This window comes from Streptomyces sp. NPDC015125 (assembly GCF_043080045.1).
GTDB lineage: Bacteria > Actinomycetota > Actinomycetes > Streptomycetales > Streptomycetaceae > Streptomyces.
Window position 1 is genome coordinate 1 of the sequence record NZ_JBIBVF010000025.1, and the last position, 57,671, is coordinate 57,671.

The following is a 57,671-nucleotide window of genomic DNA, read 5'->3' on the forward strand; positions in this document are numbered from 1 at the left end:
GGAATTCCTCGTTGACGCATAATCACGTCACGGTCGAATTTCGGCATGCCGAAATTGGTCCCGGTGAGGGGCCGTGCAGTAGTGGTGTGCCGCGAGGCGGCGGATGGTCGCCTCGGAACCGTTCCGGCTCTGTGGCAACTCGGAGAACACTACGTATCGGGTAGGGCAGTGTCAACTCGCGTCAGTCAAGGTCACTCAGACGCCCGTCGGCGTCCGGCTGGGCGTCCTCGACACGGCGCAGCAGACGGGTCAGGGCCTGGCCGAGGAGTTGACGCTCCTCGCCGGAGAGGTCCTGGAGGAGGTCCTCCTCGAAGACCGTTGCCAGGCGCATCGCCTCGAGCCACTTCTCGCGGCCCTCGTGGGTCAGCGCGACGATCACGCGGACGCGGTTGGTCTCGTCGCGCTCCCGCGTCACCAGCCCCTCGTTGGCCATGCGGTCGATGCGATGGGTCATGGCGGCCGGCGTGAGACCGAGCAGCTTGGCGAGTTCGCCGGGGCCCAATTGGTAGGGGGCTCCGGAGACGACGAGGGCCTTGAGGACCTCCCACTCGGCGTTGCTCAGCCCAAGGGTGGCGGTCTGTCGCCCGTAGGCGACGTTCATCCGCCGGTTGAGGCGCTGAAGTGCGGAGACGACCTGCTCCACCTGGGGGTCGAGGTCTTGGAATTCGCGCTGGTAGGCCGCGATCTGTTCCTCGAGGCTCGGCTCGGCAGCGTCGGCGGCCGCATCTGAGGGCTCAGGCATGCGGCGCAGTATGACATGGAAGTCATTGGCGTTGAAGTTCTTCGAGGTGTACTCTTTAACTTCGAACTTTAGAGTTGAAGTCTTCAGGGTGAGACTGTCCGGCTCCGGGCGGTCTCGCCCTGGCGCCTGTCCCAGCTCGTTGGTTCGTCCCTCTTATCCATCTGATGACCTGACCTAGGTAGGTGAGTGTGACCACCGCGATGGGCGCCGCGTTGCGCCGGATCCAGCTCGGGAACGCGCTGAGTGCGTTCGGGAGCGGCTTCACCGTTCCGTATCTGTACGTCTATGTGGCGAAGGTGCGGGATCTCGGCGCGAGCACTGCCGGTGCGGTGCTCGCCATGCTGGCGGTGGCCGCGCTGGTCGTCCTGCCGCTGACCGGCCGCGCCATCGACCGGCGCGGACCGCTGCCGGTGGCCATCGTCGGTACGGTCTCCGCCGCCGTCGGCTCCCTGGGGATCGGGCTGTCCGCCACCGAGCCGCTGGTCATCGCATCGGCCATCGCGCTCGGTGCCGGGATAGCGGTCATTCAGCCGGCCCTCGCGACGATGATCGTGTGGTGCTCGACGACGCTGACGAGGTCGCGGGCGTTCGCCACCCAGTTCTTCCTGAACAACCTGGGGCTGGGCGTCGGCGGACTGGTCGGCGGGCTGCTGGTCGACGAGGCGCATGCGTCGAGCTTTGTGCGGCTGTTCGCCATCGAGGCCGTGATGTTCCTGGTGCTCGGCGCGGCGGTGGCGACCGTACGGCTGCCGCGGGCGCCGAAGGTCGAGGACGCGGTGCCGACCGAGGAGCGGGCCAAGGGTGCCTGGCGGGCGATGTTCGCCGACCGGCGGATGGTGTGGCTGTGCGTTCTGGGGTTCGTGCTGTTCTTCGCCTGCTACGGACAGTTCGAGTCGGGGCTGGCCGCCTACGCGACCGAGGTCACCCGAATACCGCCGGCCAGCCTGGGGATTGCACTCGCGGCCAATACGGCGGCGATCGTGGCGGCGCAATTCGTGGTGCTCAAGCTGGTCGAGCGGCGGCGGCGCAGCCGGGTGATGGCGCTGGTCGGGGTGGTCTGGACGGTGGCGTGGATAGCCGCCGGGCTGTCCGGGCTGGTGCATGGCGCGCAGGTGGTGGCGACGACGCTGCTGATCTCGACGTATGCGCTGTTCGGTATCGGTGAGTCGATGCTGTCGCCGACGGTGGCTCCGCTGGTGGCCGATCTGGCGCCGGCTTCCCTGATCGGGCAGTACAACTCGGCATTCGCGCTGGTCAAGCAGTTGGCGTTGGCAGTCGGTCCGGCCGTGGGCGCGCTGATGGTGGGGCACGGGATGTACGGGGCGTACATCGGGATGCTCGTGGTGTGCGCGCTGGGGATCACGGCGTTGTCGCTGTGGCTGGGGCGGATGCTGCGTCCGGCGCAGGACAATCCGCACCGGGCGGTGGCCCCCCTGCCCGCGGCGCGGGTGCCGGCCGAGGCGGAAGCCGTGGCCTGCGGCGCCTGAGCCCCGCATCCGGTGCCTGATGCCCGGTGCCTGATGCTTGGTGCCCGGTGCTTGGTGCCGTAAGGGGACCGCGCCTTCATGCCGCCGGCCCTGGTCCGATCGGACCGGGGCCGGCGGCATGCGGCTATCCGCGGGGCAGGGCGAATTCGCACCAGACGGCCTTGCCGCCGCCCGGGGTCCGGCGGGAGCCCCAGGACGAGGCGATGGTGGCGACGATGGAGATGCCCCGGCCGGCCTCGTCGGCCGGTTCGGCGCGCCGGCGGCGCGGGAGATGGTCGTCGCCGTCGGTGACCTCGACGATCAGACGGCGGTCCGTGCGGCGCAGGCGCAGGCGCATGGGCGGGGTTCCGTGCTGGAGGGAGTTGGCGACCAGTTCGCTGGCGGCCAGCACGCCGAGGTCGTGCAGCTCGGGTGGGAAACGCCAGGAGGCGAGGACCCCGGAGGCGAAGGCGCGGGCGCGCGGGGCCGCTTCGGTGCCGCCGAGGAGTTCGAGTGCGGCGTTGTGGAACAGCTCGGCGTCGTGGCCGGTCCGTTCGGGGTGCTGCAGGACCAGGATGGCGACATCGTCGTCGTGGCTGGCGGTGATGCCCAGGGAGCGCAGCAGGCGGTCGCAGACGATGTCGGGGGCGCCGGCGGCACCGGCGAAGGCGCGTTCCAGGGCCTCGACGCCGTGGTCGATGTCCTTGTCGCGGCGCTCGACCAGGCCGTCGGTGTAGAGGACGGCGCTGCCGCCGGGGCCCAGGGGGACGGATCCGGAGGTGTGCAGCCAGCCGCCGGTGCCCAGGGGCGGTCCGGTCGGCTCGGCGGCACGGCGGACCGTGCCGTCCGGGTCGCGTACGAGGATGGGCAGATGGCCGGCGGAGGCGTAGACCAGCCGGCCCTCGTTCGGGTCGTGGACGGCGTAGACGCAGGTGGCGATCTGGCTGGCGTCGATCTCGGCGGCCAGGCCGTCCAGGAGCTGCAGCACCTCGTGGGGCGGCAGGTCGAGGCGGGCGTAGGCGCGCACCGCGGTGCGCAGCTGGCCCATGACCGCGGCGGCGCGCACCCCGCGGCCCATGACATCGCCGATGACCAGGGCCGTACGGCCGGCGCCGAGGGTGATGACGTCGTACCAGTCGCCGCCGACCGCGGCGTCCGTGCCGCCGGGCTGGTAGGTGGCGGCGACACAGAGGTCGTCGGGCTGCTCCAGTTCCTGGGGCAGCAGGGAGCGCTGGAGGGTGACCGCGGCCTCGCGCTGGCGGGCCTCGCTGGCGCGCAGCCGCTCGGCGGACTCGATCTGGTCGGTGACCTCGGCGCCGAAGACCAGGACGCCTTTGTGCGGGGCGACGCAGGCAACCTCGGGGTCGGGTGCCGGGCCACTCGCCGCGACCTCGATCGGGGTGCAGGTGAAGGTGTAGTAGCCGTCGCGGGTGCGGTCGCCACCCGCACCGCCTGGGACCTTGCGGGACTTGACCGTCCGCGGTTTGCCGCTGCGCAGCACCTGGTCCATCAGGGGGAGCAGGCCGAGTGTGCCGAGCTCGGGAAGCGCCTCGCGGGCGGTGTGGCCGGCCGGACGGGGGCCGAAGACGCCGGCGTAGGCGCCGTTGACGTAGGCGAGGCGGTGCTCGGGGCCGTAGACGACGGCGACGAGGGCGGGGATGGTGCCGAGGATGTCGTGGACGGAGAGTGCGTCCACCGTGGGCGGCAGGGCCGCGGGGGTGGGTTCCCGGGAGGCCGCCGTTTCCGCGCGCTCGGCGCGGGCGGCGGGGACGGAGCCCGTGGTCGCGGCCGTCGGTGCGGCGGGCGTGCCGCCGTCCGCCGCGGGCACGGCGGACGGTGCCGGGGGCGCGGTGGGCGGGGCGGCCGGCGTGCCGGACGCGGGGCGGGGCGCGGCGCGGTCGGACCGCGCGGCGGCACGCCGCTGTGTGCCGGGGAATTTGGCGCTCCAGCGCGTGAAGATCACGGAGGGGTACCTCTTACTTCGCGTCGTCGCGCGGGATCGGGCCGTCGGCATGGCGGGACCTCCCGGCCGGCGGCCGGGGAAAGGTCGGCTGGGGACACTCTCGGCGCCCTTTTGCGGAATGCAGCAAACGTCCAGAATCCTCGTGATTGTCACTCTTTGCAGATACGAGCCCACCCATGGTCACACGTCCAGTGTGGCCGACCGGACGGACATCCGTCAGACGCCCGGGTGCCGGGAGGGAGTTCCGCACTCCGGAACATCCCGCCGCCCCGGGGCTGACGGCACATCACCTCTTCGGGGTACGGCGCGTCAACTGGCTTCGTTGTGTCGTCCGGTGCCCGCGGCGAGTTCGAACTCGGCGCGCGGGTTCTCCAGCGAGCCGAGCGAGACGATCTCGCGTTTGAACAGGCCGGCCAGCGTCCATTCGGCGAGCACCCGCGCCTTGCGGTTGAAGGTCGGGACCCGGCTGAGATGGTAGGCGCGGTGCATGAACCACGCCGGGTAGCCCTTCAGCTTGCGCCCGTAGACGTGCGCCACGCCCTTGTGGAGGCCCAGCGAGGCCACCGAGCCGACGTATTTGTGCGCGTACTCCTGGATCGGGCCGCCGCGTACCGACGCCGCGATGTTCTCGGCGAGCACCTTGGACTGGCGGACGGCGTGCTGTGCGTTGGGGGCGCACAGGGCGCGGGGCTCGTCGGGCTTGGCGGGCGGCGGAGCCGTCACATCGGGGACCGCGGCCGCGTCGCCGGCGGACCAGGCGTGTTCGACGCCGTCCACCTGGAGCGCGGCGGTGCACTTGAGGCGGCCGTGGGCGTTCAGCGGCAGCCCGGTCGCGGCCAGGATGGGGTGTGGTTTGACGCCCGCGGTCCACACCAGGGTCCGGGTCGGGAAGCGGGAGCCGTCGCTGAGCTGGGCGACCCGCGTCTCGCAGGAATCCAGCCGGGTCTCCATCCGTACGTCGATATTGCGGGCGCGCAGCTCACGGACGGCGTAACGGCCCATGTCGGGGCCCACTTCGGGCAGGATCCGGTCGGTCGCCTCGACCAGGATCCACTTCATGTCCTCGGGCTGGATGTTGTGGTAGTAGCGGACGGCGTAGCGGGCCATGTCCTCCAGTTCGGCCAGCGCTTCGACGCCCGCGTAACCGCCGCCGACGAAGACGAAGGTGAGCGCGGCGTCGCGGACCGCGGGGTCACGGGTGGAGGAAGCGATGTCGAGCTGGGCGAGGACGTGGTTGCGCAGTCCGATGGCCTCTTCGACCGTCTTGAAGCCGATGCCGACATCGGCCAGGCCGGGGACGGGCAGAGTGCGCGAGACCGAGCCGGGCGCGAGGACCAGCTCGTCGTACTCCACCTCGACGGCGCCGTTGCCGGTCTCCTCCGCGGCAAGGGTGGAGATGGTGGCCCGGCGGTCGCCGTGGTCGAGGGCGGTGACCTCGCCGATGACGACCTTGCACTGCGGCAGCACCCGGCGCAGCGGCACGACGACATGGCGCGGGGAGATCAAACCGGCCGCGGCCTCGGGCAGGAAGGGCTGGTACGTCATATACGGCTCGGGGTCGACCACGATGATCTCGACGGTGCCCTGGTGCAGCTCCTGCTTCAGCTTCCGCTGCAGCCGCAGGGCGGTGTACATGCCCACGTAGCCACCACCGACAACGAGAATGCGCGTCACATCATTCGAGGACACAGTCTTCACAGAGGTTCTCCTCGCGGTGTCGGCCAGGCCCGGGCGGCACCGATCCGGCGGGCGGCCGGCGGCGCGGCCACCCTCGGGAGCTGCACCCCCGGGAAAGCACAGCACTGTTCCATGACGCACTGCCGGAGCGCCTTTGTCCACAGGCCCGTCGAAATGTATGACCGGCCGCGACCCTGGGGACGGAACGGCATATTCCGCGCGTGCGGGCGGAGGTGCCCTGGTCAGGGGGTTGGTGGCGGCGGAAGAACGGGGGCGTGATCCGGGCGGATCAGCCCCCTTGGTCCGATCGGGGGGCGCATTGCGCGGAACGCCCCCTTCATTCTTGACCCGGGCTCAACTATGTTCGTATCTGTTGGGGTGGACCCTGTCATCGGTACGCCCTGACTGTCAGGGCGGGGAGTCTCCGGGGGGAGACGTCATTACCGGGGGATCACTATGCACATTCAGGGCTCTCATTGGCAGACCAACGTCGCTGTGGCGCATGCCTCCGACGACGCCGGGAGCGATAAGGAAAACAACGGCACCAACAGCACCGGCACCGGTGTGAGCAACGGTGCCCGTACGGGGACGGGGGGTCGGAGCACACCACTGCGGGTGGATGCCCAGCGCAATCTGGAACATGTGCTGCGTGCCGCGCGCGAGGTGTTCGGCGAGCTGGGGTACGGCGCGCCCATGGAGGACGTGGCACGGCGGGCCCGGGTCGGTGTCGGCACGGTCTACCGCCGTTTCCCCAGCAAGGACGTGCTGGTCCGCCGGATAGCCGAAGAGGAGACCTCACGGCTGACGGACCAGGCGCGTACGGCGCTGGGCCAGGAGGACGACGCGTGGTCCGCGCTGTCCCGCTTCTTGCGGACGTCGGTCGCCTCGGGTGCCGGACGGCTGCTGCCGCCGGGCATTCTGCGGGTGAGCGCGGACACCGACCGGCCCGCGGAGCCGGCGGCGGACGGCGCGGACGGGCCACGGGTGCCGGACGGCCGGAGCGAGGCGCGGGTGCCCGACGGCCTGAGTGAGGCGCGGGTGCCGCAGCAGCGGATGGCACCCGGCACGGACGGGGTCCCGGTCGATCTCCGGCTGGTCGCCCCGCGCGACACTCCGGAGGGTGAGCCGGCCCCGCTGGTGGCCGGGGCCGCGCCGGCCGGTGCCGGTGCCGGTGCCGAGGAGATGGCAGGCGCCGACGCACTACTGGAGGTCGTCGGGCGGCTTGTGGAGCGAGCCAGGACGGCGGGTGAGCTACGTGCCGATGTGACGGTCGCCGACATTCTGTTAGTGATCGCCACGGGCGCGCCCACGCTGCCCGAACCCAGCCACCAGCAGGCCGCCTCCGCGCGGTTGCTGGAGATTCTGCTGGAAGGGCTGCGTTCGCGCCCTGTTGAGTGAGGTACGGCGGCCGGCGCCGTCCGGTGGGCCCGACCGCCGGGTTCACCGGGCGGGGCCGGTCGGCTGGACGGTGCCGGTCCACTGGACGGTGCCGTAGGCGACTGCGGAGCCCGTATACGCCTCAGGGCGGGTACGGGCTCCGCGCATGTGCAGGGGCCGGCCCGTACGGCCCCTTACGAGGTCTTCAAGGGATACCCCGTAAGGGGTCCGCGGCGGGTATGGCCCGTATGCGCGGCATGGCTCGTACGGGTGAACGCCCGTGCGGTCGTCCGCGTGCGCACCCCGGATGAGTGGATGGCGGTCAGGACCCTCAACCACAGGGGTTCGGTATGGCACGCTGGCGCGGTATTCCGGTGTGACGGCGGCTTCGGGGGCCTCGAAGATGGGTGTTGACGGGCGGGACGGGCGGCTCGACGGCGAGGCCGGGGTGGACGAGACCAAGGGCGGGCCATCCGGACAGATCTCTGGCCAGGCCGGGCCGTTGGGGGCGAGCACCCCGGTCGGCGGGCCGGCTGAGCGGCACGATCGCGCCCGTCATCCGGTGGGCGAGGGGCACAGCGTGCCGCCGCAGCGGGGACGTTCCCACCGGGCGGACCCGGCAGCCGCCCCCGAGGGGGGCGAAATCCCGCCGTCCGATGCCCAGTTGCTCGCCAATCTGCGGGCCGGGGACGACAGCGCGTACGAGGAGTTGTACCGCAGGCACGCCGAGGCGGTCCGGCGCTACGCCCGGAGCTGCTGCCGGGACCTGCACACCGCCGAGGATCTGACCGGTGAGGTCTTCGCGTGCACGCTGCAGGCGGTGCGCGGCGGCGCGGGGCCCGATTCGGCGGTGCGCGCCTATCTGCTGACCACCGTCCGCCGGGTCGCCGCCTCCTGGGCGAAGACGGCGCGGCGGGAGCAACTGGTGGAGGACTTCGCGGTGTTCGCGGTGTCCACGGCCGGGGTGCCGGGGGACAAGGACACCCTGGATCTGGGCGCGGACGTGCGCGCCCTGCACGAGGCCGAGCAGTCGATGGCCGTGCAGGCGTTCCGCAGCCTGCCCGAGCGCTATCAGACGGTGCTGTGGCACACCACCGTCGAGGACGAGTCGCCCAGCGAGGTCGCCCCGCTGCTCGGGCTGACCGCGAACGCCACCGCCGTACTGGCGCACCGCGCCCGGGAGGGCCTTCGGCAGGCCTATCTGCAGGCGCATGTCAGCCAGTCGCTGACGGCCGGCGGTGACTGCGCCCGGTACGCCGACCGGCTCGGCGCCTACGCCCGCGGTGGGCTGCGGATGCGGGCCGAGCGGGGGCTGCGCAAGCATCTGGAGGCATGTGTCCGGTGCCGGATGGCCGCGCTGGAGGTCGAGGACGTCAATCAGCGGATCGGGGCGCTGCTGCCGGTCGCGGTCATCGGCTGGTTCGCCGGCGGGTACGCCGTCAAGGCGGCGGCCGCGGCGGTGGGTGTCGCGGCAGCGGGCGCGCCATCCGGTGCCGGTGCGGCGGCCGTGGGTGGCGGTGGTGGTGGTGTCGCGGCCGCGGGTGGCGGTGGTTCCGGGGCGGCGGGAAGTGCCGGTGGTACCGGTGGCGCCGGTGGCTCCGGTGGTGCGGCCGTGGGTAAGGGGCTGGGCGCGGCGGTGAAGGTCGGTATCGGCGTGGGGGCGACGGTGGTGGCGGGCGCGGCGCTGGCGCTGGCGCTGACCGGCTTGCCGGGGCCGGCGCCGAAGCCGCGGGCCGGGTCCGCGCAGTCGGCCCCGGCCGCGCCGCAGAAGCCGTCGTCCGAGCCGTCGGGGTCGGCGCTGCCGCCGGCGGCCGGTGCCGCACCGGCCCCGAAGCGGAGCGCGAAGCCGCGCCCGACGTCACCGCCGACGCGTACATCGCGCCCCGAGCCGGCGCCCGCCCCGCCGCGGACTCCGCAGCAGCCCACGCCCCGCCCGGCCCCGCCCTCGACACCGGCCCCGGGTCCCACACCGCCGAAGGCCACGCCGCCGGAGCCCACACCACAGCCTCCGCTGCCCGCCCCGGCCACATACCCGCTCAACGCGCTCAACTACGACTTCGCGGGCGACGGCAGCAAGCCGGAGGTGCGCACCATCGGCAGCAGCTGGCTGTGGCAGCGGGAGTCACCGACGATCGCCGGCACGACGTATGCGCAGGGTGCGAGCGTGCACGCACAGTCCTCGGTGACCATCGATCTCAACCGCCGGTGCACCGCGTACGACGCCGTGGCGGGCATCGACGATCTCGGTCTGGGGCTGGGGGCCCTGCGTTTCTCCGTTTACGCGGACGGGGTGCGGCTGTGGCGGTCGGCGGTGGTGCACGGCGGGCAGCGGGCGGTGCCGGTGCATGTCCCGCTGACGGGCCGTAAGACGCTGCGGCTGGTGACCGAGCCGGCGTCGCCCGTTGCCGTGGTGGCACTGGGGGACTGGGCGCAGTCGACGATCAGCTGTCGTTGAGGGGCCGGGGCGACCACCGGGGCTCCGGCTACCGGCCACCGGCCACCGGCCACCGGCCACGGCTACCGGGCACCGGCTACGGCTACGGCTACGGCTACGGCTACGGCTACCGACAGCGGCTACCCACCCCGCCAGGGCCACCGGGCCACCCCGGCGCCGGGCCACCCCGGCGCGGCAACGCCTCCTGGCTCATGCCAGCCGCGCACGGGGAACGACCCCACCCGCGACCGCCTTCTGGCGCGGTGCCCCCGCCCCCGTCCAGCAGGTCCCCCGCCGCGCCACCAACCGCCGCAGCCACAGCTCCGTGGAGACCAGCTCGGCCAGCCCGTCCAACGGCAGCGCCGCCCCCTCCGCCGCCGACCGCAGCGCCTTGCGGACCACCCGCGCCTCCACCAGCCCGGCATCGGCCAGCAGCGGCGTGTCGAAGAGCTGCACCAGGTCGCCTATGGCGCCGCGCAGCCCGGCGCGTACGGCGGCCGCGTGGGTCAGGTGTGAGGTGGCGCCCCAGCCGGGCGGCAGATCCCGTACGCCGGCCCCGGCCAGTACGGAGCGCAGTACGGCGGCCCGTGCCCCGGGCTGCACCCGCAGGGTGTCCGGCAGGGCGCGGCAGGCGAGCACCACCTGGTTGTCGAGGAACGGGGCGTGCAGCCGCTGGTTGCGGATCTCGGCGGCTTGCTCGAAGACCCGGTGGTCTGCGGCCTGACGGGCCAGCGCGGCGCGGGCCCGCCGCTCCCCGGGGTGGCCCGCGGCGGGCGAGCGATGCGCCGCTTCACTGAGACGAACCGATACTTCGGCCAGCGCCTCCCCCGTGAGCCAGCGCGCGGCGGGCCCCGGCCCGCACCAGGCGAGCGCGGCCAGCGAGGCGTCCACGGCCCCGCCGGCCACCGGCTCGTCGGCGAACTGCCGCTCCAGGAGGCGCCGCGCTGTATCGGCGAGGCCGGACGGGTACGGCGTACGGGCGAGCCTGCGGGCGGCACGGTAGACGGTGAAGGGGACGAGGACGGAGTGTGCGAGGGGACCGTCGGCCTTGGCCAGCGCGGTGACCGGGCGCAGCAGATGGCGCCGGCGGCGGTCCATGAGCAGGTCGGCGAGGCGGGCCGGGTGCGCGTCGAGGACCTGACGGGCGCCGTGGCCGACGAAATGGTCCGCGCTGCCGGCCAGCAGGCGTCGGCGGTGGCGGCTCGCGGTGGTGAGGGAGGGGCCCGGCTCGTCCGTGAGCGGGCCCGTGCCGAGGTCCGCATACGGGAGGGCCTCTTCGCCGGCCGCGACGACGACATGGTGCAGCCGCGGGTTGTCGGCGAGGGTGCGGGCGCGCTCCAACTCGGCGTCGTGTCGGGCCCCTTCGCCCTTGGTGGCGCGGTCGTTGAAGGTGACGGCCAGGAGGCGTTCGCCGTGGCCGTTCAGCCTTCCGGGCCGGCCGGGGAGACCGGCGGCCAGTAGGGCGAGGGTCCCGGAGGCGCTGCCTCCGGAGAGGTCGGCGCCGATGCCGGGGGCCGGTGCCCCGCGCGCCGCGCGCCGCTCGGCGGGCCCCATGCCGGGCACCGGTCCGGGGTCGAGGCCGTCGAGCCCGTCCGGATCGGGGGCGTGCCGGGGCCCGGCCAGCCGTGCGCGGACGGCTTCGACCAGGGCGTCGCGGACTCCGTCCACGGCCTTTTCCGGGGCGAGTTGGGGTGCGGCGACGGCGAGCGAGGCAGTCGGCTCGAAGGAGGTGATGTCGCGGGCGCCGCCGCGCAGCACCAGGGCGTGGCCGGGCGGGATCCGGCGGACGCCTTCGTACGGCGTGCCGGCGCCGAGCGCCTCGGGGATGTCCGGGCAGGCCAGCAGCGCGGCCAGATGGCCGATGTCGAGGCCGGCCTCGACGAGGTCGGCGAGCGGGAGGGCGGCGGTGGCGTAGGCGGTGCCGCCGGCCCAGGGGGTGTGGAAGACGGGACGGGCGCCGGCCAGGTCGCCGGTGACGGTGATCCGCCGCCCTACCCGGACGACGGCGGTGTAGCTGCCGGGCCAGGTGGTGAGGTGGCGCAGTGCGCCCCCGCGCGCCGCGAACAGCCCCACCCGCAGTTGGTCGTCGGTGGCTCCGCAGACGCCGAAGACCGCGAGCCGGGTCTCGGCGTCGGCCTGTACGACGCGGACCTCGTCCGGCCGCCAGTCGCCGACCGCCCAGAGGGGATCGGGGTCGCCCCACAGGAGTTGGGCGCCCACGGGGAGGACCGCGCGGCTCTCCTCGCCCGCCGTCGGACCCGTGATGGCCGGCCCCGTGGCGGCACTGCTCCACCCCACCAACCAGCGCATGGCCGCCTCCACCCGATTTCCCCGTGCGCCGGGGCCAACGGCCGCCCCGTACAGCGGATTGCCCGGCTGTCGCCGAGCTGTTGTGGCGACCATGCTGCCATGACAGGGGCGCGGGGGAGGCGCCGGAGCGGGCCTGTATACGGGCGGTTCGCGCCGCGTGCGCCCGCCGAGGGGCCGTCGGCGGGCCCCCGGGGGCGTCACGGGCCCCGCGGTACGACCCGCGATACGCCCCGCGATACGCCCCGCGGTACGACCCGCGGTACGCCCCGCACCGGGCGCGAGCGCTCCGCCACCTCGACCCCGGGAGGCCCCCCGTGTGGCCCCCAGGGCGACCCCCGAGCAGGCGGCGGCGCGAAATCATCACCCGTCGGTTTTCGGCCAAAGTCCTTGTCGCACAGCCCAGTTGACACATTCGGGCATGACGTCAACCGGTGACACGACCGGTCGGCGACCCTTCTGCGCGACGGTCCGGGAGGCGGGCTGCGCCCCCCGGACCGGACCGTCACCCGCGGGGAATTGAGGTGACGGTATCCCCCAGCCCACTGGATCCAGTGCAGCGGGCCGACCCACGCAGAAGACATGGAAGCGCTCCCGGAAACGGGCGGCCAGCGCGCACGAACGGGCGCACGGGCACACGTACCCGGAGCACATGCCAATTCCCGCACCCCTGTTTGAACACGAATCTCGCCATCCGGGACACCGGCACTTAACGGTCGGGATCCGGCGAACTACTCTGGGTGGACGCATGCCCCGGGGTACCGGGGCGGCCGTCGCTGTGTCGAGGGGTGCGCATGTCCAGGGATATACGCGGGCCGAACGAAAAGCTCGGCACTGTTCTCGCCCTCGCGGGTATCAGCAATGCCGGACTGGCACGCCGGGTCAACGACCTCGGTGCGCAGCGCGGACTGACGCTTCGCTATGACAAGACGTCGGTGGCGCGATGGGTCTCCAAGGGCATGGTGCCGCAAGGCGCCGCGCCCCATCTGATCGCGTCCGCGATCGGCAGCAAGCTCGGCCGGCCGGTCCCGCTGCACGAGATCGGGCTGGCCGACGCGGACCCGGCACCCGAGGTAGGCCTGGCATTTCCCCGCGATGTGGGCGCCGCGGTGCGCTCCGCGACCGAGCTGTACCGTCTCGATCTGGCCGGACGGCGGGCGGGCGGCGGCGGCATCTGGCAGAGCCTGGCCGGATCCTTCGCCGTCACCGCGTACGCCACCCCCGCCTCGCGCTGGCTGATATCCCCGGCCGACAGCTCGGTGGCACGGGAGGCGGCCGAGGCGCGTGACAAGGACGCCGCGGCGGCCGGCGACGGCGGGATTCCGCAGCACGTCGGCCACAGCGACGTCACCAAGCTGCGCGAGGCGGCGGAGGACGCGCGCCGCTGGGACTCCAAATACGGCGGCGGGGACTGGCGTTCCTCGATGGTCCCGGAGTGCCTCCGGGTGGATGCGGCACCGTTACTTCTCGCCTCGTACAGCGATGAAGTCGGCCGGGCGCTCTTCGGGGCGACCTCCGAACTCACCCGGCTCGCCGGGTGGATGGCCTTCGACACGGGCCAGCAGGAGGCCGCACAGCGGTACTACATCCAGGCACTGCGGCTCGCCCGCGCCGCCGCCGACGTCCCCCTCGGCGGCTATGTCCTCGCCTCGATGTCCCTCCAGGCGACCTACCGGGGCTTCGCCGACGAGGGCGTCGACCTCGCCCAGGCCGCCCTGGAACGCAACCGCGGCCTGGCCACCGCCCGCACCATGAGCTTCTTCCGTCTGGTGGAGGCGCGGGCGCAGGCCAAGGCCGGCGAGGCGCGCGCCTGCGAGGTGGCCCTGAAGGCCTCCGAGGGCTGGCTGGAGCGCTCCCGCGGCGGCGACCCCGACCCGTCGTGGCTGGACTTCTACTCGTACGAACGCTTCGCCGCCGACGCCGCCGAGTGCTACCGCGATCTGCGGCTGCCCCGCCAGGTGCGCCGTTTCACCGAGCAGGCGCTGTCCCGCCCCACCGAGGAATTCGTCCGCTCGCACGGTCTGCGCCTGGTCGTCTCCGCTGTCGCCGAACTGGAGTCCGGCAATCTGGACGCGGCCTGCGCGGCGGGCACCCGTGCGGTCGAGGTGGCCGGCCGGATCTCGTCCGCCCGCACCACCGAGTACGTCCGCGATCTGCTGCACCGCCTGGAGCCGTACGGCGACGAGCCCCGGGTGGTCGAGCTACGGGAGCGGGCGAGACCGCTGCTGGCGGCACCGGCTTAGCCGACGGCCGTACGGGACGGGCCGGGCCGGCCGGCAGACAGGCAGGAGGGGCGGCCCGACCGGACCCCGACCTGTCCGGACCCCGACCCGTCCGATCGGCATTGTCAGTGCCGGACGTCATGATGGGATACGTCGTCGGGCGATGATGCGGATGATGCGCAGGTCCGCGGCGACGGGCGAGCCTGCGGTCATGCGGTTGGGGAGGTGCAGTGGCGGCGTACGACTGCGATGTGCTGGTGATCGGTGCCGGCATCGTCGGACTCTCTACGGCCTACGCGATCACGCGTGCCGCACCCGGCACACGCGTCGTGGTCCTGGAGAAGGAACCGGGTCCGGCCCGTCATCAGACCGGGCGCAACAGCGGCGTGATCCACAGCGGCATCTACTACCCACCCGGCTCCCTCAAGGCCCGCTTCGCCCTCCAGGGCTCGGCGGAAATGGTGAAATTCTGCACCGAACACGACATCCCGCATGAGGTCACCGGCAAGCTGATCGTCGCCACGGACCGCAGCGAGCTGCCGCGACTGCACGGCCTGATCCAGCGCGGCCGGGAACACGGCCTGCCGGTGCGCGAACTGGGCCCCGCCCAGATAGCCGAGTACGAGCCCGAGGTAGACGGCCTGGCCGCCATCCATGTCGGCACGACCGGCGTCTGCGACTTCGCCGCGGTCGCCCGCCGGTTCGCCCTCCTCGCCGAGGACGCCGGCACCCGGATCGTCTACGGCACCGAGGTGACGACCATCGGCCGCCGCCCCGGCCGGGTGGCGGTCCGCAGCGCCGACGGCACGGTCCACCGCGCCCGTGCCCTGGTGAACTGCGCCGGCCTGCAGTGCGACCGGATCGCCCGGCTGGCCGGCGACGCCCCGGGCATGCGGATCGTCCCGTTCCGCGGCGAGTACTTCACCCTCGCTCCGGAGCGCGCCTCACTCGTCCGCGGCCTGGTCTACCCGGTCCCCGACCCGGCCTTCCCCTTCCTCGGCGTGCATCTGACCCGCGGCATCGACGGCGCCGTCCACATCGGCCCGAACGCCGTCCCCGCCCTGGCCCGCGAGGGCTACGACTGGCGCACGATCCGCCCCGCCGAGCTGGCCGGCACCCTCGCCTACCCCGGCTCCTGGCGGATAGCCCGCCGCCACTGGCGCTACGGTGCCGGCGAACTGCACCGCTCCCTGTCCCGGCGCGCCTTCGCCGACACGGTCCGCCGCCTGCTCCCGGCCGCCCGCGAGGAGGATCTGCTGCCGTCCCCGGCCGGCGTCCGCGCCCAGGCCGTCCTGCCCGACGGCACCCTCGTCGACGACTTCCTCTTCGCCGAATCCCCCGGCATGATCCACGTCCTCAACGCCCCGTCCCCGGCCGCCACGGCCTCGCTCCCCATCGGGCGGGAGGTGGCACGGCGGGTGCTGGGGCTGCTGGGGCGGAGCCGCGCATGACGACACACTTCTCGGCCCCTCCCCTCGTAAAAAAGGCCGCTCGGCCCCTCCTCCCGTAAGAGGCGGGGCCGAGCGGCGGCGGATCCATGGCGGCGGATCCATGGCGGCGGATCCGTGGCGGCGGGCGTCCTGAAGACGTCAGGCGAACGGCACCTCGAAGGCCTGCACGCTCGGCCGGTTGTCGGTAAGCCGCTCGCTCTGGATGAAGAGGTTGTTGTCCCTGTCCAGGGCCAGCGACATGTCGCTGGGGGCCGGCAGGTTGTGCTCCTTCTCGTAGAGCGTGCCCTTCACCTTCTCCTTGCCGTCACGCAAGCCGACCGCGACCACCAGCGCCTTCACGGCGGAGGCGCCGCTGTCGGGCGAATCGGTCACCATGATCAAGCCTTGGTTGTTCACACCGGCGATGGCCGCCGAGCCGCGCTTCTTCCACAGCAGCTTGCCCGACTTCATGTCCATCGCCACAAGCCCGTTGCTGGCGCCGTAACCGGTCACCAGAATCTGCTCGTCCTCATCGACGTAGGTGTTGCGCGGCTCGAACTTCATGTCCTTCAGCTCTTCCGCGAGCCGGAAGGTGTGGTCCGGCTTGCCTTCCTTCGTATAGGTCTGGATGAAGTGGGCGGGATCGACCGAGCTGCCGTCGTCCGTCAGAAGCGTCAGGGGCCAGTCCGAGAGCGTCTTCACGATCCTGTGGTCCTCACCCGTGACCGTCGAATGGATGCTGGCGTACTCCAGGTCCTGCAGCGCCAACTGCTTCTTCGGCTTCGCATCGGAGCAGTCGCTGGCCACGGCCAGGTACTGGGGGCTCAGCCCGACCGAGTTGGTGCAGTCGTGACCGCGCGCGGTCAGTTCCCAGACCCTCGCTCCACGGGCGACGGAGAAACCGGCATAGGTCCGGCCGATCGTGACGGCGACGACCTTGCTGTTCACCACGACCCGCGGCTGGTGCTCCGCGCCGTCACCGTCCTGGAGGTTCTTGGACCACAGCGTGCGGCCGGTGTCGGTGTCGACGACGGAGAGATAGGAGCAGTCGTCGCCCCCCGCGTCGAAGACCACGGCCCCCACACCGTCGTCACTGGGCTCCGCGGACATCGCGCAGACCTCGCCCGCGCCCTTGGGCGTCTTGACCGTCCACTTCTTCTTGCCGGTCTTGCGGTTGTAGGCCCGTACGCCCTCGCCGTCGCCGTAGATGATGTCGTCATTGTTGAACCACATCGAGCGCAGCCCGTTCTCGTTCTGGCCCTCGCGCTCGGACGCGGGCGACGCCGCCTCCCACAGCCGCGGGATGGCGTTCGCGGGCCGGCCGGCGCCCGGATCGGCGGAGTCCCCGGAGAAGAGGAAGTAGCCGCCGACTCCGGCAGCCACCAGCAGGACCATCACGATCGCCAGGATGGCCGGCACGGGCACACCGCTGCGCCCGGGTGTGCCGGGCCCGCCCGGCCCGCCCTGGAACGGAGGCGCCATGGGCCCGCCGGGGAACGGCGCCTGACCGGGCACCTGACCCGGCGCCTGACCTGGCACCTGACCAGGCAGCTGCCCCTGGTTCTGGGCGTACGGCGGGGGTGGCTGCTGGCCACCCTGCGGCCCGGGGTAACCCTGCGGGGGCGGGCCCTGGGGGTGGCCCATGGGCGGCGGGTACTGCGCGGCTCCCGGCCCGGGCTGCGCGGGCGGAGCACCGTACGGGCCAGGAGGCGCCTGCCCCGGACCCGCCGGCGGCTGTGCCGGGGGGCCGTACGCGCCCGCACCTGCCGGCGGCGGCGGGGCGGCCTGCCCCGGTGCCGGCGGGCCGGCGGGCGGCACTCCCGGAGCTCCCTGGCCGGGCGGCTGCGGCCCCTGCGGATTCCCGGCGTACCCCTGGCCGCCCTGCGACACGATGGACCAACCCCCTGATTTGTTTTGCTCACGTCAGCGCCGCATCGTATGCATGCTGCTACACACCGCGCCAACCTCCCTTTTCACGAAGGCTCCGGCCCCCGCTTCAGCAAGCGCCAAGCACCTCGAAGGCTCCGTGCGGTCCCCGGGCGGGCCCTGGGCTCCCCTCCCCCCGAACCTGCGGCCCGTAGAATCGACGCACTGTGTCCGAGAACCTCACCACCACCGCCACCACCGCCACCACCGCCACCACCGCCACCACCGCAGCGGAAGCAGACGCTCCGGCGGCCGGCGCCCAGGCCTCCCTCGCCCGCGAAGCCGTCCCGCAGCCCGGCGGCGTGCAGCAAACCGGCACGCAGGAAGCCGACGCACAGCAAACCGGCGCGCAAGAGGCCGACGCACAGGAAGCCCGCAGCCTCGGCTCCACCGCCGTCTCGGCCGCCATCCCGCGCCGCGGTACACCCATGTTCCCCGACGGGACCGGCCCCGCCGCCGACCCCGCGGGTTCGCATCACGAGCGCCGGATCCGTTCCTTCCAGCCGCGCCGCAGCCGTGTCTCGCCCACCCAGGCGGATGCGCTGCGCCGCCTGTGGCCCACCTGGGGGCTGGACATCGACGGGCTCTCCCGTATCGATCTCGACGCCTTCTTCGACGGGCTGCCGGTCGTGCTGGAAATCGGCTTCGGCATGGGCGAGGCCACCGCACAGATGGCCGCCGCCGACCCGGACACGGGCATCCTCGGCTGCGACGTCCACACCCCCGGGCAGGGCAATCTGCTCGGCCTCGCGGAGCGGAACGGCCTGTCCAACATCCGGGTGGCCAACGGCGACGCCATCATCCTGCTGCGCGAGATGCTGGCCCCCGCCTCCCTCGCCGGCCTGCGCGTCTACTTCCCCGACCCCTGGCCGAAGAAGCGCCACCACAAGCGCCGCCTCGTCCAGCCGGAGTTCATCGCCCTGGCGGCCACCCGGCTTGCGCCCGGTGCCCTCGTCCACTGCGCGACCGACTGGGAACCGTATGCCGAGCAGATGCTCGAGGTCCTCTCCGCCGAGCCGACACTCGAAAACCTCCACCCCGGCTATGCGCCGCGCCCGGACTTCCGCCCGCTCACCAAGTTCGAGGGCCAGGGCCTGGACAAGGGGCATGTCGTCCACGACCTCCTCTTCCGCCGCCGCGACGCGTAGGGCGAACGCCGCTCGTTAGGGTCGACGGGTGTACCCGTCCCAGCCGCCCCCGCACCCGCCGTCCGCGCCCGCCCCTCCCCCGTACACACCCCACCCGCACGAGGACGCGGCCGCGCACCGCCGCCGAACGGCCCCCTGGAACAGCACCACCGTCCGCGCCGTCGCCCTGATCTCGATGCTCGCGCTCTCCGGCGTGATCATCATCGGCATGGTCCGCCAGGAGACCGGCACCGAAGGTTTCCTGGTCGGCCTCGGCCTGGCCGTCTTCCCCGTGCCGCTTCTGCTCGCCGCGTTCTGCTGGCTCGACCGCGTCGAGCCCGAGCCCTGGCGCAACCTCGCGTTCGCCTTCGCCTGGGGCGCCTGCGCCGCCGCCCTCGTCGCGCTCCTCGCCAATGGCTTCGCCACCGACTGGCTGGCCGCCAATATCGCCTCGGCATCGCCCTCCGAGGCCGAGGCCTGGGGCGCCACGATCATCGCCCCGGTCGTCGAGGAGGTGGCCAAGGCCGCCGCCGTCCTCCTCCTCTACCGCTTCCGCCGCAGCGACTTCGACGGCATCACGGACGGCATCGTCATCGCCGGGATCACCGCCACCGGGTTTGCCTTCACCGAGAACGTCCTCTACCTGGGCAACGCCTTCGGCGAGGACCAGTCGATGGGCCACTCCGGTCTGGATTCCCTCACCGCCGGCGCCTTCTTCCTCCGCATCATCGTCTCCCCCTTCGCCCACCCGCTCTTCACGATCCTCACCGGCCTCGCGCTCGGCATCGCCGCCACCCGCTACCCCCGCCGCCGCGCCGCCCGCCTCGCGCTCGCCCTCCTCGGCCTGCTCACCGCGGTCCTCCTGCACGCCATCTGGAACGGCGCCTCCTCCCTCGGCGACCCCGGCTTCCTCATCGTCTACGGCCTCTTCATGGTCCCCCTGCTCCTCACCCTCACCTGGCTGGCGATCTGGGCCCGCAACCAGGAACTGCTCTCCCTGCGCGGCTACCTCGCCCCCTACATCACCGCCGGCTGGCTCACCCCCACCGAACCCGCCGCTCTCTCTTCCCTCAAAACCCGCGCCCTGGCCCGCGATATCGCCCGCACCACCCAGGGCCCGGCCGCCGCCCGCGCCGTCACCGAGTACGCCACCGTCGCAACCACCTTGTCGTTCCACCGGCGGCGGGCTCATCTCTTGGGCCCTTCACCCGACTTCTTCAGCCGGGAACAGCACTTGCTGCAGCATTTGCGGCACTACCAGCAGCGGGGGCGGGCGGCGTTGGTGGATGCGTGGGTGGCCAGGGAGCAGTCATGCGGCTCCGGCGACTCGCCTTGCCGCAGCAGATGACGTCTGCTCCGGCCAGGCACGACCGCAACCGCTCCCCCAGGCCGATGCTCCGCTCTCCGCAGCGGCCCCTCTCTCCCCCGACAGTGGTGTACGAACCATCTGTACTGGGCAACTAGCCCTGGTTTATGCATGGTCCACCCACACCTGAGATCGAGGGAAACACCAAGTTGTCCGAGCCCCAGCAGGAACGTGCCACTCGCTTCATGGAGGCGCTTGCCTCCCTGCCTCTTCATCGCCCGTCAGGTGAACCATCGAGGGATCAGCCCATCGCACTCCTCTGGGCGATCAGCCGTGCGGCCGAAGGTGCAGACCGCCTCACCTCATGGAACAAGGCAAAGACAGACCTTCGGGCCATGCTTACCGAATACGACACCATAGATGCACACCCGACACCCGAGAGCACTTTTCTAGAGTTGCGCCAATTCCCCTTCTGGGAGATTCTCGGCACGAGTGACGAGGCGCCAGACTCCGGGGATCCTGGCGCAGTTACATGGCTTACCGAGCAAACACCCGAGGGCGGGCTGGAGACCTCGCTGCACGAACAGCTCGCCTCAGATAGGGATCTGTGCCGGGATGCAGTAAAGCTGCTACACGAACAATACTTCCAGGACCATCGCCTTGATCTGCTGCTTCTGGAAGCAGGGCTCCCTGCAGAGGAATTTGACGGATTCGGCGCCCCTCCCCACGTACGCGTCGGGGATACCTTCAAGAGGCGACGGACCCTGGCACGAGCAAGGGTCCACCGACCCACCATGGCCGGAATCTGCGGAACGCGAGCCAGCGGCGCCGAGTCCATCGTCGTATCCGGAGGCTACGAAGACGATGAAGACTATGGCGACGAAATAATTTATACCGGGCAAGGAGGGCGGGACGAGAAAACGAAAAAGCAATGCAAAGATCAGGAACTGACCCTAGGCAATGCAGCGTTGGTCACCAGCTACTCCACTGGGGCACCTGTGCGCGTGATTCGCGGCGCGGGAGGTGACCTTCGACACTCACCGGCGGTTGGACTCCGGTACGACGGCCTCTACCGAGTGGAGGAGTGCTGGTCCCAACGCGGCGAATCGAACTTCCTCGTCTGGCGCTATCGACTCCGCGCGATCGGCTCCGTCGACAAACAGGCCGCCACGAACATCACGCGTTCCTTCCCGGCTGGCAATGCCATCCCCGGCCGCAAGGAAACCTCCACGCAGCGCATCATCCGAAGCACCAAGGTAGCCGACTACGTAAAGAAGATCCACGCATACGCTTGCCAAGTATGCGGACTGCGCATTGAAACCCCTACGGGCGCCTACGCTGAAGCTGCACACATTAAGCCACTCGGTCACCCGCACGAGGGTCCCGATGAGATCGATAATGTTCTGTGCCTGTGCCCAAACCACCACACGGCCTTCGACTTCGGAATGCTGATCATTAACGATGACCGGTCCGTTACGCAACGAGGCTCCGAACCTCGAACCTACCAACTACGCGAGATCCCCGGACATGTCATAAATGCCAAATACCTCGCGTATCACCGAGAGCACCACGAACACATAAACGGCGCGACAGAATAGCCTTCCGCGCCCCCTCCCTGCCATCAATTTTCCGGAGAGGGGGCGAAGGTTCCCGGCGGCCAGATACTCCACTTCACCTGCGGGGCATGGCAGGACTTCGTCGCCAGCGTTCAGCACCCGGACGGGAACGTCCGCGCCTAGCGCGGTGCATCACACAGAGCAACGTCCGAGTCCCATGGACTCCCCGAGCCCCATGGACTCCCCACGTAAGGTCGTCACAGTTGTCCCCTGATGTGGAGGTCTCCGTGATGGCCGGCGTACCGACGAGTGTGATCGCAGCAACCGGCCTGGTGGGCGGCTACGCCACCGCCCGCTGGACCAAGAAGCGGCCGGTCGGCGGGGTGGCGCTTGCTGCGGCCGGGGTCGTGGCGGCCAAGGGGTGGCAGCAGAAGGCGGGGACCGCGACGGCGGCGGCGCTGAGCGGGGCGTACGTGGCGGCGTTTGCCGGGTCGCATCCGTTGGCCAAGAAGATCGGGGCCTGGCCTTCGGTGTTTGCGGTGGCGGGCGGGGTGGCGCTCGCGTCGTGGGTGGCGGTCGATCGCCGGAAGTAGAGCGGGAGCGGAGCGCGGGGAGGGGGCGGTGCCTGGGTGGCCCGCCCCCTCCCCGTCTCTCGTGGATCAGGCAGACGCCTCCGTTCAGGCGCCTCGTTCAGGCAGACGCCTCGTTCAAAAGCGCCAGTTCCGCCTCCGTAAGCGTCAGATCCCCCACCGCCAGCAACGCCGGCAGCTGCTCCACCGTCCGGGCGCTGGCGATGGGAGCCGCGACGGTGGGCTGGGCGGCGAGCCAGGCGAGGGCGACGGTGGCCTGCTCGGCTTCGTGGGCCGCGGCGACGGTGTCGAGGGCCTGGAGGACGCGCTGCCCGCGGTCGGTGTCCGCATACTTGAGCGCGCCGCCGGAGCGGGCGCTGTCGACGGTGGTTCCCGGGCGGTACTTGCCGGTCAGGAAGCCGGAGGCGAGGGCGTAATACGGGACCGCGGCCAGGCCGTGGCGGGCGGCTGTGTCGGCGAGTTCGCCCTCGTAGGTGTCCCGGGAGACCAAGTTGTAGTGCGGCTGGAGGGCGACGTAGCGGGCCAGGCCCTCACGGGCGGAGAAGGCGAGGGACTCCTCCAGGCGCTTCGCCGAGATGTTGGACGCGGCGATCTCGCGGACCTTGCCGGCCCGGACGAGGTCGTCGAGGGCGGTGAGGAATTCCCCGACCTCGACCGATTCGTCGTCGTAGTGGGTGTAGTAGAGGTCGATGTAGTCGGTGCGCAGACGGGAGAGGGAGAGATCGACCGCGGACTTGATGGTGGCGGCGGACAGACCCTTGAAGTCCGGGTGGGCACCGACCTTGGTGGCGATGACGACATCGGAGCGGTTGCCGCGGGAGGCCAGCCAGTTGCCGAGGACGGTCTCGGATTCGCCGCCCTTGTTGCCGGGGACCCAGGCCGAGTAGACGTCGGCGGTGTCGATGAAGTTGCCGCCACCCGCGACGTAGGCATCGAGCACGGCGAAGGATTCGCTCTCGTCGGCCGTCCAGCCGAAGACGTTGCCGCCAAGCGACAGCGGGGAGACGGAGAGCGAGCCGAGGGACTGACGATTTCGGGGGGTGTGTGTCGCAGTCATGTGTGGTGGCAACGTCGAGGGGAGCGGAGTTATTCCTTCCGCTCCCCCCGACGCTCCCGGCGCCCCGCGACGCCCCCGGACACCCCTCGGAAGCCAACTTCCGTCCTACATACGCCCATTGAGGCCGCCGGCCGTGCCTCGCGCGTCAAGGCCGCGCGTCACAAGCTGAAGACCATGCGTCACACCTTGATGCCGTGATCGCGCAGCCACGGCATGGGGTCTATCGGATCGCCGCCGTCGGGGCGCACCTCCAGGTGGAGGTGCGGGCCGGTGACATTGCCGGTGGCGCCGACGCGGCCGATGACATCGCCTGTGTTGACCTTGCCGGAGGTCTTCACCATCGAGGACAGATGGCAGAACCAGAGTTCGGTGCCGTCGTCGAGGGTGAGGACGATGCGGTAGCCGTACGAGCCGGCCCAGCCGGCCTGGGTGATGGTGCCGGAGTGCACGGCCTTGACGGGGGTGCCGGTCGGCGCGGCGAAGTCCTGTCCGGTGTGGTCCGCCGCCCAGCGGTCGCCGGCCTGGCCGAAACTCGCGGTGAGGGTGAACGAGGAGACGGGAGCGATGAAGTTCTTCGCCAGCTTGGCGAGGCGGGCGGCCTCCGCCTTCTGACGGGCCGCTGCTTCGGCCTCGCGCTTGGCCTCCAACTCCGCCGCCTTCTTGGCTGCTGCGGCCTTTTCGGCCGACTTCTGGTGGGCGTCGGCTGCCTTCGCGGCCGTCTGGAAGGCGGTGTGTTCGGCGGCCTCGCGGGCCTCCTGGTCGGCGGCGCCCTGCTGCGCGTCGGCCTGCTGGAGGATGCGGCTGCGCAGTGCCTCGCCGGCGTCCGCACCCGAGTCCGAGGCCGTGCCCGCACCCGAGTCCGAGGCCGTGCCCACGCCCGAGTCCGAGGCCGAAGCCGTGCCCGCATCCGAAGCCGCGCCCGAGTCCGTGCCCTCGTCCGAGTCCGTGCCCTCGTCCGATATGAGATCACCGACGCCGGGAAGCGACTTGGCGTCCGGCAGCTTGTCGGCGAGGTCGTCGGCCATTCCGCCGACGTCGGGCATCGAGATCGCCACCGGGGGGCGGCCCTCGGCCGTGGCCATGCCGCCGGCACCGACCGCCGCGATGACGCCGACGCCCAGGACCGTGCCACCGCGGGCGAGTCCGCCGCCACGCTGCTTGGCCACCCGGTGCTTGCCGCGGACCGAGCGGACGGAATCCTCGGTGGGATTCCATTCCTCCCACGGTCCGTCGTTGATGTTGTCCGCATCACCGGGGCCCGGGAAGGCACCTCGGTCATCGAGGTCGTAGGCGGACGGACCCTCGGGGGCAGGCCTGTTGGACGCCACGGGGGCGCTCTCCTTTCCTTCCTTCTCGCCTACCGGGTTAGCTGACGGGTTCGGAGCAGGAAGGTCTCCTACGGGCGCCCGCTGGCGGAGAGCGTCCGATTCACCCCAAGGAAGTGGTTCCCCGGTTCCCTTGGTGCAGTTCGAGGTGCTGGAGGTGCGTGAAAAGCGCGTGCGGGATTCGGCGTCGGCGCGCGGTGCCGCCTCTTGCGACGGCTGGGACGACCGCGCTGCGTTATCGGACAGTAATAGAGATCGCAGTCGAATTCCAAGCCTTCCCGGGATTTCGTAGCGGCTTCGCAAGAGCTTTGGCGTGGACTTTTTCGTCCAGTACGGCCACAAACCGGGCGAGTTGACCGTCCACTCCTAAACGATCTCGCGGCGATTGTGCACCAGTCGTTATGCGGAGGGGTGCCCCTCGGTCACGGAACGTGAGAGCAGTAACGTCGGATCATGGCCGTCAACGTCGGGAACACCGGGAACACCCGTCACGTCGAGCGCGCCGTTGTCGGCACCTGGGGGTTGGCGGAGCGGTACCGGGAGTTCTCCTGGCGTCAAGCGCGGGGGCGGTCCGCGGCGCATGAAGAGCTGAGCGCGCGAATCAGCCAGGACCCGGAGTTCTGCGATCTGCTGTCGGGGTCGCTGCCGGCCGGCGGCGCTCAGCAGCCGGACCTTCTGCTCGCCGCCGTCCGCTATCTCGACGGCCCGCACGCCGAGCTGGGACCGCGCGGCGACATGGCGTACGGCCGCTGGCGCGAGTGGACGGTACGGCACTGGGACGAGGTGCGTGCGGTGATCATGCAGCGCTCGTCGCGGACCGATGAGCCGGCCCACTGCGCGACGCTGCTGCCGCTGCTCGCCCGCCTGCCGCAGCCGCTGGCACTGCTGGAGGTCGGCACGTCGGCGGGCCTGTGTCTGCATCCCGACCGCTACCGCTACCGCTACCTGCACCGGTACGAGGACGACGGGGGAGAGTGCGCGGGCGGCCCCCTCCGAGGCGGCACCCTTCTCACCGAGGCAGAGGCAGGGGCGCCGGAGAGTCCGCTGGTGCTGGAGTGCCGTACGGAGTGGACGGCCGACGAGCTGCCCGGCCGGGACCGGATGCCGCGGATCGCCTGGCGGGCCGGTATCGGCCTCGATCCGCTCGACCCGGCCGACGAACCGGACGATCTGCGCTGGCTGCAGGCGCTCGTTTGGCCGGGCGACGAGGAGCGGGCGGCGCGGCTGTCCGCGGCCGTCGAGGCGGTGCGGCCGGCGCCGCGGCCACGACTCGTGCGCGGCGATCTGCTCCACGAGCTGCCCGCGCTCGCCGCCGAGGCACCACCCGAGGCGACGCTGGTCATCTTTCACAGCGCCGCGCTGGCCTGCCTCGCGCCCGCCCGCCGCGAGGAGTTCGCGCATCTCGTACGGTCGCTGCTGCGCGGACGGCCCGGCGGCGGACACTGGATCTCCCACGAGCACCACTCCGTCCTGCCCTGGATCTCCGCGCCGGCGCACCGTTCGCCGCGCCCGGATGACGCGCTGCTGACCCTTGCCCTGGACGAGCGTCCGGTCGCGCTCACCGGTCCGCGCGGCGAAAGCCTGCACCGGCTCCCGGGGGCGGAGGACGTGCTGCCGGAGAGGGCATGACGAGCCGTGCCAGGGGCCTGAGCGCCGCCCCCGTGATCGAGGAGGACGTGCCAGAGGCCTACGCCCCCTGCGCCCCCTACGCCCTCATCGGCCGCTGCACCGCCAACAGGGCCATATCGTCGGCCGGTGCGCCGCCCGTATGCCGCGCGACATCCTCGACGAGGGTGTCCAGGAGGGCGTCCGGCCCCGGGAAGCGCCGGCCGCGCAGTCTGCTCGCCGGTTGGTAGAAGCGGCCCAGCAGGTCCCTGGCCTCGGTCACCCCGTCGGTGAAGAACAGCAGCAGGGCGCCGGCCGGGAAGAACGTCTCGTCCGACCGGTCCGGCCAGCTCGCCACCTCGCTCATGCCCAGCGGCAGCGCCGGCACCGCGGGCACCAGCTCACGCAGCCCGCCGTCCAGGGTGAGCAGCAGCGGGGACGGATGGCCGCGGTTGAGCACGCGCAGCACGGACTGCCCGTTGGCGGGGATTTCGGCGAGGACGGCGGTGGTGAACCCCTCGAACTGGTCGAGCCCCGCGCGCCGTCCGCCCTCGCGTTGCAGCGCCCGCTCCAGCCGGCCCGCCACCGCCTCCAACGTCGTCTCCTGCTCCGCCGCCTCGCGGAAGGCACCGACGACGATCACCGCGGCCTCCACCGCCTCCAGCCCCTTGCCCCGTACGTCGCCGACGATCAGCCGTACGCCGTGCGGGGTGTCCTGCACCGCATAGAGGTCGCCGCCGATCCGGGCATCCGCCCGCGCACCGACGTAGCGGGCGGCGACGGCGAGGCCGGCGAGCTGTTCGGGTGGCGTCGGCAGTACGGCGCGCTGGGCGGCCTCCGAGATGTCCCGTACGGACGCCAGATGGGCATCGCTCCTCCGGGCGAACCGGTTGAGGCCGAGGGCCAGCAGGGCGACCACGAAGACCATGGCGCTCTCCGCCGCGGACTCCTGGTAGTCCTCAAGGGCGCCGCGGTAGGTGACGGCCCAGATCTCGCCGAGCACGGCGGCCAGGGCCGTGAGCGCGGTGCTGCGCAGGGAGGAGAGCGACGCGGCGATCAGCGGGGCGGCGCAGAAGAAGGGGGCGGCGGTGTAGCCGGCCGGCGTGGCGATGCCGACGGCGAGGCCGCCGGCGATCAGAAGGGCGGGAAGCCGGCGCACCAGGTGGCGGCCGGACAGCTTCGGCCGCCGGCCACGGCGCACCTGCCGTCCCCCGTCGTCCTTGGGGGGCGCTTCGTCTTGGAGCATCCGCACCGGCCTCTTCCCACTCCCGCCCGTCCGTACGAGCACCGTGGTGGCGGCCGCGTCGACGTCCCCAGCGTTTCCGCTACGGCGCCGGGCGGCGAATCGTCGGGGGCCGGACGGGTCACGGCGCCGCCGGCCCCCGCACAAGACCGCTCCCTTCGGGGCCACTTGTGCGCCCTCGGCTGAGCGCCCGCGGCGCCCCGCCCACACGAAAGGCCCGGACCGCATGGGGTCCGGGCCTCGGGGCGCTCCTCAGCAGGCCGGACGGCTCTGCCGTCCTCTTCTGGTGGGCCATCAGGGGCTCGAACCCTGAACCAATGGATTAAAAGTCCACTGCTCTGCCAATTGAGCTAATGGCCCGCACCGAGCAGCATAGCCCGAGGATGTGCCGCAGCCCGAAGGCATTAGGGATCGGGCTGCCCGGAAGGGTGCCACGGAGCCCGTCGGCGAACCGGACCGGGCCCCTGTCCACCCCTCAACGCACAGGGCCCGTACGGGACTTGAGTCCGTACGGGCCCTGCGGATCAGCGTGTGCGATCAACGCGTGTGATCAACGTGTGTGATCAGCCGTTGCGCTTCCAGCGCGGCTTGTCGTCACGGCGGCCGCCGGAGCCGGTCGTGGCGCCACGGTGGTCGTCACGGCGGCCGTACGGACGGTCGCCGCCACCGGAGCGGTGGCCACCGGAGGCCGGACGGCCACCGGAACGGTCGTCACGGTTGAACGGACGGTCGCCGCCACCGGAGCGGTAGCCGCCGGAGGACGGACGGCCACCGGAACGGTCGTCACGGTTGAACGGGCGGCTCGGACGGTCGCCGCGGTCGCGGTTGAAGCCACCGCCGGAGCGGTCGTCACGACGGTCGAAGGAACGGCCACCGGAACGGTCGTCACGACGGTCGCGGTTGAAACCACCACCCGAGCGGTCATCGCGACGGTCACGGTCGAAAGAACGGCCACCGGAACGGTCATCGCGACGGTCGCGGTTGAAACCACCACCCGAGCGGTCATCGCGACGGTCACGGTCGAAAGAACGGCCACCCGAGCGGTCGTCACGACGGTCGAAGGAACGGCCACCGGAACGGTCGTCACGACGGTCGCGGTTGAAACCACCACCGGAACGGTCATCGCGACGGTCACGGTCGAAAGAACGGCCACCCGAGCGGTCGTCACGACGGTCGCGGCGCTCGAAGTTGCCCCGGTCGTCGCGGCGCTCGTCCGACGCTCCGGCCTGGGCCGGTACGGCGGCCTCGGCGGCGGCCTCGGCCTCGGCGGTGACGGCTGCGGCGGCAAGCGCCTCGGCCGGGTCCTCGCCCCGCTCACGGGCGGCGCGGGCGGTCAGCCGGTCGGCCTCCTCGCGCAGCTCGGAGGCGCGGCGCTGCAGACGCTCCAGCTCGCGGGTGACCTCGGCCACCTCGCGCTCGGCCTGCTTGGCGGAGTTGTTCGCACCGTCGGCCTGGACCTCGGTGAGCGAGCGCGCACCGGTGATGCGGGCGACGTCCTCGTCGAAGGCACCGGAGCCGCCGACGATGTGGCGCGAGGCGTCCACGCCCGCGTCCTCCATCAGGCGGAAGATCTGGCGGCGCTGGTGCGGCAGCGACAGCGAGACGACGGTGCCGGACTGGCCGGCGCGGGCGGTACGGCCCGAGCGGTGCAGGTAGTCCTTGTGGTCACCGGCGGGGTCGACGTTCAGGACCAGGTCGATGCCGTCGACGTGGATACCGCGGGCGGCGACGTCGGTGGCGACCAGCGCGTTGACGTAGCCGTCCTTGAAGTCCGCGAGCACCCGGGTCCGCGCGCCCTGCGTCATACCGCCGTGCAGCGCGTCGGCCTTCACGCCGGACTCGACGAGCTGCTCGGCGATGCGGTCCGCACCCAGCTGCGTACGGACGAAGATGATGGTGCGGCCCTTGCGGGCGGCGATGGCGGCGGTGACCGGCGCCTTGTCCTTCGGCTTCACGACGAGGACGTGGTGGGTCATGGTCGTGACGTTGCCCTGGGCGCTGTCGACCTCGTGGGTGACCGGGTTGGTCAGGTAGCGCTTGACCAGGGTGCCGATCTCGTTCTCCATGGTGGCGGAGAAGAGCATCCGCTGGCCGCCGCCGGGGATCTGGTCGAGCAGCTCGGTGACCTCGGGCAGGAAGCCCAGGTCGGACATCTGGTCGGCCTCGTCGAGGACCGCGACCTGGACGTTCTCCAGGGAGCAGGCGCCACGGTTGATGATGTCGCGCAGCCGGCCCGGGGTGGCGACGAGGACGTCGACGCCGCGCTCCAGGGCGTAGATCTGGTTGCCCATGGACGTACCGCCGCAGACGACCTTCATCTTCAGGCCCAGCACGTCGCCGTAGGGCTGGAGGGCGTCCGCGACCTGCATCGCGAGCTCACGGGTCGGGGTGAGGATGATCGCGCGGGGCTTCTTCTTCTCGGTGCTGCCGCCGGTGAGCTGGGCCAGGGTCGGCAGACCGAAGGAGAGCGTCTTGCCGGAGCCGGTGCGGCCGCGGCCGAGGATGTCCTTGCCGGCCAGCGCGTCCGGGATGGTCGCGGCCTGGATCGGGAAGGGGGTGGTGACGCCGTTCTGCGCGAGCTTGCGGACGACGCCCTCGGGCAGTCCGAGGTCGGCGAAGGTGACGGTGTCGGTGGCGGCTTCGGCCGCGTCGGTCTCGGGCGCCTCGTCGGCCGCCGTCACCTCGGGAACCGTCTGCTCGTCGATTGCGGGCATGACGGACTGCTCAGTGGAAATGGACATGCGAAATGCGAAACCTTCCGGAGTCTCGGCACGCGCCCAAACTCCGTGTGTTTCACACGACCGCCTCTATGCGGTCAGCCACGGCAAGGGAGAGAACGCGCCACGCGGCGCGCTTCTGTTCTGGCGCCGGGCAAATGGGATCAAACGATCTACCACCATACGCACTCCGCCCCCCGGATGGCAAATGACCTTCCGGCCCCTGCCGTCCACCCCCCTGACACCCCCGCCCACACAAGGCCACGCACCCCGGCCGGCACCCCTCACCCCCCGCCCGCAATACCCCATTCCGCACCTTCCGCGCCTTCCGTGCCTTCCACACCTCCACTCCCCTTTCGCTCCTATGCCTCTTCCTCGTACGGATCCGACTGCGACTGGGACGGCGACAGCGGCGAGACGGGAGACGGTCCGGACGCCTGGGAACTCGGCGGCGGCGGAGCGCTGCTGGGCGGCGGGGTCGGCTGCGCGGTGGGCGTACCGGGCGGGGGCGAGGCCGGCGGGGTGGGGCGGTCGGGGCGGGACGGCGAGGGCTTCGGGTGTCCGGGGCGCCCGCCGTGACCGTCGGAGCCGCCGTGGACACCGCCCGCCCCCGGCTCGGGACCCGACGGCTCCACGGGCCGGGACGGCTCACCGGGCCCGGACGGCGTCGGTTTCGCACTCCCCGACTTCTTCTTCGCCTTGTCGTCGCCGCCGGCCGGGCGCCCGGCGCCGTGATGGCCCATCCGCCGCGGCCCGCCGCCACGGCCGTCCACGGTCACCCCGCCGGGGCCGGGCACCCCGCCTTCCCCGTCATGCCGCGCGGTGCTGCCGGACGGTCTCGGCTTTTCCGGATCGCTCACGCTCATACAGCCGGCCAGCGACGCGGCCAGCGCGGAGACGGCCACGGCCGCGGCGACGGCCCGGGAGTGCCTACGGCGCGCCGGCGGGCGCGACGAGGGGGCAGGGGTGACGGACGGCGACGGGGACGGTGTCGGCGTCAGGGGCGAGTGGTAGGGGCTCGGGCGCACGGCGGGACCTCCGGATCCGGAGCGCAGGGACAGCGGCACGGACGCCCTGCCCAACTCCCGCTCCCCACCCGAGGACACGCACCCGGCCCGGCCGATCCCGCCGATCGCGCCGGTCGACCGGGTCGCGCCGGTCGTGGCGGTCGAGCCGGTCGTGCGGTCGTGCCGTCCGGCCGGGCCCGGACTCGTACCGCCCACACGGCCGGTCCCCGCAGACCCGGCCGATGAGACGCCGGCTGGACGCCGACCGTCGCAGACCGGTCCAGCGGCGGTCGTCAGCCTCCCGCCCGGCGACGCTCCCCAGGGGGCTCCTCCCCAGCCGTACCAACCGCACCAGCCGCACTAGCCATAGCCGAGCGCGTGCAGCCGCTCGTCGTCGATCCCGAAGTGGTGCGCGATCTCATGAACGACCGTCACTTCGGTCTCCGCGACCACGTCCTCGCGCGTGTCGCACATCCGCAGCGTCGGCCCCCGGTAGACGGTGATCCGGTCGGGCAGCACACCCGCGTACCACTCCCCGCGGTCGGTCAGCGGCGTTCCCTCGTACAGTCCGAGCAACTCGGGATCGCCGGCCGGGGGCTCGTCCTCGACGAAGACGGCCACGTTGTCCATCAGCCGGGTCAGCTCCGGCGGAATCCGGTCCAGCGCCTCGGCGACCAGTTCCTCGAACTCCTCGCGCGTCATTTCCAGCACACCACCATTCTCCGCCACCCGGACCCACCACCGATCGTCGCGTCCCGCCCGCCGCTCCGCACCCCAACCGGAAGCCACCGCTCACCGCATGGCGGTGCCGCCGGCCGGGCATACGGGACCAATGGCCCGCGCCGCGCGCTCCCGGACACCGCACCCCGACACCCCGCGCACCCCGCCGCACCGGCTGCTGTTCCCCTGGCTCCACGGCGTACCCGCACTGCCCGCAGCCGTCCGCCGCGCCTACCGCTCCCGCCGTACGGCCCCGGCTGCCACCCGCGACAACCCGTTGCGCTCCTTAGCCCACCCGGCATCCGCCACCCTGCCCGGCGCCGCCCCGCGGCGCCCCCTGCGCTCCGCCCTCGGCCTGATATCCGTGGCCGTCCTCGGTGCCTGGCTGGGGCTGGTCCTGATCGGCGGCGTCCACGCCCCCGTCGGCCCGATGGACACCAGCATGGCGCTGCGCCCCTCGCTGACCGGTGGCACCCGGATCAATGTCCCGCCCCTCGGCGACCTGGAACTGAGCAGCCACTACGCACCCGTACGGCTCGATGTCGATGTCGACCGTCTGGACCCGGTCCGCTCCCAGGCGCTCGTCGACCACCCCGAACGGTTCGCCGGCCTGCAGGACGAGGTCACCCGTGACGTCACCCGCGGCGCCCTGGGACTGGCGCTGCACTCCGGTATCGCCGTGGCGTCCGGCGCGACCGCGCTGAGCCTGGCCGTCCACCGCCGCCCGCGCCGCGCGCTGGCCGCCGGGGGGCTGGCGCTCGCCCTGCTCGCCGCCTCCGCCGGCACCGCGTACGCCACCTGGAACCCCCGGTCCGTACTGGAGCCGAAGTTCTCCGGACTGCTCTCCTCGGCCCCGTCCGTGGTCGGCAACGCCCGCAACATCGTCAGCGAATTCAACGTCTACCAAAAGGAGTTGGCGCGCCTGGTCACCAATGTGACCAAGCTCTACGACGCCACCTCGACGCTGCCGCTCTACCAGCCGGACCCCACCACCATCCGGGTGCTGCACGTCTCCGACATCCACCTCAACCCCGGCAGCTGGCGGATCATCGCCTCCCTGGTGAAGCAGTACCGGATCAGCGTGATCATCGACACCGGCGACACCATGGACCACGGCTCGGCCGCCGAGAACCACTTCCTGGACCCGGTCTCCACCCTCGGCGCCCCGTACGTCTGGGTGCGCGGCAACCACGACTCGCGCAGCACGCAGAAGTACCTGACCGGCCGCACCCACGTCACCGTCCTCGACCACGGCAAGGCCACCCGGATCGCCGGCGTGCGTCTCGCGGGCATCGGTGACCCGCAGTTCACCCCGGACCGCTCCGTGGTGGCGGCCGGCGAACCCGCCGAGCGCACCGCAGGCGGCCGGCTCGCCGACTCGCTGCGCACCCAGCGGCTGGCCGGCACCCCCGTCGACATCGCGCTGGCCCACAACCCCACCGCCGTGACCGAGGCGGACGGTCTGGCCCCGCTGGCGCTGGCCGGCCACCTCCACCACCGCGAGAACACCACGCTCCCCCAGGGCACCCGGCTGATGGTCGAGGGCTCCACGGGCGGCGGCGGGCTGCGCGCGGTGCAGAACAAGAAGCCCGCGCCGGTCGAGGCGTCGGTGCTCTATCTGGACCGGACGACGAAACGGCTGCAGGCGTGGGACGAGATCACCCTCGGTGGACTGGGCCTGTCGCGGGCCGAGGTCAGCCGCCACCTCCCCCGCGAGAACCAACCCGGCGCCACACCCTCGCCGTCCGGCTCCCCTCACTCGTCCGGCCCCTCGTCCCGACCCTCGTCCCGACCCTCGTCCGGCTTGCCGTCCGGCCCGCTTCCGCGCCCGGCCGGGAGCCCTTCCGGCGGCCCCCGGTAAACCGTTTTGGCGAACGGTCCTCCCATCCCATATGCTTCTCACGTCCCCGACGGCGCCGGTAACGACGCCAAGGTGGCCACCAGCCCTCATCGTCTAGTGGCCCAGGACGCCGCCCTTTCAAGGCGGTAGCACGGGTTCGAATCCCGTTGGGGGCACGCATCACCGTGTGCGAGACTGGTTCACGCCGCTTTCGCACAATGCAAGGTCCTGTGGAGCAGTTTGGAGTGCTCGCCACCCTGTCAAGGTGGAGGCCGCGGGTTCAAATCCCGTCAGGACCGCTGCGGCTGGGTAGCTCAGTTGGTACGAGCGATCGCCTGAAAAGCGATAGGTCGCCGGTTCGACCCCGGCCCCAGCCACACCCATTGGGAGAAGGCCCCGGTTCCTGGAACCGGGGCCTTCTTCATGTCCGGTCGGTGACAGCTCTTAGGCCCTGTCGGTGACCGATTCCCCGGCGAAGCCGTCGCGCTCGCCCTTCGGCCCCCAGAAGATCAGCCGGGCGCCGCCGCTGATCGTCCCCATCGCCGTCATGCCCAGCGCCATCCGCACCAGTCGCCACCCGTCGTCCTGCCCGGATTGCGGCGCGCCGAAGACCAGCCAGCTGGCGAGCGCGAAACCGGCGGCCATCATGGCGATACCCGCCGCATTGCGTAATCCCTTGTCCATGCCGTCATCCTCGCGGATGCGCGCATACCGCGTAATCCCCTTTTCCGCCGGGCGCCCCCGCCGCCTCACGCATCCGCGGCCGGCGCCACGGTCTCCTCGCGGCCACCCGGGTGGCGGTGCCGCCAGATCCAGAAGACCGTGCACGAGAGCACCGACCAGCCGGCCAGCACCAGGAAGGGGAAGGCGTGCTGGTGGCCGCCGAAGTAGACGGCGGTGTGCTGGGCGTTGACCGAGCCGCCCGGCGGCAGCCAGCGGCCGACGAGACCGAGGGCGGACGGCAGCAGCGGCCAGGAGACCGCACCGCCCGAGGAGGGGTTGCCCAGCAGCACCATCAGTCCCCAGGTGGGGATCATCGCCCAGCGCCCCATGAGGGCGTTGAACATCGTGAAGACCATGCCGGACGTGAACATCGTCAGCGCCAGGATCAGCCAGGACTCCACGAACGGCAGCCGCAGCGCAGTCAGCCACCAGTCGACCACCGCCGCGATGCAAAAGCCCCCCAGCAGCGCATAGACCGCGGTGCAGGCGATCCGCTCGGCCGGCTCCAGGCCGCGGGCGTGCACGCTGAGCTGGATCGCGCCGACGAAGCCGATGATCACCGCGGCCAGCGAGATGTAGAACAGCGCCAGACCGCGCGGATCGCCCTTCTGCAGCGGCTTGATGTCCCGGATCCGGACGTCCACGCCGATCGCTTTGCCGACCTTCGCGCCCGACTGGGTCAGCAGCTGCGCCACCGTGGCCCCCGAAGCACCGGAGACATCCAGCTCCACGCCCCTGCCGCGGGCACGCAGGATCGCGAACTCCTCCTGCTCGTCGACGGCCCGCCGGGCCCGGCCGTACGTGGGGTATCCGGTCAGCCGGAGCGAAGCGTTCAGTGCCTTCTCCATCCCCTGGGTGAAGGCCTTCACCGGTGGGGTGTCGGGAGAGCCGACCACGGCGGTGGGGATGGACCGCGGGGTCGGATTGGCCATGGCGTACGTGTACGAACCGGCGAACAGACCGGCCGCCGCGGCGACGATGAAGATCAGCACGACCGCGGGGAAGTAGGGCGACTTCTTGAAGGCCGCCCACTTCCCCGCGCCGGTCCGCGGCCTGCCGTGTGCGCCGGGCAGTGCGGGTCCGCCGTGCGGTGCGGGTCCGGCGGGCGGGCCGGAATCGCCGCGGTGATCAGCCATAGGGACACGCTAAAGCAGCGACACGGTGCATACCCGGGCAGATGCCCCGTATACGGCGGCCCGGCGGCCCGTGATCCGGCCGTACGGGCAAATGGTTCGCCAGTCGATTACGTGAGGTGAGATCCTGGGGGACGTATGTCCAGTCAGCCTGCCTCCGCCCTGCCCGACGGCGCTGTCTCCACCCCGCCCGGCACCCCCGCTCCCACCCTGACCGCTCTGCTGGAGCGGCTGCCCGAGCTGATGCTGCGCGACCAGCAGCGGCTGGGGCGCCGGCTCGACGGCGCGCGCCGGATCCGTAAGCCCGAGGCCCGGGCCGCCGTGCTCGCCGAGATCTCCGCCGGCATCGACGAGGCGGAGCTGCGGGTCGCCCAGCGGCGGGCCGCGGTGCCCGGGATCACCTATCCGCAAGAGCTGCCGGTCAGCCAGAAGAAGGACGAGATCCTCGCCGCGATCCGCGACCACCAGGTCGTGATCGTCGCCGGTGAGACCGGCTCCGGCAAGACGACGCAGATCCCCAAGATCTGTCTGGAGCTCGGCCGCGGCATCCGGGGCCTGATCGGGCACACCCAGCCCCGCCGGATCGCGGCCCGTACGGTCGCCGAGCGGGTGGCCGAGGAGCTGAAGACCCCGCTGGGCGAGGCGGTCGGCTGGAAGGTCCGCTTCACGGACCAGGTCGGCGGCGACACCCTCGTCAAGCTGATGACGGACGGCATTCTGCTCGCCGAGATCCAGACGGACCGCGAGCTGCGCCAGTACGACACGATCATCATCGACGAGGCACACGAGCGCAGCCTCAACATCGACTTCATCCTGGGCTATCTGGCGCAGCTGCTGCCCCGCCGCCCCGACCTGAAGCTCGTGATCACGTCCGCGACCATCGACCCGGAGCGGTTCGCGCGGCACTTCGGTGCCTTCACCGCCGTGGACGCGACGGACGGTCCGGGGGCTCCGGGCCCGTCGGGTCAGGCGGGTCCCCCGGGCGCCGCGGACTCCTCCGGGGGCGAGGACGCGGCGAAGCCGAGCGCACCGATCGTGGAGGTCTCCGGCCGGACGTATCCGGTGGAGGTGCGCTATCGCCCGCTGCTGGAAGAAGACGGCCAGGACGCGGACCGCGACCAGATCACCGCGATCTGCGACGCCGTGGACGAGCTGCAGTCGGAGGGCCCCGGCGACATCCTGGTCTTCCTCTCCGGCGAGCGGGAGATCCGCGACACCGCGGACGCGCTCAACAAGAAGGCCCTGCCGTTCACCGAGGTCCTCCCCCTCTACGCGCGGCTGTCGCACGCCGAGCAGCACCGCGTCTTCCAGCGGCACACGGGCCGACGGATCGTGCTGGCCACGAACGTCGCCGAGACCTCGCTGACCGTCCCGGGCATCCGGTACGTCATCGACCCGGGCATGGCCCGTATCTCCCGCTACAGCTACCGCACCAAGGTCCAGCGGCTGCCCATCGAGCCGGTCTCGCAGGCCAGCGCCAACCAGCGCAAGGGCCGCTGCGGCCGTACCAGCGACGGCATCTGCATCCGCCTCTACTCCGAGGACGACTTCCTCTCCCGTCCCGAGTTCACGGACGCCGAGATCCTCCGGACGAACCTCGCCTCCGTCATCCTGCAGATGACCGCGGCCGGCCTCGGCGAGATCGAGAAGTTCCCGTTCATCGACCCGCCGGACCGCCGCAACATCAAGGACGGCATCGATCTGCTGAGCGAGCTCGGGGCGCTCGACACCCAGCAGAAGTCCCCCCGGTCGGGACAGCGGCTGACCCCGCTCGGCCGCAAGCTCTCCCAGCTGCCGGTCGACCCGCGCCTGGCGCGGATGGTGCTGGAGGCCGACCGCAACGGCTGTGTCCGAGAGGTCATGGTCATCGCGGCGGCGCTGTCCATCCAGGACCCGCGCGAGCGGCCCGCCGACAAACAGCAGCAGGCCGACCAGCAGCACGCCCGCTTCAAGGACGAGACTTCCGACTTCCTCGCCTTCCTCAACCTGTGGCGCTATATCCGCGAGCAGCAGAAAGAGCTGTCCTCCTCGGCCTTCCGCCGGATGTGCCGCAGCGAATTCCTGAATTACCTGCGGATACGCGAGTGGCAGGACATCTACTCCCAGCTGCGTTCGGTCGCCAAGACCATGGGCATCCACCTCAGCGAGGAGGATGCGGCGCCGGACCATATCCACACCTCGCTGCTTTCCGGTTTGCTCTCGCATATCGGACTCAAGAACGCAGGGCTGGAGGGCGGGAGAGAAGGGGCCGGCAAGAACGAGTATCTGGGCGCCCGCAGCGCCAAGTTCGCGGTGTTCCCCGGCTCCGCGCTCTTCAAGAAGCCACCGCGCTGGGTGATGTCGGCCGAGCTGGTCGAGACGTCCCGCCTGTGGGCGCGGGTGAACGCGAAGGTCGAGCCGGAGTGGATCGAGCCGCTCGCCCAGCATCTGGTGAAGCGGACGTACAGCGAGCCGCACTGGGAACAGAAGATGGCCGCGGTGATGGCGTACGAGCGGGTGACGCTCTACGGCGTCCCGATCGTCGCCCAGCGCAAGATCGCCTACGGCCGGATCGACCCGGAGACCTCGCGGGATCTGTTCATCCGCAACGCCCTGGTCGAGGGCGACTGGCGCACCCACCACCAGTTCTTCCATGACAACCGCAAACTCCTCGGCGAGGTCGAGGAGTTGGAGCACCGCGCCCGGCGCCGCGACATTCTCGTGGACGACGAAACGCTCTTCGACTTCTACGACCAGCGCATTCCGGCCGATGTGGTCTCCGGTGCACATTTCGACGCCTGGTGGAAGAAGCAGCACCGCGAAGAGCCGGAGCTGCTGAACTTCGAGCATTCGATGCTCATCAATGAATCCGCCGAGGCCGTCACCAAGGACGACTATCCGGATTCCTGGCGGCAGGGAAAGCTGAAGTTCAAGGTCACCTACCAGTTCGAGCCGGGCGCGGACGCGGACGGCGTGACCGTCCACCTCCCCCTCCAGGTCCTCAACCAGGTCTCCTCCGAGGGCTTCGACTGGCAGATCCCCGGCCTGCGCGAGCAGTTGGTGACCGAGCTGATCCGGTCACTTCCCAAGCCGATCCGCCGCAACTACGTCCCGGCCCCGAACTTCGCGGCCCGCTTCCTGGACTCCACGGTCCCCCTGCAGGGCGCCCTGACGACCTCGCTGGCCGCGGGGCTGCAGCGGATGGTGGGCGTACCCGTCGACGCCGCGGACTTCGACCCGGGCAAGATCCCCGATCACCTCAAGATCACCTTCCGGGTGGTCGACGAGCGCCGCCGCAAGCTCGCCGAGGACAAGGATCTGGAGGCACTGCGGCTGAAGCTCAAGCCGAAGACCAGGGCGGCCATCTCCAAGGCCTTCGAGCAGGCCGCCGAGCGCCCCGCCGGGGACCGCAAGGACGGCGCGGGCGACGGGCAGGCGCCGGCCGGCCCGGAGCAGCGGACCGGGCTCACGTCCTGGACGATCGGCACCCTGCCGCGCACCTTCGAAACGCGGCGCGGGGGCCAGCCGCTGAAGGCCTACCCGGCGCTGGTCGACGAGGGCAGCAGCGTCGCGGTCCGCCTCTTCGACACCGAGGCCGAGCAGCTCACGGCGATGTGGGCGGGCACCCGCCGGCTCATCCTGCTGGGCATCCCGTCCTCCCCGGCCAAGTTCGCCCAGGGCAAGCTGAGCAACCAGCAGAAGCTGGCGCTGTCCCGTAATCCGCACGGCTCGATCGGGGCACTCTTCGACGACTGTGTCACCGCCGCGGCCGACCGGCTGATCGCGGCCCGGGGTGGCCCGGCGTGGGACGAGGAGTCCTTCCGCAAGCTCTTCGACGCGGTCCGCGCCGACCTGGTGGACGTGACCCTCAAGACCATCCAGCAGGTCCAGGAGGTGCTGGCCGCCTGGCAGGCGTGCGAGCGCCGACTGAAGGAGACGGCGTTCCCCTCCCTGCTCCCGTCGCTCACGGACATCAAGGAACAGCTGGCGGCGCTGATCAAACCGGGCTTCGTCACGGCGCACGGCGCCAAGCGGCTGCCGGACCTGATGCGCTATCTGGTGGCCGCCGACCGCCGGCTGCAGCAGCTGCCCACCCACTCCGAGCGGGACCGCACCCGTATGGCGAAGGTGAAGGAGATGCAGGACGAATACGCCTGGCTGCTGGAGCAGTTCCCGCAGGGCCGCCCGGTGCCCGCCGCGGCCCGGGAGATCCGCTGGATGATCGAGGAGCTCCGGGTGAGCTACTTCGCGCACGCCCTGGGCACCGCGTACCCGGTCTCCGACAAGCGGATCGTGAAGGCGGTGGACGCCGCCGCGCCGTAGGAACCAGGGCCGCCGGTATCGAGTTCGACCGCACCCCCTGACCTGCTGTACAGTCTTGTTCCGCAGCCCGCCGCAAGCGGAAAGCGAAACGCAAGGTCCTGTGGAGCAGTTTGGAGTGCTCGCCACCCTGTCAAGGTGGAGGCCGCGGGTTCAAATCCCGTCAGGACCGCATTTTTACGGCCCGCATTCGTCTCGGATGCGGGCCGTTCTGCTGTCCGCGGTAGCCCGCGCCCCGTGTGCGGCCGCCGCCGGAGGCCGGTCACCGCACGCCCCGTCAGGGCCCGCCCCTGCGGCCGGTATCGGGGCCGCTGCGGGCCACCGGCCCCGGGGCGCGCCTCCGTCCACGCCCACCGCCTGCCCGAATGCGGTGCGTAGCCGGTTTGCTGCCCGCCGTATTGACTGCGGCGCGCACCACCGGTACTCACTGTGGAAGGGCACGGGGGCCGGGGAGGTATGCGCAATGACGACTGCGGTACGGCACGAGACCAGAGCACTGCTGCGGGCCCATCTGTCGGCGGCCACGAGCTATCGCCACCTGATGCGGCACTGCCCCATCTGCCATCAGCTGCTACGGCTCGCCATGGAGCCGCACACGGCCCGCTCCACGGGTCCGGCGCCCGCGGCCGCCCCCACCCCGCCGCCGGCCGTCTGTGAGCCGCCGGCGGCCGAGGGCGAAAGTCCCGCGGATGGATGACCAACGACGCCTGCCCCCTCGCCCGCACAGTGGCAGGCTGGTGGGCGCGGCGGGGGAAGTTCTCTACCGCAGCGGACGTATCGTCTTCAAGCGCCGCGTAGTGTGACGGGTGTCACCGAACTAGTTTGGCGCGATGCGGAACTTACACCCCCCATACAATCGGTCAATTTAATATGTGCAATTGCACTACCTGTGAACGGCTCGGTAACGAGCCCGCAGGGTCCGCGCGCAAAGGCCCCCACAAGACCCGTGAAGGCACCCTGACCGGCGTCCGGGGTGGCGTCGGCGCCGTGCCGACCCGGCCGCCCCGAAGGGCCCTGGAGCGGGCGCACACAAAAAAGATCGCGCTGGACCCGGCGGAGTCCAGCGCGATCGATGACGTACCCAAGATGGGGCGGGTGTGGGGCCTGTTGGGGCAGGCGCCGCGTCATATGAAGCTGTGTAAAGCAAGGTGAAACAGGTCGAGCTAGGGGTACAAAGCAGGCATTTTCGGGTTGGGGGCCCCGAAAACGACCTGGTTATGCGGTTGTTCAGGCCTCGCTGCGCTGCTGCGGAATGCCCGCGAGCAGTGCGCGGACCTCAGCCTCGCGGTAACGCCGGTGTCCTCCGAGCGTGCGGATGGACGTGAGCTTGCCTGCCTTGGCCCAGCGGGTCACCGTCTTCGGGTCCACGCGGAACATCGTGGCGACCTCAGCAGGGGTAAGCAGCGGCTCGGCGTCAGGGGTGCGAGCGGTCATGAGCGGCCTCCTCGGGAGAACCGAACCATCACGGTTCTTTCCTCTAAATTCTGCACCTTGACCCACGTTGCCCGAAATGGCGGACGCGGGCCGAGTCGGTTATAGGACGAACGGCTTGTCCTCGGCACTACAACTACACCATCTGTCCAGCCACGTCGGCCAAACCGATGGAATTGCCCTCTCAGGTGTTCAACCTCGGCGGAAGCCGATGGACCGTGCCATAGCGGACAGTCACTCGTCCGTGACGATCAGTCACAACGTGAACAGACGCCACGAGACCCCTCAAGGAGCGCAATACCGATCTATCCGCCCTTAGTTGGACGGAAGGAGCCCACGTCGGGCTCCTTGTCCTATTTTGGCACGAGGGTATGGCTTGGGAGCAAGACCCGAAGTCAGTGCTTTAGGTCACGCTTGAGGCAATCGCCCGGATCAGGACCTACGTCCCTTACCGTGCGACCACCGAAAAGCGAACGCCATCATTCCGCGCCATGATCCCCGGCCCGCGCCGGCGCTCAGCTGGAGAACTGACGTTCCCGCACCGCACGCCACCGCTGGGCAAGCTTCTCGTACGCGACCCCGGCCCGCTCACCGTCCCCGTCGCGCAGCGCCGCCAGCCCCTCCGCCACCTCGGCGGCGGAACGGTCCTCGGCGAGCTGCTCCTCGGGCACCGCGTGCACCAGCCCTCCGTAGTCCAGCTCCACGAGCGAACGCGGATGGAATTCCTCGAGCCAGCGCCCCACATCTACCAGGCCGTCGATCAGCGGCCCCTCTTCCAGGGCGTCGCGCAGCGTACGCAGCCCCCGTGCGACCCGTCGTCGCGCCTGCACCATGGGCGTCCGGTAACGCATCACGGGCGCCTGGTCACCCTTTGTGTACTCCCGCTCGCCGTCGTCGAACAGCACGAACCAGCGGACCGGGACGTGCCAGGCCGCTCCCCGGATCCAGGGCCTCGCGTCCGGGTTGCGCTCCCGCCACCGCTCGTAGTCGGTGGCCGCCTGCAGACGCACCACCGGGGGCAGCGCCGCATCCAGCACCGACGCCGGCAACAGCTCGTCCAGCGCCTCCAGGGCCTGCCAGCCGCGCAGCCGGGTGCGCCACGGACAGACACACGTCACCTCGTTCACGACGGCGATGAAGGCGTCCGCGCTCTCGTGGACCGGCACCGGCGCCGGCGGGGTCGCCAGCAGATCGGCCAGCGCCCGGCGCTGCTCGTCCTGGGCGGTGGGGGTGTCCTCCCGTTTGGCATAGCGCGCCCAGTGGGAGCGCTCCGGCTCGGGGAACGCAGCCAGCGGCTCGTAGACCCGTAGATACGCCATGTACGGGACCTTCACCGACGACGCCAGGGCCACGCCCGCTCCTTCAAAGGGGAAGCCGGCCGCCGGGAGGTCCCGTGGGCCCCCGCCGGCCTGCGATACGACCAGATCGTCCCATGCCCGTCCCCCGGGAGAGGGTGATCCTCGGCACCCGACCGATCAACCGGTCCCGCAGGTCTTACGCTCTTTTCAACCGGCCCTCCCCACCCGTCGGAGGGCACCCTTCGCGACTTATGGGAGTCACCACCGTGACTGACGTACGTCCGGCCCACGCCGGCACCGACGGCGGCGTTCTGCACACCCTGTTCCGATCGGAGCAGGGGGGCCATGAGCAGGTCGTTCTCTGCCAGGACCGCGCCAGCGGCCTCAAGGCCGTGATCGCCATCCACAGCACCGCCCTGGGCCCCGCCCTCGGCGGCACCCGCTTCCATGCCTACGCCTCCGAGGAGGAGGCCGTGCTGGACGCCCTCAACCTGTCGCGCGGCATGTCCTACAAGAACGCCCTCGCCGGGCTGGACCACGGCGGCGGCAAGGCCGTGATCATCGGTGACCCCGACCTGATCAAGACCGAGGAACTCCTGCTCGCCTACGGCCGGTTCGTGGCCTCCCTCGGCGGCCGCTACGTCACCGCCTGCGACGTCGGCACCTACGTCGCCGATATGGACGTCGTCTCCCGTACGAACAAGTGGACCACCGGCCGCTCCCCGGCGAACGGTGGCGCCGGCGACTCCTCCGTCCTGACCGCCTACGGCGTCTTCCAGGGCATGCGCGCCTCGGCCCAGCACGCCTGGGGCGACCCGACGCTGCGCGGCCGCACGGTGGGCATCGCGGGCGTCGGCAAGGTCGGCCACCTCCTCGTCGAGCACCTCCTCGAAGACGGCGCCGAGGTCGTGATCACGGATGTCCGCGCCGATTCGGTGGCGCGGGTGCGCGCCAAGTACCCACAGGTCACAGCGGTCGCGGACACCGAGGCGCTGATCCGCACCGAGGGCCTGGACGTCTATGCGCCGTGTGCGCTGGGCGGTGCGCTCAGTGACGGGTCGCTGCCGGTGCTGACCGCGAAGGTGGTGTGCGGCGCGGCCAACAACCAGCTCGCCCACCCCGGCGTCGAGAAGGACCTGTCCGACCGCGGCATCCTCTACGCCCCCGACTACGTCGTGAACGCCGGCGGCGTCATCCAGGTGGCCGACGAGCTGCACGGCTTCGACTTCGACCGCTGCAAGACCAAGGCGGCGAAGATCTTCGACACCACACTGGCGATATTCGCTCGCGCGAAGGCCGACGGCATTCCACCCGCCGCGGCCGCCGACCGCCTGGCCGAGCAGCGCATGGCGGAGGCGAAGCGCCCCTGACCCAGGCCGGAAATGCGGCCTTGCGGGCCGGAAAACAGCTGTGCGCGGCCCGCCACGGGCGGCCGGGGGAGACATCCCTCACCACCCGTCGGCGGGTCGCCGTACAGGACAGGTTAAAATCGCAGTTGACCAGCGGGGACGGGGCACCTTGCCGGTCGTGCCGAGCGGCGGGTGATGCGGGCGACGTACCGTATGGCCGCGGAAGCAGGTACCGTTAAAGCCCTACGGGCCGGTCTCTCTGTCGAGAGCCCGCTCTGATCCATGAACGCGTGTCAAGACTCTGGGGCCATCGAGCCCCGTCATTGAGGGGGTCGACCCATGGGGCGCGGCCGGGCCAAGGCCAAGCAGACGAAGGTCGCCCGCCAGCTGAAGTACAGCAGCGGTGGGACGGATCTCTCACGACTGGCCGACGAGCTGGGTGCATCACCGTCGAACCAGCAGCCTCCGAACGCAGAGCCGTTCGAGGAGGACGAGGACGACGACCCGTACGCACGGTACGCAGATCTGTACAACAGCGATGACGACGAAGAGGACGAGGGCGACTCGTCCCAGCAGCGTCGTCGCGCTTGACGCTCTGCGCGCTCGCGGCACCCATAACAGCATCACGGACCCGGTCCTGGGCATCGCCCGGACCGGGTTCTGTGCTGCCCGGATGACCGTGGGCGCGGTGGCCGCACCGACGCCCGCCCGGGAGGGGGGCGCCTCTCCTGACCCGTGCAGGGCCCTGGAAGGCGCCCGTCCGCTCAGCTCGCGTAGTCACCGGTCAGGGTCACTGCCTCTGCACGGTCACCGCGGTCGGTGATCTCGCCGCTGACCCAGGCGTCCACGCCGCGGTCGGCCAGCGTGGTCAGGGCGGCCTCCACCGATCCCTGCGGGACGACGGCGATCATGCCGACGCCCATGTTCAAGGTCTTCTCCAGCTCCCGGCGCTCGACCGAGCCGGCCGAGCCGACCAGGTCGAAGACCGGGCCCGGCGTCCAGGTGGCGCGGTCGACGGTGGCGTGCAGACCGTCCGGGATCACCCGGGCGAGGTTGTTGGCCAGTCCGCCGCCGGTGATGTGCGAGAAGGCGTGCACGTCGGTGGTGCGGGTCAGCGCCAGACAGTCCAGCGAGTAGATCTTGGTGGGCTCCAGGAGCTCTTCACCGAGCGTGCGGCCGAACTCCGGGATCTCCCGGTCCAGGGCCATTCCCGCACGGTCGAACAGCACATGGCGGACCAGCGAGTACCCGTTCGAGTGAAGCCCGGAGGAGGCCATGGCGATCACCGCGTCGCCCGTACGGATACGATCCGCGCCCAGCACCCGGTCCGCCTCGACGACGCCGGTGCCGGCACCCGCGACGTCGAACTCGTCCGCGCCCAGCAGCCCCGGGTGTTCCGCGGTCTCGCCGCCGACCAGCGCACAGCCGGCCAGCACACAGCCCTCGGCGATGCCCTTGACGATCGCGGCGACCCGCTCGGGGTAGACCTTGCCGACGCAGATGTAGTCGGTCATGAACAGCGGCTCGGCGCCGCAGACGACCAGGTCGTCGACGACCATGCCGACGAGGTCGTGACCGATGCTGTCGTAGACGCCCATCTTGCGGGCGATGTCGACCTTCGTGCCGACGCCGTCGGTCGCGGAGGCGAGCAGCGGACGCTCGTACCGCTTGAGGGCGGAGGCGTCGAAGAGGCCGGCGAAGCCGCCGAGCCCGCCGACGACCTCGGGGCGGGTGGCCTTCTTCACCCACTCCTTCATCAGGTCCACGGCGCGGTCGCCGGCTTCGATGTCGACGCCCGCGCTCGCGTAGCTGGCACCAGTGGTCTCTGACATGACGGAGAACTTTCGTGTCGTGTGGGTACGAGCTCTACGGGCGACGCAGCGCGTCGGCCCCGCCGACCCCGGCGGTGAGCGACTGGACGCCGTCCACGTCGGACGTGGCCGGGCTCGCGGTCTCCGACTCCAGGAGGTGCTTGCCCAGCAGCCCCGGGTCGGGCAGCTCCATCGGGTACTCGCCGTCGAAGCAGGCGCGGCACAGATTCGGCTTGGCGATCGTGGTCGCCTCGGTCATGCCGTCGATGGAGATGTACGCGAGCGAATCGGCGCCCAGCGACTTGCCGATCTCCTCCACGCTCAGCCCGTTGGCGATCAGCTCCGCGCGGGTGGCGAAGTCGATGCCGAAGAAGCACGGCCACTTGATCGGCGGGGAGGAGATCCGGATGTGGATCTCCAGCGCGCCGGCCTCGCGCAGCATCCGGACCAGGGCGCGCTGGGTGTTACCGCGGACGATCGAGTCGTCGACGACCACCAGGCGCTTGCCGCGGATGACTTCCTTGAGCGGGTTGAGCTTGAGCCGGATACCGAGCTGGCGGATGGTCTGCGAGGGCTGGATGAAGGTCCGGCCGACGTAGGAGTTCTTGACCAGGCCGGAGCCGTAGGGGATGCCGCTGGCCTCGGCGTAGCCGACGGCGGCGGGGGTGCCGGACTCCGGTGTCGCTATCACCAGGTCGGCATCGGCCGGCGCCTCGGCGGCCAGCTTGCGGCCCATCTCCACCCGGGAGAGGTACACATTGCGGCCGGCGATGTCGGTGTCCGGGCGGGCGAGGTAGACGTACTCGAAGACACAGCCCTTGGGGCGGGCCTCGGCGAAGCGGCTGCTGCGCAGGCCGTTCTCGTCGATGGCGACCATCTCGCCGGGCTCGATCTCCCGGATGAAGCTGGCGCCGCAGATGTCCAGGGCGGCGGTCTCGGAGGCCACCACCCAGCCGCGCTCCAGGCGTCCGAGGACCAGCGGGCGGATGCCCTGCGGGTCGCGGGCGGCGTAGAGCGTGTGCTCGTCCATGAAGCAGAGCGAGAAGGCGCCCTTGACCTTCGGCAGGACGCGCGGGGCGGCCTCCTCGACGGTCAGCGGTTTGCCGTCCTCGTCGACCTGGCCGGCCAGCAGCGCCGTCACCAGGTCGGTGTCATTGGTGGCCGCGACCTGGGTCGCCCGGCCGCCCTCGCGGGGCAGCGCGGCGACCAGATCCGCCAGCTCGGCGGTGTTCACCAGGTTGCCGTTGTGGCCGAGCGCGATCGAGCCGTGCGCGGTCGCACGGAACGTCGGCTGGGCGTTCTCCCACACCGAGGCACCGGTGGTGGAGTAGCGGGCATGGCCCACGGCGATATGACCCTGGAGAGAGCCGAGCGAAGTCTCGTCGAAGACCTGGGAAACCAGGCCCATGTCCTTGAAAACGAGGATTTGGGAGCCGTTGCTCACCGCGATGCCCGCGGACTCCTGTCCACGGTGCTGCAGCGCATACAGCCCGAAATAGGTGAGTTTGGCGACCTCTTCACCCGGAGCCCAGACACCGAAGACGCCGCAAGCGTCCTGGGGGCCCTTCTCGCCGGGGAGCAGGTCGTGGCTGAGTCGTCCGTCACCACGTGGCACGGCACCGAGTCTAGGGCAGGTCGCGCATTCATCCGAACCGGGGATGCCGGAAAACTGGATGAGTGCATGAACGAGGGGCCGCACGGCTTGACGTGCCCACGCCCCGCAGGGGGCGGCTCATCGCCCCGGCGCACCTCGGATCCCTTGGCTCACCTGGTGTGCCACCGGACGCAGGGTGCGGGGCGCCGGCTGTGTGGATCTTGCACGGTGGGGCCTCGTCCCGCTCCGTGTGAGATGCGCGACGCCCCCGCGGCCGCCGTCGGGTCGGGCGCCGGGGCGCCGCCCGCTTCGGGTGCGGGTGCCGGGCCCGCCGCCGTCAGCTCAGCACGGGCAGATATCCGCCGATGTCGGCCCGCTCGCCGCCGGCGCTGACCGTCGCCGCGTCCAGCGCCTCGGCCCAGGCCGTACGGCCGGTGGCCAGCCGGATCCAGGTCAGCGGGTCGGTCTCGACGACATTCGGCGGGGTGCCGCGGGTGTGCTTGGGGCCCGCCACGCACTGCACCACGGCGAACGGCGGAATCCGCACCTCCACCGAACCGCCGGGGGCCCGGTCCGCCAGGACGTCGGCCAGCAGGCGGGTGGTGGCGGCCAGGGCCCGGCGGTCGAAGGGGATCTCCAGGCCGGTCGCCGCCGCGAGGTCGTCGGTGTGCACGACGAGTTCGAGACAGCGGGTGACGAGGAAGTCGGCCAGCGGCATCGCGCCGGGCAGGGCCGGCAGCAGCCGGTCGTCCGGCTCCGGCTCGACGACCTCGGCGAACTCCGCGGCGGTGCGTTCCAGCAGCTCCACGGGGTCGTGCGCGTCGGCCAGGGCGCGGGTGCGCGCGTCGACGTCGGAGGCGCGCGGCGCGGCCGCCGATGGCCACTCCAGCAGGGTGGCCGCCGCCCGGGCCGGCACCGGCCGCTCAAGACTGCGCGCCACGCTCCCCACGGCCATGGACAGATGCGCCACCAGCTCGCGCACCGTCCAGTCACCGAGCCGGGTCGGCAGCGCCAACTGGCCCGGTGCAAGGGCGCGTACGGCCTGCTGGACGTGAGCGAGCTGGGCCGTGACGGCGCCACGGGTCTTCTTCGGGTCGTACCGGCGGGGACGCGGCTTCTGGGCGGCAGGAGGCATGTGCGTCAGCCTACGAGGCAGCGCTGACAGGTGCCCCCGAATGCGCGATGCGGGCGCCGGGGCCGTCGGCGCTCAGCCCGCCGGTGTCGTCCGTGGCGCCCCGGCCTCGAAGGTCTCGCCGTTGCGCGGGACGCCGATGCCCTGCCAGGTGAACGGGACGCCATGGGCGGTGACCGGGTCGGCGGCGTCCATGAGCTGGAAGTGGACGTGCGGCTCGCTGCTGTTGCCGGAGTCGCCGCACTGGCCGAGGGTCTCTCCGGCCCGCACCCGGTCGCCCGTCCGGACGGTGAGCGAACCGCGGCGGACATGGGCGTAGAGCGCGTGGACGCCGTTGCCCAGGTCGAGGATCACATGGTTGCCGAGCAGCCGGCGGGCGCCGCCGAGCGTGCGGGCCGGGCCCTCCAGGGCGAGCAGGTAGACGGCCGCGGGCCAGGACGTGCGGCTGAGATGGTCGCGGCTGCCGTCCGCGACACGGACGACGGTGGCATCGGCGACGGCGAGCAGGGGCGCGCCGAAGGCCGGAAAGGCTTCGTTGCGGCGGACCAGGGGCCACCAGCCGAAGCCGGGCCGGGAGTTCGGCTCCGGTTCGGCCACGATGTCGATCGCGTACGCCTGCCCGTAGGCCCGTGTGCCATGGCTGGGGACCTTGTCGGCGGGGCTGTTGAGGGCCTTCCAGCGGCCGGTGACCGGAGCGGCGACCGCCACCGGCTCGCGGGCCGGGCCCGTCGCGCCGTCCTCCTCCGCGCGGGCCAGCCGGCGGTTCACCCCGAATCCGATCAGTATCCAGAGGATCAGGGGGACCCAGCTCCACCAATCCGGAATGTCGGCGAAGAAGCTCGTGACGAGGATTGCAAGGAAGATCAGCAGGCAGGCGCGTGCGGCGTTCCTGGCGAGCTTTCGCAGAGTGGCGGACGTCATGTGGTCTCCCCCGTGAGGTCGGTGTGGCCGGGCGTCAGCACCCGGCGGCGGTCAGCATCACCAGCAGCGGTACGACGCGGCCGGCCGGAACCTCGTAGCGGCCGCCAGCGGCCGTCTGCAGCCAGCCGGCGGCGGTCAACTGCCGCAGGTGGTGGTAGATCTGGCCGGTCGTGCCCGTGCCGTCGAGCTCGGTGAGTTCGGCTGCGGTGCAGCGGCCGCCGAGGATCTCGCGCAGCAGCCGCAGCCGCAGGGGCTGGCCCAGTGCGGCGAACGCCTCGGCGGCGTCCGTCCAGTCGCCGTCCAGCAGGGTGTCGGTGGCCAGACCGTACTGCCACTCGTAGCGCAGTCCGGCCGGCGTCCGTACGGCGCCGGTGAAGAGCACGCCGCCGTTGTCGGCGCCGAGTTCGGCCCACTGCTCCTTCAGACCGCGCAGGGCCCACAGTTCCTCGTCCGGCTCCCGCTCGGGCGAGGTCACCGGCCGGGCGGCTGACCGTTCCAGCGCTGCCAGCCGGCGTTCCACCCCGGCCAGCCGCTGCTCAAGATCCATAATCGAAGATTACGTAATGACGTAATCATGCGCAATGGCTGCCGGTGCCGGGAGGCGAGGGAAGGTGCCGGGAGGCGCGGGAAGGCGCGGGAAGGCGCGGGAAGGCGCGGGAATACGGCGACGGTCCGTCCCCATGGCGGGGACGGACCGTCGGACCGTCAGTGGCGCGGCGCGGCGCCCGGGTTCCGGCTCAGGCGATCAGGCCCGGGATCGTTGCCTCGTGCGCGTCCTTCAGCTCGCTCAGCGGGATGCTGAACTGCCCCTGGACGTCGATCTCGTTGCCGTCGACCACACCGATCCGGGTGGCCGGCAGCCCCCGTGCACCGCACATGTCGGTGAAGCGGAGCTCCTCGCTGCGCGGAACGGCCACCACGGCCCGGCCCGCCGACTCGGAGAAGAGCAGCACGAAGGGGTCGAGCCCGTCGGGAACGACGAGGCGGGCACCCTTGCCGCCGCGCAGGCAGGACTCCACCACGGCCTGGATCAGACCGCCGTCGGAGAGGTCGTGCGCGGCGTCGATCATGCCGTCACGGGAGGCGGAGATCAGCACCTCGGCCAGCAGCCGCTCGCGCTCCAGGTCCACCTTCGGCGGCAGACCACCGAGATGCTCGTGCACCACCTGCGACCAGGCCGAACCGCCCAGCTCCTCGCGGGTGTCGCCCAGGAGGTAGAGCAGCTGGCCCTCGTCCGCGAAGGCGATCGGGGTACGGCGGTTCACATCGTCGATCACGCCCAGCACGGCGACGACCGGGGTCGGGTGGATCGCCACCTCGCCGGTCTGGTTGTAGAGCGAGACGTTGCCGCCGGTGACCGGCGTCCCGAGGGTCTGGCAGGCGTCGGCGAGACCACGGGTGGCCTCGGCGAACTGCCACATCACCGCCGGGTCCTCGGGTGAACCGAAGTTCAGGCAGTCGGAGACCGCCAGCGGCTTGGCACCGGACGCGGCGACATTGCGGTACGCCTCGGCCAGCGCCAGCTGCGCGCCGGTGTACGGGTCGAGCTTGGCGTAGCGCCCGTTGCCGTCCGTGGCGAGCGCCACCCCGAGGTTGCTGTCCTCGTCGATCCGGACCATGCCGGCGTCCTCCGGCTGCGCGAGGACGGTGTTGCCCTGCACGAACCGGTCGTACTGGTCGGTGATCCACGCCTTGGATGCCTGGTTGGGCGAGGCCACCAGCTGCAGGACCTGCGCGCGCAGCTCGTCCGCGTTCGCCGGGCGGGCCAGCTTGGCCGCGTCGTCGGCCTGGAGGGCGTCCTGCCAGTCGGGCCGGGCATACGGGCGCTCGTAGACCGGGCCCTCGTGGGCGACGGTGCGCGGCGGCACGTCCACGATCTGCTCGCCGTGCCAGAAGATCTCCAGCTGCGAGCCCTCCGTCACCTCACCGATGACGGTCGCGATGACGTCCCACTTCTCGCAGATCTCCAGGAAACGGTCGACCTTCCCCGGCTCGACGATCGCGCACATCCGCTCCTGCGACTCGCTCATGAGGATTTCCTCGGGCGAGAGGGAGGAGTCACGCAGCGGCACGGTGTCCAGCTCGACGCGCATCCCGCCGGAGCCGGCCGAGGCCAGCTCGCTGGTGGCGCAGGACAGCCCGGCGCCACCGAGGTCCTGGATGCCGTCGACCAGGTCTTCCTTGAAGATCTCCAGGGTGCACTCGATGAGCAGCTTCTCCTGGAAGGGGTCGCCGACCTGCACGGCGGGGCGCTTGGTGGGCTTGGAGTCGTCGAAGGTCTCCGAGGCCAGCACGGAGACACCGCCGATGCCGTCGCCGCCGGTGCGGGCGCCGTAGAGGATGACCTTGTTGCCCGCGCCGGACGCCTTGGCGAGGTGGATGTCCTCGTGCTTCATGACGCCGATGCAGCCGGCGTTGACCAGCGGGTTGCCCTGGTAGCAGGCGTCGAAGACGACCTCGCCGCCGATGTTGGGCAGGCCCAGGCAGTTGCCGTAGCCGCCGATACCCGACACCACGCCCGGCAGGACGCGCTTGGTGTCGGGGTGGTCGGCGGCGCCGAACCGCAGCGGGTCGACGACGGCGACCGGGCGGGCACCCATGGCGAGGATGTCGCGGACGATGCCGCCGACGCCGGTGGCCGCGCCCTGGTAGGGCTCGATGTACGAGGGGTGGTTGTGGGACTCCACCTTGAAGGTGACGGCGTAGCCCTGGCCGACGTCGACGACACCGGCGTTCTCGCCGATGCCGACGAGCAGCGCGTCGTTCTCGGGGGCCTTCTCGCCGAACTGCTTCAGATGCACCTTGCTGCTCTTGTAGGAGCAGTGCTCGGACCACATCACCGAGTACATGGCGAGTTCGGCGCCGGTGGGACGGCGGCCGAGGATCTCGCGGATGCGCTGGTACTCGTCCTGCTTCAGGCCGAGCTCGGCCCACGGCTGGTCGGTGTCCGGCGTCTCGGCTGCGTGCTTGACGGTGTCGAGAGTCATGCGTTGACCAGCTTCTTCAAGATCGAGGTGAAGAATCCGAGGCCGTCGGTACGGCCCGTACCGATCAGCGGCTCCACGGCGTGCTCGGGGTGCGGCATGAGGCCGACGACATTGCCCGCCTCATTGGTGATGCCGGCGATGTCGCGGAGCGAGCCGTTGGGGTTGCCGTCCAGGTAGCGGAAGGCGACCCGGCCCTCGGCCTCCAGCATGTCGAGCGTGCGCTCGTCGGCGACGTACCGGCCGTCGATGTTCTTCAGCGGGATGCTGATCTCCTGGCCGGACACATAGTCCGAGGTCCAGGAGGTCTCCGCGTTCTCCACCCGCAGCTTCTGATCGCGGCAGATGAAGTGCAGATGGTTGTTGCGCAGCATGGCGCCGGGCAGCAGGTGGGTCTCGGTGAGCACCTGGAAGCCGTTGCAGATACCGAGGACCGGCATACCGGCCCTGGCCTGCTCGATCACGGTCTCCATCACCGGCGAGAACCGGGAAATGGCACCGGCCCGCAGATAGTCGCCGTACGAGAAACCGCCGGGCAGCACCACGGCGTCGACCTGCTTGAGGTCCTTGTCGCGGTGCCACAGCGGCACCGCTTCGGCACCGGCGACCCGGACCGCGCGCTGGGTGTCGCGGTCGTCGAGCGTGCCGGGGAAGGTAACGACTCCGATCCGCGAGGTCATGAGTCGACCCGCACGGTGAAGTCTTCGATGACGGTGTTGGCGAGGAAGGTCTCGGCCATCTCTTGGATGCGAGCGAGGGCGGCGTCGTCGACCGGACCCTCCACCTCAAGTTCGAAACGCTTGCCCTGACGGACGTCGGCGATCCCCTCGAAACCCAGGCGTGGCAGTGCGCGCTGCACCGCCTGCCCCTGCGGGTCGAGGATCTCCGGCTTGAGCATGACGTCGACTACGACGCGTGCCACTGGCACTCCCGGTGGTGTGGTGCGTAAGGCGGTGTCCTCACAGTACCGTGTTCGAAAATCTACGCGCATAGATATACAGGAGGCCCGATCACGGTCCGGTATCGACAGGAGTGCAGCTCAGGAAAAATTCTCGAAAAGATCCGGGGTCCGGATTGCGGGAAGACACGCTGACGAAATTAACTGGGCTTCACAATGCAATGCCCATCGCTGTACAAATGAAAAAGCATTGATCCCAATCAGCCGGATCCGGAGCATCACCCCACGTCAACAAGGGGTCGCTCCACGAAAGGACCGATATCCGTGGCGCAGCGCGTAGTAGTAACGCTCTCCGATGACATCGACGGAGGAGAAGCCGCAGAGACGGTCGCCTTCGGATTGGACGGGAAGTCGTACGAGATCGACCTCAATCCCACCAATGCGAAGAAACTGCGCGGTGCCCTCGCTCCGTTCGTGGAGGCCGGCCGCAAGCGGGCCAAGTCCGGCAAGGCCTACCACCGGACCGCGGTGAACCCCGACCCCGCGGCCGTCCGCGCCTGGGCCCGCTCCCACCAGATGGACGTTCCCCCGCGCGGCCGGATCCCCAAGAAGGTCTACGAGGCCTTCAACGCCGCCAACCACTAACCGACTTCAGCGCGCCCCCCGGCACGGGGACAGCCGACTTGCACAGCACCCCTACTGATCAGCTAGAGTCTGGAACACGCCGAGGGGCGAGGCCGAAAGGCCGGACCTCACGGAGTCACGCGGGTGTAGCTCAGTAGTAGAGCGCCCTCTTTCCAAGAGGGAGGCGCAGTGTGCAATCCCTGTCACCCGCTCTGACAGCTCGACCGGTCTTTGGATCAGGTACAGTAGCTGTCGCGCCGCTCGGTGAAAGCCGAGTGGATGCCTGCGGACGTAGCTCAGTTGGTAGAGCGCAACCTTGCCAAGGTTGAGGTCGCGAGTTCGAGCCTCGTCGTCCGCTCAGAAAGAGAAGGCCCCGGTCATTGCGACCGGGGCCTTCTGCATTTCCCAGCGATCATGTCGCGCCCCTCTCCTCCCCTCTCCTCCCCTCTCCTCCCCTCTCTGTCGCCCCTCCCCCTTCCCCTCTTCCGGCGTTGGCAACTGACATTTGTCATCGGCTGCGATGACAGGGCGCACTGCCCCGAACCGTGATCCGGCGAAACGCTGGACTCATGAACATCGGGGAGAAAACCATCGCGGATGCCGGTCGCGGCGTCGCCGGGAGCACCGGCTCCGGCATCGGCGTGATCGAAGTCACCGAACTGCGCAGGCGCTACGGCGCGGCCGGACCGCGCAAGAAGGAGACGCGCGAGCGGGGCGGGCGGAGCCGGCCGGACGGGCGCGGCCGGTCCGGCGGACGGGAGAGTTACGAGGCCGTGAGCGGTATCGACTTCACCGTCGACCGGGGCGAGCTGTTCGCACTCCTGGGGACCAATGGCGCGGGCAAGACCTCCACCCTCGAACTGCTGGAGGGCCTGGCCGCGCCCACCGCCGGGCGGGTCCGGGTCCTCGGCCATGATCCGTTCCGCGAGCGGGACAAGGTGCGGCCCCGTATGGGCGTCATGCTGCAGGAGGGCGGTTTCCCTGCCGAACTGACGCCGGAGGAAACCCTGCGGATGTGGGCGGGGTGCACCAGCGGGGCACGCCCGATCGAGGAAGCCCTCTCCTCCGTGGGGCTGGACCGGCGCAAGGACGTCCGGGTCAAGCAGCTGTCCGGGGGCGAGCGCCGGCGGCTGGATCTCGCCCTCGCGCTGCTGGGGAGGCCCGAGGTGCTGTTCCTGGACGAGCCGACGACCGGGCTGGACACCGAAGCGCGCCATGCCACCTGGGAGTTGGTCCGCGAGCTGCGGGACTCCGGGACCACGATCGTGCTCACCACGCACTATCTCGAAGAGGCCGAGGAGCTGGCGGACCGGCTGGCGATTTTGCACGGCGGGCGGATAGCGGCGGCGGGATATGTCGCGGATGTGGTCGCCGCGCATCCCTCGCACCTCTCCTTCGAGCTGCCCGACGGATTCCATCTCGGCGATCTCCCACCGCTGGGGGAACTGGGAGTCATCGGCCATGAGACGACCGGGCGCACGGTCCGGCTGCGGACGGACGAACTGCAGCGGACCGCGACGGGGGTGCTGCTCTGGGCGCAGGACAAGGGGATAACGCTGCGCGGACTGGATGTCAGATCCGCGTCCCTGGAAGAGGCATTTCTGCACATCGCAAAGGGGCTGGAGAACACATGAGTGCAGGTACGGGCCAAGCTGTCGGCGATGGGCGGGGGAGAATTCCTGCGGAAACCCGCGCTGCAGGCCGTCTACTCGCCCTGGCGCGAGCCGAGTTGACGCTTCTCGGCCGTAACAAGTCCGCGCTGTACACGTCGCTGATCATCCCGATTGTCATGGCGTTCGCCATGCGGCAGGCGGTCGGATCGATGAATCTGGCCGGCACGGGGTTGTCGGTCGAAACAGTGCTGTTGCCCGGCACTCTCGGCTGCGTTCTGATCTTTGCCGTCTACTCCAACGTCACCGCCGCCTACGTCGCCCGGCGCGAGGAACTGGTGCTCAAGCGCCTGCGCACCGGAGAACTGCGCGATCTGGAAATACTGACCGGCACCGCGCTCCCTTCGGTGCTGATAGGGCTGGCACAGTGCGCGCTCCTCGCCGTCCTCGGCGCTCTGGTGCTGGACACCGACCTGCCCACCGCACCGCACCTCCTGATCGCAGGAGTGTTGCTGGGCATGGGCACGGTCGTCGGGCTCGCAGCGGCAACATCGGCCTTCGCGAGGTCGACCGAGTCCGCTCAGCTGATCGTGATGCCCTTCATGCTGCTGTCGCTGGGCGGGTCCGGGGTGATGGTCCCCTTGGACATCTTTCCGGAGCGGATCGCCGCGTTCCTCGAATTCCTGCCGCTGTCGCCGGCGATGGAGCTGATACGGGGCGGCTGGACCGGCGGCGGGGATCTCAAGGAGATAGCGGGACAGCTGATCACCGGCTTGGCCTGGACCGGGCTCGCGCTGTTTGCTGTGCAGCGGTGGTTCCGCTGGGAGCCGCGGCGCTAACGACGTAGGCGATCGGACGACGGGGGCGGGCAGCGCATGATCGGACGGCTACGGGCGATGTGGCGGCGGCGGAGCCAGGTGGGCATGGTCGAGGCGTACTTCCGCTGGACGCTGTACGCCCTTCCCTGGCTTCCGGTGGTCGGCGGGGTGATGCCCGTCATGGGCCTCACAGGCGGCAGTCCGTTGCCGGTCGTCTTGGCCGTCGGCGCCAGCGGGCTGAACGTGCTTCAGGGCGTGCTGGCCTTTCCGCTGTTGAACCGGGCGTTGAACCGCTATCTGAAACTGGGGGCGACACCGCGCGGCCTGCTGCTCGTCTCGGGTGTGCTGACGCTCGCCGCCGAAATCGCGTTGGTCACGCTGATCGCGGTCAACGGCATCGGCCACGGCGAAAGCCTGGCCACGGTGCCCACCGCGGCCGGCGCCACCCTCACACCGTTCTTCATGGCGCACAGCCTGGTGGTGTCCAAGCGGAGGTTCCTGGCAGCGCTGGCCGCCGCCGCGATGGGGCTCATCCTGCTGCTCGGGGTGCTCACGGGTTCCTGGCTGGGGGGACTGGTAGCGGCGATTCTGCTGGTCTTCGCCGGTATGTGGAGCTTCCTGATAGCGCGGCCCACGGGCTGGCTGCTCGGTGTCGTCCGGAAGCTGGATGCCGCGCGCAGTACCGAGGCACGGCTCGCGGTCGCCGAGGAACGGCTGCGGTTCGGCCGGGATCTGCACGACGTCATGGGCCGGAATCTGGCGGTGATCGCCCTGAAGAGCGAGCTGGCGGTCCAGCTCGCCCGGCGGGAGCGGCCGGAGGCCGTGGAGCAGATGGTGGAGGTGCAGCGGATCGCCCAGGAGTCCCAGCGCGAGGTACGGGAGGTGGTGCGCGGTTACCGCAAGGCCGATCTGCAGGCGGAGTTGGCCGGGGCCCGCTCCATCCTGCGGGCGGCCGGGGTGGACTGCCGTATCGAGGGCGAGGACGAGACGCAGCTGCCGCCGGAGGTGGAGTCGGCGCTCGGCTGGGTCGTACGGGAAGGCACCACGAACGTCCTGCGGCACGCCGCCGAGGTGCGGCACTGTGCGGTGCGGACCCTGATCGATCCGCACCGCTCGGTACTGGTGATGACCATGGAGAACGACGGTGTCACCCACCGGATGGTCACCACCGGGACCGGCTCGCTGCCCGGCAGCGGTCTCAGGGGACTGGGGGAACGGCTGCAGCCCTTGGGCGGCACCCTGACGTCGGGCCCGGTCCTGCAGGGCTCCTACCGCCTGACGGTCGAGCTGCCGATACCGACAAGGGCGGCGGCGACGGGGTAGGGGTGAGGGCGCGGGCGGCGCGGACGGACGGCATGGTGCGGGGATTCGGCGTGGTGCGAAGGTTCGGCCCGGGGATTCGGCCCGGA

At 71.0% G+C, this 57,671-nt stretch carries 42 protein-coding genes, 7 tRNA genes and 1 riboswitch; of the genes, 25 read left to right on the forward strand and 24 right to left on the reverse strand.

Going from position 1 to position 57,671, the window contains the following annotated elements:
• Positions 1-181: 181 nt before the first annotated feature.
• Positions 182-742, reverse strand: coding sequence for a MarR family winged helix-turn-helix transcriptional regulator (locus ACF088_RS34700; RefSeq protein WP_392379851.1), 561 nt, complete (start codon positions 740-742; stop codon positions 182-184).
• Between the two features lie 188 nt (positions 743-930).
• On the opposite strand from ACF088_RS34700, the gene ACF088_RS34705 reads away from it, so the two are divergent.
• Complete coding sequence (locus ACF088_RS34705) at positions 931-2,229, forward strand: MFS transporter (RefSeq protein WP_392380000.1); 1,299 nt, start codon at positions 931-933, stop codon at positions 2,227-2,229.
• 124 nt (positions 2,230-2,353) lie between these two features.
• Here the strand turns inward: ACF088_RS34705 and ACF088_RS34710 are convergent, their stop codons facing one another.
• Positions 2,354-4,171, reverse strand: coding sequence for a SpoIIE family protein phosphatase (locus tag ACF088_RS34710; RefSeq protein WP_392379852.1), 1,818 nt, complete (start codon positions 4,169-4,171; stop codon positions 2,354-2,356).
• Between the two features lie 309 nt (positions 4,172-4,480).
• Positions 4,481-5,860, reverse strand: a complete 1,380-nt coding sequence (locus ACF088_RS34715) for an NAD(P)/FAD-dependent oxidoreductase (protein WP_392380001.1) — start codon at positions 5,858-5,860, stop codon at positions 4,481-4,483.
• 444 nt (positions 5,861-6,304) lie between these two features.
• Between ACF088_RS34715 and ACF088_RS34720 the strand changes: the two genes are divergently transcribed.
• Positions 6,305-7,246, forward strand: a complete 942-nt coding sequence (locus tag ACF088_RS34720) for a TetR/AcrR family transcriptional regulator (protein ID WP_392379853.1) — start codon at positions 6,305-6,307, stop codon at positions 7,244-7,246.
• Positions 7,247-7,628: 382 nt separating this feature from the next.
• Positions 7,629-9,680 (forward strand): sigma-70 family RNA polymerase sigma factor, encoded by a 2,052-nt coding sequence (locus ACF088_RS34725; RefSeq protein ID WP_392379854.1) that lies wholly within the window; start codon positions 7,629-7,631, stop codon positions 9,678-9,680.
• 189 nt (positions 9,681-9,869) lie between these two features.
• Here ACF088_RS34725 and ACF088_RS34730 read toward each other — a convergent pair whose 3' ends face one another.
• Positions 9,870-11,969, reverse strand: a complete 2,100-nt coding sequence (locus ACF088_RS34730) for an asparagine synthase-related protein (protein WP_392379855.1) — start codon at positions 11,967-11,969, stop codon at positions 9,870-9,872.
• Positions 11,970-12,760: 791 nt separating this feature from the next.
• Here ACF088_RS34730 and ACF088_RS34735 point away from each other — a divergent pair.
• Both ACF088_RS34735 and lhgO read left to right on the forward strand, forming a co-directional pair.
• On the forward strand, positions 12,761-14,209 hold the full coding sequence (locus ACF088_RS34735) for an MFS transporter (RefSeq protein ID WP_392379856.1): 1,449 nt from the start codon (positions 12,761-12,763) through the stop codon (positions 14,207-14,209).
• A gap of 209 nt (positions 14,210-14,418) precedes the next feature.
• The gene (lhgO, locus tag ACF088_RS34740) at positions 14,419-15,639 is read left to right on the forward strand and encodes an L-2-hydroxyglutarate oxidase (RefSeq protein WP_392379857.1); all 1,221 of its coding nucleotides are present in this window, start codon (positions 14,419-14,421) and stop codon (positions 15,637-15,639) included.
• A 138-nt stretch (positions 15,640-15,777) separates the two neighbouring features.
• On the opposite strand, the gene ACF088_RS34745 is transcribed toward lhgO, so the two are convergent.
• Positions 15,778-17,037, reverse strand: a complete 1,260-nt coding sequence (locus tag ACF088_RS34745; RefSeq protein WP_392379859.1) for a PQQ-binding-like beta-propeller repeat protein — start codon at positions 17,035-17,037, stop codon at positions 15,778-15,780.
• 914 nt (positions 17,038-17,951) lie between these two features.
• On the opposite strand from ACF088_RS34745, the gene trmB reads away from it, so the two are divergent.
• From trmB to ACF088_RS34765, 4 genes are all read left to right on the forward strand, one after another.
• A complete protein-coding gene (gene trmB, locus ACF088_RS34750; RefSeq protein WP_392380002.1) occupies positions 17,952-18,692 on the forward strand; it encodes a tRNA (guanosine(46)-N7)-methyltransferase TrmB in 741 nt (246 codons plus the stop codon).
• Positions 18,693-18,720: 28 nt separating this feature from the next.
• Positions 18,721-20,019, forward strand: a complete 1,299-nt coding sequence (locus ACF088_RS34755; protein WP_392379861.1) for a PrsW family intramembrane metalloprotease — start codon at positions 18,721-18,723, stop codon at positions 20,017-20,019.
• Positions 20,020-20,186: 167 nt separating this feature from the next.
• Positions 20,187-21,575 (forward strand): YDG/SRA domain-containing protein, encoded by a 1,389-nt coding sequence (locus tag ACF088_RS34760; RefSeq protein ID WP_392379863.1) that lies wholly within the window; start codon positions 20,187-20,189, stop codon positions 21,573-21,575.
• 248 nt (positions 21,576-21,823) lie between these two features.
• Positions 21,824-22,126, forward strand: coding sequence for a hypothetical protein (locus tag ACF088_RS34765; RefSeq protein ID WP_392380003.1), 303 nt, complete (start codon positions 21,824-21,826; stop codon positions 22,124-22,126).
• Between the two features lie 97 nt (positions 22,127-22,223).
• Here ACF088_RS34765 and ACF088_RS34770 read toward each other — a convergent pair whose 3' ends face one another.
• Positions 22,224-23,180, reverse strand: a complete 957-nt coding sequence (locus ACF088_RS34770; protein ID WP_392379864.1) for an aldo/keto reductase — start codon at positions 23,178-23,180, stop codon at positions 22,224-22,226.
• Positions 23,181-23,359: 179 nt separating this feature from the next.
• On the reverse strand, positions 23,360-24,508 hold the full coding sequence (locus ACF088_RS34775) for a peptidoglycan DD-metalloendopeptidase family protein (RefSeq protein WP_392379865.1): 1,149 nt from the start codon (positions 24,506-24,508) through the stop codon (positions 23,360-23,362).
• A gap of 11 nt (positions 24,509-24,519) precedes the next feature.
• A riboswitch (cyclic di-AMP (ydaO/yuaA leader) is annotated at positions 24,520-24,675 on the reverse strand.
• Positions 24,676-24,958: 283 nt separating this feature from the next.
• Between ACF088_RS34775 and ACF088_RS34780 the strand changes: the two genes are divergently transcribed.
• Positions 24,959-26,134: a DUF2332 family protein gene (locus ACF088_RS34780; RefSeq protein ID WP_392379867.1), complete on the forward strand. Its 1,176-nt coding sequence runs from the start codon at positions 24,959-24,961 to the stop codon at positions 26,132-26,134.
• Between the two features lie 76 nt (positions 26,135-26,210).
• Here the strand turns inward: ACF088_RS34780 and ACF088_RS34785 are convergent, their stop codons facing one another.
• The 5 genes from ACF088_RS34785 to ACF088_RS34805 all read right to left on the reverse strand — a co-directional run bounded on the left by ACF088_RS34785 (position 26,211) and on the right by ACF088_RS34805 (position 31,788).
• The gene (locus tag ACF088_RS34785) at positions 26,211-27,356 is read right to left on the reverse strand and encodes a PP2C family protein-serine/threonine phosphatase (RefSeq protein WP_392379869.1); all 1,146 of its coding nucleotides are present in this window, start codon (positions 27,354-27,356) and stop codon (positions 26,211-26,213) included.
• 281 nt (positions 27,357-27,637) lie between these two features.
• Positions 27,638-27,713: transfer RNA gene (locus ACF088_RS34790), tRNA-Lys, on the reverse strand.
• A 203-nt stretch (positions 27,714-27,916) separates the two neighbouring features.
• Positions 27,917-30,094, reverse strand: coding sequence for a DEAD/DEAH box helicase (locus tag ACF088_RS34795; RefSeq protein WP_392379871.1), 2,178 nt, complete (start codon positions 30,092-30,094; stop codon positions 27,917-27,919).
• Between the two features lie 338 nt (positions 30,095-30,432).
• Positions 30,433-31,293: a hypothetical protein gene (locus tag ACF088_RS34800; protein ID WP_392379872.1), complete on the reverse strand. Its 861-nt coding sequence runs from the start codon at positions 31,291-31,293 to the stop codon at positions 30,433-30,435.
• A 144-nt stretch (positions 31,294-31,437) separates the two neighbouring features.
• Positions 31,438-31,788, reverse strand: coding sequence for a metallopeptidase family protein (locus ACF088_RS34805; RefSeq protein ID WP_088798549.1), 351 nt, complete (start codon positions 31,786-31,788; stop codon positions 31,438-31,440).
• Between the two features lie 121 nt (positions 31,789-31,909).
• On the opposite strand from ACF088_RS34805, the gene ACF088_RS34810 reads away from it, so the two are divergent.
• The 4 genes from ACF088_RS34810 (at position 31,910) to ACF088_RS34825 (ending at position 34,014) form a co-directional block, all read left to right on the forward strand.
• Positions 31,910-33,658 (forward strand): metallophosphoesterase, encoded by a 1,749-nt coding sequence (locus ACF088_RS34810; protein ID WP_392379874.1) that lies wholly within the window; start codon positions 31,910-31,912, stop codon positions 33,656-33,658.
• An 82-nt stretch (positions 33,659-33,740) separates the two neighbouring features.
• Positions 33,741-33,813: transfer RNA gene (locus tag ACF088_RS34815), tRNA-Glu, on the forward strand.
• A gap of 48 nt (positions 33,814-33,861) precedes the next feature.
• Positions 33,862-33,936 (forward strand) — tRNA-Asp (locus tag ACF088_RS34820).
• A 4-nt stretch (positions 33,937-33,940) separates the two neighbouring features.
• A tRNA-Phe gene (locus ACF088_RS34825) sits at positions 33,941-34,014 on the forward strand.
• A gap of 67 nt (positions 34,015-34,081) precedes the next feature.
• Here ACF088_RS34825 and ACF088_RS34830 read toward each other — a convergent pair.
• On the reverse strand, positions 34,082-34,321 hold the full coding sequence (locus tag ACF088_RS34830; protein WP_392379876.1) for a hypothetical protein: 240 nt from the start codon (positions 34,319-34,321) through the stop codon (positions 34,082-34,084).
• Between the two features lie 65 nt (positions 34,322-34,386).
• Positions 34,387-35,496, reverse strand: a complete 1,110-nt coding sequence (locus ACF088_RS34835; RefSeq protein ID WP_392379877.1) for an ABC transporter permease — start codon at positions 35,494-35,496, stop codon at positions 34,387-34,389.
• A gap of 135 nt (positions 35,497-35,631) precedes the next feature.
• On the opposite strand from ACF088_RS34835, the gene hrpA reads away from it, so the two are divergent.
• The 3 genes from hrpA (at position 35,632) to ACF088_RS34850 (ending at position 40,489) form a co-directional block, all read left to right on the forward strand.
• Entirely contained in the window at positions 35,632-39,795 is a 4,164-nt protein-coding gene (gene hrpA, locus ACF088_RS34840) for an ATP-dependent RNA helicase HrpA (protein WP_392379879.1), read from the forward strand.
• A gap of 94 nt (positions 39,796-39,889) precedes the next feature.
• A tRNA-Asp gene (locus tag ACF088_RS34845) sits at positions 39,890-39,964 on the forward strand.
• A 291-nt stretch (positions 39,965-40,255) separates the two neighbouring features.
• Positions 40,256-40,489 carry a DUF6274 family protein gene (locus ACF088_RS34850; protein WP_392379881.1) on the forward strand — a complete coding sequence of 78 codons (234 nt, stop codon included), beginning with the start codon at positions 40,256-40,258 and terminating at the stop codon, positions 40,487-40,489.
• Between the two features lie 530 nt (positions 40,490-41,019).
• Here ACF088_RS34850 and bldC read toward each other — a convergent pair.
• Positions 41,020-41,226 (reverse strand): developmental transcriptional regulator BldC, encoded by a 207-nt coding sequence (bldC, locus tag ACF088_RS34855; protein ID WP_003949541.1) that lies wholly within the window; start codon positions 41,224-41,226, stop codon positions 41,020-41,022.
• 512 nt (positions 41,227-41,738) lie between these two features.
• Positions 41,739-42,575 carry a hypothetical protein gene (locus tag ACF088_RS34860; RefSeq protein ID WP_392379882.1) on the reverse strand — a complete coding sequence of 279 codons (837 nt, stop codon included), beginning with the start codon at positions 42,573-42,575 and terminating at the stop codon, positions 41,739-41,741.
• A 197-nt stretch (positions 42,576-42,772) separates the two neighbouring features.
• Between ACF088_RS34860 and ACF088_RS34865 the strand changes: the two genes are divergently transcribed.
• Both ACF088_RS34865 and ACF088_RS34870 read left to right on the forward strand, forming a co-directional pair.
• Entirely contained in the window at positions 42,773-43,891 is a 1,119-nt protein-coding gene (locus ACF088_RS34865; protein ID WP_392379884.1) for a Leu/Phe/Val dehydrogenase, read from the forward strand.
• A gap of 318 nt (positions 43,892-44,209) precedes the next feature.
• Positions 44,210-44,461, forward strand: a complete 252-nt coding sequence (locus ACF088_RS34870; RefSeq protein ID WP_030086208.1) for a DUF3073 domain-containing protein — start codon at positions 44,210-44,212, stop codon at positions 44,459-44,461.
• A 173-nt stretch (positions 44,462-44,634) separates the two neighbouring features.
• Here ACF088_RS34870 and purM read toward each other — a convergent pair whose 3' ends face one another.
• The 8 genes from purM to purS all read right to left on the reverse strand — a co-directional run bounded on the left by purM (position 44,635) and on the right by purS (position 53,234).
• Complete coding sequence (purM, locus tag ACF088_RS34875) at positions 44,635-45,702, reverse strand: phosphoribosylformylglycinamidine cyclo-ligase (protein WP_392379885.1); 1,068 nt, start codon at positions 45,700-45,702, stop codon at positions 44,635-44,637.
• A gap of 34 nt (positions 45,703-45,736) precedes the next feature.
• The gene (purF, locus tag ACF088_RS34880; RefSeq protein WP_392379887.1) at positions 45,737-47,296 is read right to left on the reverse strand and encodes an amidophosphoribosyltransferase; all 1,560 of its coding nucleotides are present in this window, start codon (positions 47,294-47,296) and stop codon (positions 45,737-45,739) included.
• Between the two features lie 316 nt (positions 47,297-47,612).
• Complete coding sequence (locus tag ACF088_RS34885; RefSeq protein ID WP_392379888.1) at positions 47,613-48,410, reverse strand: sterol carrier family protein; 798 nt, start codon at positions 48,408-48,410, stop codon at positions 47,613-47,615.
• A 72-nt stretch (positions 48,411-48,482) separates the two neighbouring features.
• Positions 48,483-49,328 carry a peptidoglycan DD-metalloendopeptidase family protein gene (locus ACF088_RS34890; RefSeq protein WP_392379890.1) on the reverse strand — a complete coding sequence of 282 codons (846 nt, stop codon included), beginning with the start codon at positions 49,326-49,328 and terminating at the stop codon, positions 48,483-48,485.
• Positions 49,329-49,362: 34 nt separating this feature from the next.
• Positions 49,363-49,875, reverse strand: coding sequence for an ArsR family transcriptional regulator (locus ACF088_RS34895; RefSeq protein WP_392379891.1), 513 nt, complete (start codon positions 49,873-49,875; stop codon positions 49,363-49,365).
• A 190-nt stretch (positions 49,876-50,065) separates the two neighbouring features.
• On the reverse strand, positions 50,066-52,315 hold the full coding sequence (gene purL, locus ACF088_RS34900; RefSeq protein ID WP_392379892.1) for a phosphoribosylformylglycinamidine synthase subunit PurL: 2,250 nt from the start codon (positions 52,313-52,315) through the stop codon (positions 50,066-50,068).
• Positions 52,312-52,992: a phosphoribosylformylglycinamidine synthase subunit PurQ gene (gene purQ / locus ACF088_RS34905; RefSeq protein WP_392379893.1), complete on the reverse strand. Its 681-nt coding sequence runs from the start codon at positions 52,990-52,992 to the stop codon at positions 52,312-52,314. Before purQ ends, purL begins: the two co-directional genes overlap by 4 nt.
• The gene (purS, locus tag ACF088_RS34910) at positions 52,989-53,234 is read right to left on the reverse strand and encodes a phosphoribosylformylglycinamidine synthase subunit PurS (RefSeq protein ID WP_030086196.1); all 246 of its coding nucleotides are present in this window, start codon (positions 53,232-53,234) and stop codon (positions 52,989-52,991) included. Before purS ends, purQ begins: the two co-directional genes overlap by 4 nt.
• Positions 53,235-53,534: 300 nt before the next feature.
• On the opposite strand from purS, the gene ACF088_RS34915 reads away from it, so the two are divergent.
• The 6 genes from ACF088_RS34915 (at position 53,535) to ACF088_RS34940 (ending at position 57,585) form a co-directional block, all read left to right on the forward strand.
• Positions 53,535-53,855: an Lsr2 family protein gene (locus ACF088_RS34915; RefSeq protein WP_392379894.1), complete on the forward strand. Its 321-nt coding sequence runs from the start codon at positions 53,535-53,537 to the stop codon at positions 53,853-53,855.
• A gap of 119 nt (positions 53,856-53,974) precedes the next feature.
• Positions 53,975-54,046, forward strand: a tRNA-Gly gene (locus ACF088_RS34920).
• A gap of 73 nt (positions 54,047-54,119) precedes the next feature.
• Positions 54,120-54,192: transfer RNA gene (locus tag ACF088_RS34925), tRNA-Gly, on the forward strand.
• A 211-nt stretch (positions 54,193-54,403) separates the two neighbouring features.
• Positions 54,404-55,468 carry an ABC transporter ATP-binding protein gene (locus ACF088_RS34930; protein ID WP_392379895.1) on the forward strand — a complete coding sequence of 355 codons (1,065 nt, stop codon included), beginning with the start codon at positions 54,404-54,406 and terminating at the stop codon, positions 55,466-55,468.
• Entirely contained in the window at positions 55,465-56,283 is an 819-nt protein-coding gene (locus ACF088_RS34935; protein WP_392379896.1) for an ABC transporter permease, read from the forward strand. Before ACF088_RS34930 ends, ACF088_RS34935 begins: the two co-directional genes overlap by 4 nt.
• Before the next feature lie 36 nt (positions 56,284-56,319).
• Positions 56,320-57,585 carry a sensor histidine kinase gene (locus ACF088_RS34940; protein WP_392379897.1) on the forward strand — a complete coding sequence of 422 codons (1,266 nt, stop codon included), beginning with the start codon at positions 56,320-56,322 and terminating at the stop codon, positions 57,583-57,585.
• The last annotated feature ends 86 nt before the right edge of the window (positions 57,586-57,671 follow it).

Excerpts from the sequence above, each read along its gene's own strand:
- ACF088_RS34885 (WP_392379888.1), bottom strand. The coding sequence starts at position 48,410 with ATGCCTCCTGCCGCCCAGAAGCCGCGTCCCCGCCGGTACGACCCGAAG.
- ACF088_RS34935 (WP_392379896.1), top strand. The coding sequence starts at position 55,465 with ATGAGTGCAGGTACGGGCCAAGCTGTCGGCGATGGGCGGGGGAGAATT.
- ACF088_RS34720 (WP_392379853.1), top strand. The coding sequence starts at position 6,305 with ATGCACATTCAGGGCTCTCATTGGCAGACCAACGTCGCTGTGGCGCAT.
- ACF088_RS34895 (WP_392379891.1), bottom strand. The coding sequence starts at position 49,875 with ATGGATCTTGAGCAGCGGCTGGCCGGGGTGGAACGCCGGCTGGCAGCG.
- ACF088_RS34700 (WP_392379851.1), bottom strand. The coding sequence starts at position 742 with ATGCCTGAGCCCTCAGATGCGGCCGCCGACGCTGCCGAGCCGAGCCTC.
- purL (WP_392379892.1), bottom strand. The coding sequence starts at position 52,315 with ATGACTCTCGACACCGTCAAGCACGCAGCCGAGACGCCGGACACCGAC.
- ACF088_RS34810 (WP_392379874.1), top strand. The coding sequence starts at position 31,910 with ATGGCCCGCGCCGCGCGCTCCCGGACACCGCACCCCGACACCCCGCGC.
- ACF088_RS34780 (WP_392379867.1), top strand. The coding sequence starts at position 24,959 with ATGGCCGTCAACGTCGGGAACACCGGGAACACCCGTCACGTCGAGCGC.
- ACF088_RS34940 (WP_392379897.1), top strand. The coding sequence starts at position 56,320 with ATGATCGGACGGCTACGGGCGATGTGGCGGCGGCGGAGCCAGGTGGGC.
- ACF088_RS34785 (WP_392379869.1), bottom strand. The coding sequence starts at position 27,356 with ATGCTCCAAGACGAAGCGCCCCCCAAGGACGACGGGGGACGGCAGGTG.
- ACF088_RS34735 (WP_392379856.1), top strand. The coding sequence starts at position 12,761 with ATGTCCAGGGATATACGCGGGCCGAACGAAAAGCTCGGCACTGTTCTC.
- ACF088_RS34850 (WP_392379881.1), top strand. The coding sequence starts at position 40,256 with ATGACGACTGCGGTACGGCACGAGACCAGAGCACTGCTGCGGGCCCAT.
- ACF088_RS34835 (WP_392379877.1), bottom strand. The coding sequence starts at position 35,496 with ATGGCTGATCACCGCGGCGATTCCGGCCCGCCCGCCGGACCCGCACCG.
- ACF088_RS34830 (WP_392379876.1), bottom strand. The coding sequence starts at position 34,321 with ATGGACAAGGGATTACGCAATGCGGCGGGTATCGCCATGATGGCCGCC.
- ACF088_RS34765 (WP_392380003.1), top strand. The coding sequence starts at position 21,824 with ATGGCCGGCGTACCGACGAGTGTGATCGCAGCAACCGGCCTGGTGGGC.
- ACF088_RS34865 (WP_392379884.1), top strand. The coding sequence starts at position 42,773 with ATGGGAGTCACCACCGTGACTGACGTACGTCCGGCCCACGCCGGCACC.
- purM (WP_392379885.1), bottom strand. The coding sequence starts at position 45,702 with ATGTCAGAGACCACTGGTGCCAGCTACGCGAGCGCGGGCGTCGACATC.
- ACF088_RS34930 (WP_392379895.1), top strand. The coding sequence starts at position 54,404 with ATGAACATCGGGGAGAAAACCATCGCGGATGCCGGTCGCGGCGTCGCC.
- ACF088_RS34795 (WP_392379871.1), bottom strand. The coding sequence starts at position 30,094 with ATGTCCATTTCCACTGAGCAGTCCGTCATGCCCGCAATCGACGAGCAG.
- hrpA (WP_392379879.1), top strand. The coding sequence starts at position 35,632 with ATGTCCAGTCAGCCTGCCTCCGCCCTGCCCGACGGCGCTGTCTCCACC.
- bldC (WP_003949541.1), bottom strand. The coding sequence starts at position 41,226 with ATGACCGCTCGCACCCCTGACGCCGAGCCGCTGCTTACCCCTGCTGAG.
- ACF088_RS34770 (WP_392379864.1), bottom strand. The coding sequence starts at position 23,180 with ATGACTGCGACACACACCCCCCGAAATCGTCAGTCCCTCGGCTCGCTC.
- ACF088_RS34890 (WP_392379890.1), bottom strand. The coding sequence starts at position 49,328 with ATGACGTCCGCCACTCTGCGAAAGCTCGCCAGGAACGCCGCACGCGCC.
- purQ (WP_392379893.1), bottom strand. The coding sequence starts at position 52,992 with ATGACCTCGCGGATCGGAGTCGTTACCTTCCCCGGCACGCTCGACGAC.
- ACF088_RS34725 (WP_392379854.1), top strand. The coding sequence starts at position 7,629 with ATGGGTGTTGACGGGCGGGACGGGCGGCTCGACGGCGAGGCCGGGGTG.
- ACF088_RS34730 (WP_392379855.1), bottom strand. The coding sequence starts at position 11,969 with ATGCGCTGGTTGGTGGGGTGGAGCAGTGCCGCCACGGGGCCGGCCATC.
- ACF088_RS34870 (WP_030086208.1), top strand. The coding sequence starts at position 44,210 with ATGGGGCGCGGCCGGGCCAAGGCCAAGCAGACGAAGGTCGCCCGCCAG.